This window comes from uncultured Dialister sp. (assembly GCF_900538805.1).
Lineage (GTDB): Bacteria > Bacillota > Negativicutes > Veillonellales > Dialisteraceae > Dialister.
Window position 1 is genome coordinate 1 of the sequence record NZ_UPZP01000007.1, and the last position, 43357, is coordinate 43357.

Annotated in this window: 38 protein-coding genes; 26 read left to right on the forward strand and 12 right to left on the reverse strand. The window is 52.4% G+C overall.

The window, feature by feature from the left end; genetic code table 11:
- Positions 1 to 319: 319 nt before the first annotated feature.
- The 9 genes from QZQ29_RS01480 to QZQ29_RS01520 all read left to right on the forward strand — a co-directional run bounded on the left by QZQ29_RS01480 (position 320) and on the right by QZQ29_RS01520 (position 10006).
- Positions 320 to 1906: an ABC transporter substrate-binding protein gene (locus tag QZQ29_RS01480; RefSeq protein ID WP_296958760.1), complete on the forward strand. Its 1587-nt coding sequence runs from the start codon at positions 320 to 322 to the stop codon at positions 1904 to 1906.
- Between the two features lie 718 nt (positions 1907 to 2624).
- The gene (locus QZQ29_RS01485; protein ID WP_296958762.1) at positions 2625 to 3647 is read left to right on the forward strand and encodes an ABC transporter permease; all 1023 of its coding nucleotides are present in this window, start codon (positions 2625 to 2627) and stop codon (positions 3645 to 3647) included.
- Positions 3644 to 4519, forward strand: coding sequence for an ABC transporter permease subunit (locus QZQ29_RS01490; protein WP_296958764.1), 876 nt, complete (start codon positions 3644 to 3646; stop codon positions 4517 to 4519). Before QZQ29_RS01485 ends, QZQ29_RS01490 begins: the two co-directional genes overlap by 4 nt.
- A gap of 4 nt (positions 4520 to 4523) precedes the next feature.
- On the forward strand, positions 4524 to 5501 hold the full coding sequence (locus QZQ29_RS01495; protein ID WP_296958766.1) for an ABC transporter ATP-binding protein: 978 nt from the start codon (positions 4524 to 4526) through the stop codon (positions 5499 to 5501).
- 1 nt (position 5502) lies between these two features.
- Positions 5503 to 6321 carry an ATP-binding cassette domain-containing protein gene (locus QZQ29_RS01500; protein ID WP_296958768.1) on the forward strand — a complete coding sequence of 273 codons (819 nt, stop codon included), beginning with the start codon at positions 5503 to 5505 and terminating at the stop codon, positions 6319 to 6321.
- Between the two features lie 335 nt (positions 6322 to 6656).
- The gene (locus tag QZQ29_RS01505) at positions 6657 to 8105 is read left to right on the forward strand and encodes a serine hydrolase (RefSeq protein WP_296958770.1); all 1449 of its coding nucleotides are present in this window, start codon (positions 6657 to 6659) and stop codon (positions 8103 to 8105) included.
- A gap of 53 nt (positions 8106 to 8158) precedes the next feature.
- Positions 8159 to 8650 carry a GNAT family N-acetyltransferase gene (locus QZQ29_RS01510; protein ID WP_296958772.1) on the forward strand — a complete coding sequence of 164 codons (492 nt, stop codon included), beginning with the start codon at positions 8159 to 8161 and terminating at the stop codon, positions 8648 to 8650.
- Positions 8651 to 8830: 180 nt separating this feature from the next.
- Positions 8831 to 9298, forward strand: a complete 468-nt coding sequence (locus tag QZQ29_RS01515) for a hypothetical protein (protein WP_296958775.1) — start codon at positions 8831 to 8833, stop codon at positions 9296 to 9298.
- Between the two features lie 237 nt (positions 9299 to 9535).
- A complete protein-coding gene (locus tag QZQ29_RS01520) occupies positions 9536 to 10006 on the forward strand; it encodes a MarR family winged helix-turn-helix transcriptional regulator (protein ID WP_296958777.1) in 471 nt (156 codons plus the stop codon).
- Positions 10007 to 10465: 459 nt separating this feature from the next.
- Here QZQ29_RS01520 and QZQ29_RS01525 read toward each other — a convergent pair whose 3' ends face one another.
- Positions 10466 to 11191: a gamma-glutamyl-gamma-aminobutyrate hydrolase family protein gene (locus QZQ29_RS01525; protein WP_296958779.1), complete on the reverse strand. Its 726-nt coding sequence runs from the start codon at positions 11189 to 11191 to the stop codon at positions 10466 to 10468.
- A 475-nt stretch (positions 11192 to 11666) separates the two neighbouring features.
- Here QZQ29_RS01525 and QZQ29_RS01530 point away from each other — a divergent pair, with 475 nt between their 5' ends.
- From QZQ29_RS01530 to QZQ29_RS01595, 14 genes are all read left to right on the forward strand, one after another.
- The gene (locus QZQ29_RS01530) at positions 11667 to 12728 is read left to right on the forward strand and encodes a glycosyltransferase family 4 protein (RefSeq protein ID WP_296958781.1); all 1062 of its coding nucleotides are present in this window, start codon (positions 11667 to 11669) and stop codon (positions 12726 to 12728) included.
- Between the two features lie 60 nt (positions 12729 to 12788).
- Positions 12789 to 13931 (forward strand): UDP-N-acetylglucosamine 2-epimerase (non-hydrolyzing), encoded by a 1143-nt coding sequence (gene wecB / locus QZQ29_RS01535; protein WP_296958783.1) that lies wholly within the window; start codon positions 12789 to 12791, stop codon positions 13929 to 13931.
- 30 nt (positions 13932 to 13961) lie between these two features.
- Entirely contained in the window at positions 13962 to 14261 is a 300-nt protein-coding gene (locus QZQ29_RS01540) for an AtpZ/AtpI family protein (RefSeq protein WP_296958784.1), read from the forward strand.
- Position 14262: 1 nt separating this feature from the next.
- A complete protein-coding gene (locus QZQ29_RS01545) occupies positions 14263 to 14643 on the forward strand; it encodes a hypothetical protein (RefSeq protein WP_296958787.1) in 381 nt (126 codons plus the stop codon).
- A gap of 43 nt (positions 14644 to 14686) precedes the next feature.
- The gene (gene atpB / locus QZQ29_RS01550; RefSeq protein WP_296958788.1) at positions 14687 to 15349 is read left to right on the forward strand and encodes a F0F1 ATP synthase subunit A; all 663 of its coding nucleotides are present in this window, start codon (positions 14687 to 14689) and stop codon (positions 15347 to 15349) included.
- A gap of 127 nt (positions 15350 to 15476) precedes the next feature.
- Positions 15477 to 15728, forward strand: a complete 252-nt coding sequence (gene atpE, locus QZQ29_RS01555; RefSeq protein ID WP_008859676.1) for a F0F1 ATP synthase subunit C — start codon at positions 15477 to 15479, stop codon at positions 15726 to 15728.
- Positions 15729 to 15759: 31 nt separating this feature from the next.
- Positions 15760 to 16254 (forward strand): F0F1 ATP synthase subunit B, encoded by a 495-nt coding sequence (gene atpF, locus QZQ29_RS01560; protein ID WP_296958790.1) that lies wholly within the window; start codon positions 15760 to 15762, stop codon positions 16252 to 16254.
- Between the two features lie 2 nt (positions 16255 to 16256).
- Entirely contained in the window at positions 16257 to 16796 is a 540-nt protein-coding gene (locus tag QZQ29_RS01565) for a F0F1 ATP synthase subunit delta (protein WP_296958792.1), read from the forward strand.
- A 19-nt stretch (positions 16797 to 16815) separates the two neighbouring features.
- A complete protein-coding gene (gene atpA, locus QZQ29_RS01570) occupies positions 16816 to 18357 on the forward strand; it encodes a F0F1 ATP synthase subunit alpha (RefSeq protein WP_296958795.1) in 1542 nt (513 codons plus the stop codon).
- 5 nt (positions 18358 to 18362) lie between these two features.
- The gene (gene atpG / locus QZQ29_RS01575) at positions 18363 to 19238 is read left to right on the forward strand and encodes an ATP synthase F1 subunit gamma (protein WP_296958797.1); all 876 of its coding nucleotides are present in this window, start codon (positions 18363 to 18365) and stop codon (positions 19236 to 19238) included.
- Positions 19239 to 19268: 30 nt separating this feature from the next.
- On the forward strand, positions 19269 to 20702 hold the full coding sequence (atpD, locus tag QZQ29_RS01580; RefSeq protein WP_296958799.1) for a F0F1 ATP synthase subunit beta: 1434 nt from the start codon (positions 19269 to 19271) through the stop codon (positions 20700 to 20702).
- A gap of 3 nt (positions 20703 to 20705) precedes the next feature.
- On the forward strand, positions 20706 to 21125 hold the full coding sequence (locus QZQ29_RS01585; protein ID WP_296958801.1) for a F0F1 ATP synthase subunit epsilon: 420 nt from the start codon (positions 20706 to 20708) through the stop codon (positions 21123 to 21125).
- Positions 21126 to 21229: 104 nt separating this feature from the next.
- On the forward strand, positions 21230 to 21916 hold the full coding sequence (locus QZQ29_RS01590) for a hypothetical protein (protein ID WP_296958803.1): 687 nt from the start codon (positions 21230 to 21232) through the stop codon (positions 21914 to 21916).
- Positions 21917 to 22987: 1071 nt separating this feature from the next.
- On the forward strand, positions 22988 to 23524 hold the full coding sequence (locus QZQ29_RS01595) for a nitroreductase family protein (RefSeq protein WP_296958804.1): 537 nt from the start codon (positions 22988 to 22990) through the stop codon (positions 23522 to 23524).
- 70 nt (positions 23525 to 23594) lie between these two features.
- Here the strand turns inward: QZQ29_RS01595 and QZQ29_RS01600 are convergent, their stop codons facing one another.
- Entirely contained in the window at positions 23595 to 24881 is a 1287-nt protein-coding gene (locus QZQ29_RS01600) for an ATP-binding protein (protein WP_296958806.1), read from the reverse strand.
- Positions 24882 to 25368: 487 nt separating this feature from the next.
- Here QZQ29_RS01600 and trxA point away from each other — a divergent pair, with 487 nt between their 5' ends.
- From trxA to QZQ29_RS01615, 3 genes are all read left to right on the forward strand, one after another.
- Positions 25369 to 25692, forward strand: a complete 324-nt coding sequence (gene trxA / locus QZQ29_RS01605; RefSeq protein ID WP_296958808.1) for a thioredoxin — start codon at positions 25369 to 25371, stop codon at positions 25690 to 25692.
- 1320 nt (positions 25693 to 27012) lie between these two features.
- Positions 27013 to 27615 carry a hypothetical protein gene (locus tag QZQ29_RS01610; protein ID WP_296958811.1) on the forward strand — a complete coding sequence of 201 codons (603 nt, stop codon included), beginning with the start codon at positions 27013 to 27015 and terminating at the stop codon, positions 27613 to 27615.
- A 50-nt stretch (positions 27616 to 27665) separates the two neighbouring features.
- On the forward strand, positions 27666 to 29426 hold the full coding sequence (locus QZQ29_RS01615) for a carbon starvation protein A (RefSeq protein WP_296958814.1): 1761 nt from the start codon (positions 27666 to 27668) through the stop codon (positions 29424 to 29426).
- A 232-nt stretch (positions 29427 to 29658) separates the two neighbouring features.
- On the opposite strand, the gene QZQ29_RS01620 is transcribed toward QZQ29_RS01615, so the two are convergent.
- The 10 genes from QZQ29_RS01620 to QZQ29_RS01665 all read right to left on the reverse strand — a co-directional run bounded on the left by QZQ29_RS01620 (position 29659) and on the right by QZQ29_RS01665 (position 42668).
- On the reverse strand, positions 29659 to 30453 hold the full coding sequence (locus QZQ29_RS01620) for an ATP-binding protein (protein WP_296958816.1): 795 nt from the start codon (positions 30451 to 30453) through the stop codon (positions 29659 to 29661).
- Positions 30446 to 31774: an IS21 family transposase gene (gene istA, locus QZQ29_RS01625; RefSeq protein WP_296958818.1), complete on the reverse strand. Its 1329-nt coding sequence runs from the start codon at positions 31772 to 31774 to the stop codon at positions 30446 to 30448. The genes QZQ29_RS01620 and istA overlap by 8 nt, the downstream gene beginning before the upstream one ends.
- A gap of 942 nt (positions 31775 to 32716) precedes the next feature.
- Entirely contained in the window at positions 32717 to 34951 is a 2235-nt protein-coding gene (locus QZQ29_RS01630) for a virulence-associated E family protein (RefSeq protein WP_296958819.1), read from the reverse strand.
- A 1711-nt stretch (positions 34952 to 36662) separates the two neighbouring features.
- A complete protein-coding gene (locus QZQ29_RS01635) occupies positions 36663 to 36887 on the reverse strand; it encodes a DUF1659 domain-containing protein (protein ID WP_296958820.1) in 225 nt (74 codons plus the stop codon).
- Positions 36888 to 37121: 234 nt separating this feature from the next.
- Positions 37122 to 37328, reverse strand: coding sequence for a DUF2922 domain-containing protein (locus QZQ29_RS01640; protein ID WP_296958821.1), 207 nt, complete (start codon positions 37326 to 37328; stop codon positions 37122 to 37124).
- 109 nt (positions 37329 to 37437) lie between these two features.
- Positions 37438 to 37989 (reverse strand): sigma-70 family RNA polymerase sigma factor, encoded by a 552-nt coding sequence (locus QZQ29_RS01645; RefSeq protein ID WP_296958822.1) that lies wholly within the window; start codon positions 37987 to 37989, stop codon positions 37438 to 37440.
- A 1374-nt stretch (positions 37990 to 39363) separates the two neighbouring features.
- Positions 39364 to 39990: an alpha-ribazole phosphatase gene (gene cobC / locus QZQ29_RS01650; protein ID WP_296958824.1), complete on the reverse strand. Its 627-nt coding sequence runs from the start codon at positions 39988 to 39990 to the stop codon at positions 39364 to 39366.
- Entirely contained in the window at positions 39987 to 41066 is a 1080-nt protein-coding gene (locus QZQ29_RS01655) for a threonine-phosphate decarboxylase (RefSeq protein WP_296958825.1), read from the reverse strand. Before QZQ29_RS01655 ends, cobC begins: the two co-directional genes overlap by 4 nt.
- Positions 41047 to 41931: a GHMP kinase gene (locus tag QZQ29_RS01660; RefSeq protein WP_296958827.1), complete on the reverse strand. Its 885-nt coding sequence runs from the start codon at positions 41929 to 41931 to the stop codon at positions 41047 to 41049. Before QZQ29_RS01660 ends, QZQ29_RS01655 begins: the two co-directional genes overlap by 20 nt.
- Positions 41916 to 42668 (reverse strand): adenosylcobinamide-GDP ribazoletransferase, encoded by a 753-nt coding sequence (locus QZQ29_RS01665; RefSeq protein WP_296958830.1) that lies wholly within the window; start codon positions 42666 to 42668, stop codon positions 41916 to 41918. The genes QZQ29_RS01660 and QZQ29_RS01665 overlap by 16 nt, the downstream gene beginning before the upstream one ends.
- Between the last annotated feature and the right edge of the window lie 689 nt (positions 42669 to 43357).

A 43357-nucleotide genomic window follows, 5' to 3' on the forward strand; every position in this document is an offset into this window, starting at 1 on the left:
TCGACGCGAATAGCGAGCTATTTAAGGAGACTTATGACGTAGCATTGGATAAAAATACATATGAAATTCGATTCTGCGAATTAATCAGTGCTTTCCTAACCTGTTTTTATTATAACAGACCGGAATGGGGGCTCACTGCTTTCTACTCATCATTTCCCTATTTACAACCTCATATATATCCGCTATACTGTGTGTATATTGATAAAGAGACAACGGAGCCCTTTTTACCGTAAGGTAAGAAGGGCTTTTGCGTCTCTATGGCAAAGAGGCTGCACTCATCTTCGATGACTGCGGCCTTTTTTCGTAAGGAGGAGAGACTATGAAAAAACTTCTGAAAACTGTACTCACCGGTTCCCTTCTGGGCCTTTCAATTCTTGGTTTTGCAGGCTGCGGCGGACAGTCCGGAAGCTCCTCTTCCGGCGGCTCCGTGCCGAAGGACACCATCGTGGTAGGCATGGCGGTGGATCCGGAGACCCTGGACCCGGCTGTCACCATGGACAACAAGGGCTGGCAGATTACCTATCCCGCCTATGAAAGGCTTGTGAAATACAAAGTGGTGGACGGCAAGGCCACCACGGAGGTGGAGCCTTCCCTGGCCAAGTCCTGGACCGTCAGCGACGACGGCCTCACCTGGACCTTTACCCTGGACGAGGGACACAAATTTGCCGACGGCTCTCCGGTGGACGCCAAGGCAGTGAAGTTCTCCATTGAACGTGTACAGAAAATGAAGAAGGGTCCCTCCGATTATTTCAAAGTGGTGAAATCCATCGAAACACCCGATGACAAGACCGTCGTTTTCCAGCTGGACAAGCCATTTGCGCCCTTCCTATATACCCTGGCGGTAAACGGTTCCTCCATTGTGAATCCGAAGGTCATGGACCAGGCTAAGGACAACGACATGGGCTCCTCCTACCTGGCTACCCATACCATGGGTTCCGGTGCCTATGAAATCACGTCCTACACTCCCAGCCAGTCCATCAAGCTGGATGCCCAGAAGAATTATTCCGGCAAGGCGCCGGCCATTAAGCATATCCTCTTCAACAGCATCAAGGATCCCTCCGCCCAGCGTCTGCAGCTGGAGAAAGGGGATATCGACATTGCCGAAGGCATTCCCATGGACCAGATCGACCAGCTGAAGGACAACAAGGCCATCCGTATCTATGAAGACCCGTCCCTCCTCTGCTCCATCGTGTACCTGAACAACCGGAAGCTCCCCACCAGCAACAAGGTCTTCCGTCAGGCCCTTTCCTATGCCATTGACTACAACGCCATCATCGACGGCGCCGTGAAGGGCAGGGGCCAGCAGCTCACCAGTGCCGTGCCCGAAGGCATGTGGGGCAAGGACGAATCCATCAAGGGATACTCCTACAACCTGGACAAGGCCAAGGAACTGCTGGCGAAATCCGGCGAAAACGTGACGGAAATCAGCCTCCTCTACTCCGGCCACGCCGCCTTCGACGAAGCGGAAGCCTTAATCATCCAGAATAACCTCCAGCAGCTGGGCATCAAGGTGAATCTGGAAAAAGTGGCCTGGGCTACCTTCCGGCAGAGAGCGGACAAAGGCGATTTCCAGATGGCCCTGGGCACCTGGAGTCCGGACTACAGCGATCCCCAGTTCTTCCTTTCCTACTGGCTGGACTCCTCCTACTGGGGCCTCCCGGGGAACCGCTCCTTCTATAAGAACGACGAAGTGGACGGACTCCTCCGTGAGGCCGAGGTGATGACCGACAAAGAAGGAAGGACGGAAATCTACAAGAAAGTACAGCATATCGCCTTCGACGATGCCCCCTATCTTTTCCTCTTCCAGACCAAGGTACTCACCCCCATGAGAGCCAATATCAAGGGCTTTGCCTATAACCCCATGCTGGACAGCATGTACGATTTCGAACACCTTTCTAAGGAATGATTTCTGGATTCATGAAATTTGATTTTCCGGAAAAAGGACTTTCCCGTAAAGCCCTTTTTCTAGTGGGCTGACCGCTATCCGCTGACCGCTTTCCGCCTGCTCTTCCCGCCGAGCATCGTCATCCTGAACGCAGTGAAGGATCTTGGTACGAGGAGGTAGTGACTCATTAGCCGGTAAATACCGGGCGGCGGGAAGACGTCAGACTATCAGACGGCAGACATCAGACAAGCGGTGTTCCCGAAAGCAAGGGGGCTGTGGCACCTTCGGCGCCAATATAAATGCTGCCTGCGTTAGCGCCCCTTCGGGTCATCCCCTTTGGCGGCTGGTGTCACCACGGATAAAAGGGCTCTAAAGATTGACAACCCTTATGAGCTGAGGGTTCTTAGGTTTGATGGGCCCTGAGGGCCCAAGGGGTGTGGTGGCCCCCTAAAGGGGAAACTTGACTCGCCGCTTAGCTTTTGTACTCACAAGTACCTCAAGGCATAACGCCGCTAAAACTTCCCCCTCCGGGGGAAGTCCCCGTAGGGGAATAGGGGTGCATTTCCATCGTGCCGCAGGCGCGGTTGTAGGGTTTTCCATTCTGCGAAGCAGAATTATAAAATTCATCGCCCGTTAGGGCGATACCACAACCTTCTGAACCTTTTGAACCTTCTGAACCCTTTGAACCCTTTGAACCCTCACGCCTTAGGCGTGTCATCATATCATACAAGGAGGGCTTATGATTTCATGGCGATTTATATTTCAAAAACTACTTCATCTCATCCTTGTCTTTATCGGCGTTTCCATCGTCACCTTCTGTATTTCCCATGTCATTCCCGGTGACCCGGCCCGCATGCTGGTGGGACCCCACGCTTCTCCGGAGACCCTGGAAGCGGCGCGTGAGTCCCTGGGACTGGATAAGCCGGTGCTCACCCAGTACGCTCTGTACATGGAGGGACTGGCCCATGGGAACATGGGTGTGTCCATCCGCACCCAGATGCCGGTGGCCGGCGAACTGGCCCGCTATTTCCCGGCTACCCTGGAGCTGACGCTGGCGGCCATGGTGATTGCCGTGGTTTTCGGCATTTTCCTGGGCGTGCTGTCGGCGGTGCACCGGAACAGCTGGATCGACCATGTGAGCCGTGTGATTTCCATGGTAGGTGTCTCCATTCCCCTCTTCTGGTCCGGCGTGGTGTGCCTTATCCTCTTTTATAAGGTATTTCCCATTTTCCCCGCCTCCGGCAGGCTGGATACCTTCCTTACACCGCCGCCTTCGGTGACGGGGCTTTATGTAGTTGACGGGCTCATTGCAGGAAATATGGACGTCGTGATTTCCGCCATCCATCATCTCCTGCTCCCGGCTCTCTGCCTGGCTTATGCCCAGCTGGCCATCATTGCCCGGCAGGTGCGGAGCGGCATGGTGGACGTGCTGGAGCAGGACTATATCCGCACCGCCAGGGCCTGCGGCATTCCGAATCGCCGCATCATTTACCGCTACGCATTGAAGAATGCATTGATTCCGACAGTCACCATCACCGGCCTTACCATGGGAGAGCTTCTGGGCGGCGCCGTCATTACGGAAACCATTTTTGGCTGGCCGGGCATGGGGAAATATGTGATGGATTCCATTGCTTACCTGGATTTCCCGGCCATCATGGGCTTTACCCTGGTGGTGTCTGTGGGCTATGTGGTGATTAATATGGTGGTGGATATGATTTATAATATCCTGAATCCACAGATCAGCGGAGGTGATGAGAAATGACCGGCGTGAAGGCGGAGGAAATCGTAGAGGTGCGGGAAAGTTTTTTCCACAAATCCCTGGATATCCTTCTGAAAAACAAACTTACCCTGGCAGGCATGGTCATTGTGGCTCTCATCATCCTGCTGGGGATTCTGGCACCGCTTATCAGTCCCTGGGACCCGAATCTTATGAACGTGTCAGGACGGCTGCAGGCGCCATCGCTGCACCATTTCTTCGGCACCGATGAAATGGGACGGGACATTTTCTCCCGTATTCTCTACGGTGCCCGGATTTCCATTACCGTAGGCTTATCCATCGTCATCATTGCCGCTGGCATTGGCGTGGCCATCGGCAGTTTCTCCGGCTTCTGCGGCGGAAGGGTGGACCGCATCATCATGGCTTTGACGGACATGATTCTTTCCTTCCCCTCCATGGTGCTGGCCCTGGCTCTCACGGCGGCCCTGGGGGTGGGCCTTTTCAATACCATGCTGGCGGTGTGCATCGTCAGGATTCCTCTCTATGTCCGCCTCATGCGGGGGCAGGTGCTGTCCCTGAAGGAGGAGCCCTATGTGAAGGCTTCAAGAACCTTCGGCGCCTCTCCCTTCTGGATTGTGCTGCACCATATCGTGCCCAACTGCCTTTCGCCCCTCATGGTGCAGATGACCCTGGGCATCGGCGATGCCATCCTCATCGCTTCGTCCATGAGCTTCATCGGCCTTGGTGCCCAGCCGCCCATGCCGGAATGGGGCGCCATGATTTCCACCGCCCGGGTCTATGCCATTGACCAGTGGTGGTACGCCGCCTTTCCGGGACTTTTCATCCTGGTCACTGTGATGGGCTTCAACCTGTTAGGCGACGGTCTTCGGGATATTTTGGATCCCAGGGAGCACTGATGCTATGGAAAATGTACTTGAAATTGAACATCTGTCTTTGGCCCTTCCTTCAAAGAAGGGCATGATTCCCATTCTCCATGATGTGAACCTCCATGTGGGAGCGGGAAAAATCATGGGCCTCGTGGGAGAGTCGGGCAGCGGCAAATCCATGACCGCCTTTGCGGTGACCCGCCTCCTTCCCGGCGGCGGAAAGGCGGAGCTGGACGGCTCCATCCGTCTCTGCGGACGGCAGCTCCTGGGCATCAGCAAAAAGAGCATGGAAGAAGTGCGGGGCCGGGATGTGTCCATGATTTTCCAGGAACCCATGACCTGCCTCAATCCGGTCTTCACCATAGGCACCCAGATGACGGACGTTATCCGCACACATGAAAAGATTTCCAAGGAAGATGCAGAGAAGAAAGCCCTCGCCATGCTGGAGGCGGTGCATATACGGAATGCGGAGGACGTGATTTCCTGCTATCCCTATGAACTGTCCGGCGGCATGCGGCAGCGGGTGATGATTGCCATTGCCCTTTCCTGCCATCCCAAGCTCCTCATTGCCGACGAACCGACTACGGCCCTGGACGTGACGGTGCAGGCCCAGATACTCTATCTGATTAAGGAGGCCTGCCGAAATCTGAAGACCGCGGTACTCTTCATTTCCCACGACCTGGGGGTGATTTCGGAAATCTGTGATTCCATTTCCGTCATGTACTCCGGCCACATCGTGGAATCCGGCGATACCGCCGCCGTGCTCCAGAGTCCCGCCCATCCCTACACCCGGGCCCTCATCGGAGCTCTTCCCAAATTCACCGGAGACCATACCCATGACCGGCTCACTGCTATTCCTGGCATGGTGCCGGATCCCGCGGAAAAAATGGCGGGCTGCCGTTTTGCGCCCCGCTGCAAAAGAGCCAGCGCCGCCTGCCGGCAGGGTCTGCCGCCGTCGGTGGAAATCAGGCCCGGCCACAAAGTGTACTGCTGCCATCCTGAGGAGGTGTGACATGGACATACTGGAAATCAAGAACGTGACGAAAACCTTCCACACCCGAAGTTTCTGGGGAAAATCGAAGGAAGTGCACGCCTTAAACGGCATCACCCTCTCTCTCATGAAAGGAGAATCCCTGGGCATCGTGGGGGAGTCGGGCTGCGGGAAATCCACCCTGGCCAGCCTCATCATCCGTCTGGCAAAGCCCACCTCCGGCGAAATCCTTCTCTACGGAAAAGATATTTCCCATGCCAAGGAAAAGGAGCTGAAGGATATCCGGAAGAAAATACAAATCGTCTTTCAGGACCCCTACTCCTCCCTGTCGCCCCGCATGAAAATCGGGGATATCCTCATGGAGCCCGCCAGGGTGATGGGGGAATTTTCCGAAGCCCACCGGAAGGAGAGGGCAGAAATGCTTCTGGAAATGGTGGGCCTTCGGAAAAGTGTGATGGACCGCTATCCCCACGAATTTTCCGGCGGCCAGCGCCAGCGTATCTCCATCGCAAGGGCCCTCATGACCAGCCCGGAAATCCTCATCCTCGACGAACCCACCTCCGCCCTGGACGTATCCGTGCAGGCCCAGGTGCTGAATATCCTCATGGACCTTCGGGAAAAACTCCACCTCACCTACCTCTTCATCTCCCATAACCTGGCGGTGGTACGCTATATCTCCGACCGCACCGCCGTCATGCAGAAAGGGAGAATCGTGGAAATGGGCCCCTCCGATGAAATCCTATGCCACCCGAAGGACCCCTACACCAGGGAACTCATCGCCGCCGTACCTATGATAGGAAAACCCTTCACGGCGCCGGGAAGGATTGCGGAGCTGGGGTGAGGCTGGTGGCTGTCGGCTGTCCGCTTACCGCCGACTCTGGACTGCATTCCCGAAAGCAGAGAGACATCAGACTTCAGACTATCAGACACCTCTTCCCGCCGGCCGGGATTCTTTAGTGAACTGGTGGACTAGTGGACTAGTAAGAGTCACTATCTGCATGTACCGAGATTCTTCGCTGGCCCTCAGAATGACTATGCGGGGCGGGAAATCCCGTAACGCTGACTATAAATTGCGGCGCCAGCCGCCACCACAACCCTCTGAACCCTTTGAACCCTCACGCCCGAAAGGGCGTGTCACAAGGGCGCAGAACCCTTTTTTACAAGGAGGTGCCATCCATGGCCATTGATTATGAAAAACTTTCCCGTCTCATCAGGAAGATGATGGATTATTATTCTATTCCCGGCATGGCCATGGGCGTCATTGACCGGGGAGAGGTGCATGTGGAAAGTTTTGGCATCCGGGACGCTTCGGGGCACCCTTTCCTTACGGACACCATCAGCGGCATCGGTTCCTGCAGCAAGTCCATGACCGCCTTGGCAGTGATGAGGCTGGCGGAGAAGGGGCTGCTGGACATTGATGAGCCCATCGCTTCCTACATCCCCGGCTTCGCCCTCTGGGATGCGGCGGCGTCTGCCCAGGTGACTCTCCGTGATATGCTCTGCCACCGGACGGGGGTGGGCGGCCACGACGGGGCCTGGCCGGATAATTCTATTTCCCGGGTGGATTACCTGAAGCGGCTGAAGTATCTGGAGCCCAACGCGCCCTTCCGCACCCTGGCCCAGTACAGCAATGTCATGTACGCCGCCATCGGCGGTATTATGGAGGCGGTGACCGGAAAGAAGTGGGAAACCATTCTTCGGGAGGAAATCTTTGAACCCCTGGGCATGGACCGCACCTTCTGCCTCATGGATGAGGCGGCGGCTGATGAAAACTGCGCCATGCCCTTTTGGTGGGACCAGGGTCTTCATGAAATCCCCCGCTGGAACATTGATCAGGCAGGCCCCTGCGGTTCCGTCATGAGCAGCGCCGAGGACATGGTGAAATGGATTTCCTTCCATATCCATGGAGGAGAAGAGAAGGGGACTTACCTGCTTACACCGCAGGATTTCCTTGCCATGCACAAACCCCAGATTCTTATGGACTATCCCCATGTGAAGGGTGGGCGTAGCCTGGGGTACGGCTTTGGCTGGCGGGTGATGGAATATCATGGCGCCATGGTGCAGCAGCACACCGGAAAGATAGAAGGGTACAGCGCCTTCCAGTTCTATATTCCCTCCCTTTCCTGCGGCGCCGTGTACCTGCAGAATCTCCATGCCCCCGACAATCCCCTGATTTTTGCTATACAGGGCTTCCTGCTTGACGCTTTCCTTGGACGGGAAGAGGAGGACTGGTTTGGCATGTATACGGAGGCAGGGAAATCCCATGCCCCCGAGGATATGTACCACCATCTGGAGTTTGACTGTATGCCGAAGAGCGGCGCCGAAGGCCCCCTGTCCCACAGTCCTTCCGAATACACCGGCACCTATTTCCATCCCGGCTACGGTACCTTCCACGTGACGGAAAGGGATGGACATTTCTACCTCCAGGAGCGGGCGGTGGAGGACAGGCCCATGACCCATCTGTACTACGACACCTTCCGGGTGGACCGGGTGAAGGAGGATACGGACCTCTATTCCATTCCCCTCACCTTCTTTGCCGATGACGCCGGCCATATTGCGGGCTTTCATCTTCTCCTGGAGCCGAAGGTCCATTCCATCTGCTTTAAAAAGGTAAAAATGGTATAATAAAATTCCGCAGGGCTATCCTGCGGAATTTCGACAGATAAGGACGGATGGGTATGATTTCATATACAATCAGACAGGGCACATTGGAAGACGCAGAAGCGCTGGCGGCGGTGGAGGCAGAGTGCTTCCCGGCGGCCGAGGCAGCTACGGCGGAAGAAATCAGGGAAAGGCTTTCGGTGTATCCCAATCATTTTCTCCTTCTGTATCGGGACGGAAAACTGGTGGGCTTCATCGATGGCATGACCACCGACGAAAAGGACCTTCGGGATGAAATGTATGAAAAGGCGTCTCTCCACAATGAGAAGGGCGCCTGGCAGATGATTTTCGGCCTGAATACCATCCCCGCCTTCCGGAGGGAAGGCTGCGCCGGACGGCTCATCGAAGCCTTCAAGAAGCAGGCTGAAGAAGAAGGGAAGAAGGGCATCGTCCTCACCTGCAAGGACAGGCTGGTTCATTACTATGCCGGATTCGGCTTTAAAAACGAAGGCGTTTCCCCTTCCACCCACGGCCATGTGGTTTGGTACCAGATGCGTCTCACCTTTTGAACTGCTATAGAATCTATCTATAACCGGTGAAAAGAAAAGCGGATATCCATAGATAGCATTGGAAAATTTCCTGTTTCCAAAGAGGAACGTGTGATTCTTTCTTTCAGGCAGTGTTTGCCTTATAATAATTAATATATAGATTTTACTATGGATTCCATTGCATATATGGGGGCTATATTTATGAAATGCCGTATCCTGGGAAGTCTGCTTCTTGCGCTCCTTCTGCTTCCGGCTGCAGCCGGCGCCGCAGAAGGCGGAAACGGAACGTTCCCGGCGGAAAATGAGGACCATGCCGTGCTCATCTCTTCCGCCTTTTCCTCCGCAGGGAGCGGAGAGGAATCGGAATCCACCCTTTACTTTAATGATGGCTTTGGGCGGATGACAGAATTTCATATGGTATCTGAAAACCAGGTGATGACCCTCACCATAAGGCAGAACATGAGGGTGGTGTGGAAGGGCAGCTGCCACGTGGAAAACAGCCGCTTTTCCGTGGTCCGCAGAGAGGGCGAAGGACATATCTATTTCCTTATCACCATGGGCGAGCATACCTATCACGGAGAAATCACCAGAGACGACCGCTGGGATGTACAGGAAATCAAAGACGACCTTTCCCGTGGACCGGCTCATCTGCAGCATTCGATTTCCTGAATATTTTTCCGGCGGCAAACCTCCCCGCATGGCCGTAAGGAAGGCAGAATAGCCGGAAAAATGAGGATTTCCACAGCATGAGGAATATTTTCTACTGCTTTTTGACTTGCCGTGGCAGTTTGTTGTATAATAAAACCAAAAGTCAAGCTAAATGTCCTATTGTATGCTATTATAAAAAAATTGTTACAAGGTAAATGGAAAAGAGTTTCATTGGTGTCTTAGAGTAAGGTGAGAGTTATGAAAAGACAGATTCACTTAAAACCGGAAGATTTAAAAGGGAGCGATAAACTGGGGCTGACCTACAACCTGGGACAGGCTCATAAGATGATGCTGCTCCGCCAGTCTGGCATTATGAAGAAATTCGGACTGACCGCCCGCCAGTCCCTCATTATTGCCTATTTGTCCACCCATAAAAAAGAAGTGGTCACCCAGAAGACCCTGGAAGACCACCTTCACTTGACCAACCCTACCATTACGGTGATGGTCAAATCCATGATTGAAAAAGGCCTCATCCGCAAGGAAAGAATGCCCGATGATGCAAGGAAATACCGCCTCTTCATGACGGACAAGGCAAAACAGGTGGAACAGGCAAGCCGGGAGGCGTCCAAGGATCTGGACGAATCCTTCTACGAAGGCATTCCGGAAAGCGATATGCAGGTATTCAAAGGCGTCCTGAGCCGCATTATGAAAAACCTGGATATGGGCTGATTGATAAAGCATATGAAAAGAACTGTGAGAGAAGGGCTCACAGTTCTTTTTTTATGGCTGCAGCTGTGCTGATGGCGGAGGACGGTGCCGGGAGGCTGTATTTCCGAAAGCAAGAGTGTTCAGGCGCCTCTCGGCGCCCCGGTTCTATGGTCCGTGCGCTTCGCGCCGAACGATGGGTTCGGGCCGGAATCGGCTTCGCCTCCCGGCCTGGTTCAGAGGGGAGCTTTAAATGCCGCCTCCGGCGGTATTTATATTCATCGCCGCCGAAGGCGGCGATACCACAACCCTCAGCCACGCAGTGGCTGTCAAACTTAAGAACCTTAAGAACCTTCGGCCCGGAGGGCCGTCAACCCTCACGCCCGAAAGGGCGTGTCCAAAGGCCGCCACCACCCTCTGAACCCGCCCGCTGAAAGCGGGCAGAACCTTTTGAACCTTCTGAACCCGGGCCGCTCCGCGGCCCTATTTCAACCGTATAATCCTGTCCGCAAAGGCGCGGAAGAAGGGGTCCATTACTCCGCCGTCCATATTTTCCGGATGCCACTGGACGGCGCAGATGAGTTCATTGTCCCTGCTTTCCACCGCTTCGATGATGCCGTCCCGGGCGCGGGCGGCTTCCTTCAGGGAGGGGGCCAGCTTCTTGATGCCCTCCCGGTGACGGGAGTTGACTAAGAGGCCGTCGCCCAGGATATCGTGGAGGCGGCTGTCCTTTTCGATTTCCACATAATGGGTGGCTATATTTCCCGGCGCCTTCTGCATGTGCTGGATAAAGGCCTTGGGGTTCTGGGAGGGCATGTCCTGCCAGAGGGTGCCGCCCAGGGCCACGTTCAGGATCTGCATGCCCCGGCAGATGCCAAGGATAGGTTTTCCCATTTTCAGACAGGCCTTAATGAGTCCGATTTCAAACATATCCCTCTTCTCATAGGTAGGCCCGATGCACCACAGCGGCTCTTCCCCGTAGAAACGGGGCGACGGATTGGGACCGCCGGGAAGCACCAGGGCGTCAAAGGTCTCCACGAATTCTTCCGGCGATGCATAATCGTCGTAGGCAATGATAATGGGCAGGATGCCTGCCTTCCCCAGGGCATTCAGAAGCGGCCGGGGCGCATAGTCCGCCATTTTCTGGTTGATGGGCTTCATGTCCGCCAGAAGCGTGTCGGCGGTAACCGCAGCGATTGGTTTATTCAAGATGAATTCCTCCTTTTGGGAAATATTTTTGCTGTCATAGCAATCATATCATAAGTAAGGAAATGGTGGACTAGTGAACTAGTGGACTAGTGGGCTAGTGAACTAGTGAACTAGTGGGCTGGTGGGTTGGTGAGACAGTGAGACAGTGAGATAGTACGGCTGTCCGCTATCCGCTTACCGCACGAGTCTTCCCACCGGTCATCGCCTGCAGGGCGATACCTTCCCCTCTGAACCCTTTGAACCTTTTGAACCCTCTGAACCCTCACGCCCGAAAGGGCGTGTCCAAAGGCGATACTTTCCCCTCGGCCCAAAGGGCCGTCGTCCCCTGAAACACAACCTTCCTACACAACCCGCGGCGCAGCCGCGCCCCTTTTTTTATCTGCCGCGAAGCGGCCCCTCGCCCTCTCTTCTTTCACAAATACGGCCTATGTGATAAAATAACTTAGAAGTATTGTCTTTTTTAGGAGGTGTTACGTTGTTCGCCTATGCGTTCACGTTTCTCACAGCCCTGGTGGTCACCTTTGTACTGACGCCGGTGGTGAAGAACCTGGCCATCCGTATCGGCGCCGTGGACAAGCCGGACGCCCGGAAGGTGCATCACGGTCTCATTCCCCGGCTGGGGGGCCTTGCCATTTATGCGGGCTTTATGGTATCCGCCATTGCCACCATCGGTTTTACCTATGACATGGTGGGCATCATGCTGGGAGCCACGTTCCTCATTATCGTGGGCATTGCAGATGATGTGGTGTCCCTGCCGCCGAAGGTGAAGCTTCTGGGGCAGATCATTGCAGCCGCCATTCCGGTGGTGATTTTCAATATCAACATCGACTGGATTCACATTCCCCGGCTGGGGATTGTTTACCTGCCGGAAATTATTTCCCTGCCCCTCACCATTTTCTGGATTATCGGTTTCATCAATACGGTGAACCTTATTGACGGGCTGGATGGCCTGGCGGCAGGGATTGCCACCATCGCCTCCATTGCCATTGCCCTCCTGGCCTTCCAGATGGGCCAGTGGACCGCGGCGGCAGCCATGGTGGCCATGACCGGCGCCTGCCTGGCTTTCCTGCAGTACAATTTCAACCCCGCCAAGATTTTCATGGGCGACACGGGGTCCATGTTCCTGGGCTATATCATTGCTGCCGTTTCCGTCATGGGCTCCATGAAAACTGCGGCGGCTGCGGTTCTGGTGGTGCCGCTGGTAGCGCTGGCGGTGCCCATTACGGATACCTTCCTGGCCATTATCCGCAGAAAGAGCAGCGGCGTGCCCATTTTCTCGCCGGATAAGAACCATCTCCATCACCGCCTTCTGGCCAAGGGACTTACCCAGAAGCAGGTGGTGCTCATCATGTACGCTTTGACCGCCTTCTTCTCCTGCGTGGCGCTCCTGGTGATTCATCTCCGCACGCTGATTGGTATCGCCATCGTGGTGATTGCCCTTGTCCTTTTCATTCTGTGGGCAAGAAAGCTGGGCGTCATGAAGGAAATCGTTCCCACGCCCTACCAGATGGAACATAAGAAAGACAAGAAGAAATAGGATTTCATTCTCTGCTTTTCCTTTGGAAGGGAAGAGCCGTTATTTATAAAGAGGTATAGTATGAAAGTCATGACCATTTTCGGCACAAGGCCGGAAGCCATCAAGATGGCCCCTGTGGTAAGGGAACTTCTGAAGCATAAGGAAATCGAAACGAAGGTGTGCCTCACCGCCCAGCACCGTGAAATGCTGGACCAGGTGGTGGACCTGTTTGACCTTCCCGTAGACTACGATCTGGATATCATGAAGAGCGGACAGACCCTTTATGACATTACCGCCCGGGTGCTCCGGGGTTTGGAAGAGGTGCTGAAGAGGGAAAAGCCGGACTATGTACTGGTCCACGGCGATACCACCACCACCTTTACTGCCGCCCTGGCTGCCTTTTACCAGCAGATTAAAGTGGGCCATGTGGAAGCGGGGCTCCGCACGGGCAATCTCCTTTCTCCCTATCCGGAAGAAGCAAACCGCCAGCTCACCGGGGTCCTGGCCAATGTGAACTTTGCGCCCACAGAGACTGCAAGGCAGAATCTGCTCCGTGAGAACAAGAAGGACAGCTCCATTTATGTGGTAGGAAATACGGTGATTGATGCCCTTCTGAACACGGTGAAGAAGGACTACCATTTTGAAGACCCGGAAATCGAAGCCATCGAAGAACATAAGCGGGTTATCCTCGTCACCACCCACCGCCGTGAAAACCTGGGCAGCCCCATGCACCACGTATACCGGGCCCTCCGCCGTCTGGTGGAAGCCGTTCCTGATACGGAAGTGGTCTTCCCGGTTCATAGAAATCCCCTGGTTCGCGAAGCGGTTTCGGAAGAATTGGAAGGGGTGCCGGGCATCCATCTGGTGGAACCGATGGAATACGAACCTTTCACAAACCTCATGGCCAGAAGCGCCATCGTCCTCACCGACTCCGGCGGCATCCAGGAAGAAGCGCCGAGCCTTGGCAAACCGGTGCTGGTTCTCCGTGATACCACGGAAAGACCGGAAGCGGTGGAAGCGGGTACGGTAAAACTGGTAGGCACCGATGAAGAAAGGGTCTACGAAACGGCCTACAAACTTTTGACCGATGAAAAGGAATACAAATCCATGGCGGAAGCGGTGAATCCCTACGGCGACGGCCACTCTGCAGAACGCATCGTGGATGCCCTTTTAAACATCGAAGGACTCAGTGATAAAAAACCTACTAAATTTATAGCCAAGTGACAATGGTTATGGTATACTGTAGCAGTATAAATGCAATTTGTGTTTAACGTGCCCATTTTTGTAAATGCGAATCCGGCGCTGCCGGACAGTGGAGAGGACATGGACAGGAAGAAGGAAAGGAAGGCCGATGATTTTGACCCGCTGCACAGCATTGCTGTGGCGTCGGGAGCTGGCCTCACCATTCTCTGCTCCATCGGCATAGGCCTCTGGCTTGGCATGAAGTGTGACGAATATCTGGGGACCACACCCTTCGGCATCATCATTCTCTCCATATTGGGAGCCATTTCCGGCATGTATTCGGTGATTAAACAGATTTTGGGAAAAAAATAGCATGAATTCTGACCTTACATTTCCAAAGTATGCAGCCCGCATGACAAAATGTCTTCTTGTATTTCTGGTGGTCGGCACGGTAATCCTCTTTGCATGGAAGGGCTGGACCTATGGCGTTGCCTGGGCTCTGGGGACCCTTTTCCATATACTTTTTTATAGATTAATGGTGGTCAAGTTTAACCAGTGGGTTAAAGCTGAAAGGGAGCCGGAATTTATCGGACAGCATCTACTTATCTTCACGACAATGCGGTTCATTCTGGAAATACTATGTGCCCTGGCGGTGATTTTCAGCCCGCTGGATATACTTGCCTTTTTAGGTGGCTTACTTACACTGCCCGTCGCGTCTCTGGCTGAGCGCGTGGTCGGTTTAATTAAGGAATAGGGACTTTTTCTTGACATCCTTGTAAGAGAGAGGGGGTGAGATTATGCATCTGCACACAGGTACACACGTTGTAGAGCAGCTCTTCGGCATGTCTGTGAACATGGACACGATTTTTACCACATGGCTTACAGCCCTTATCGTTTTCGTTCTTGTCTTTGCTGCTACCCGGGGCAAATCACTGGTTCCAGGCGGCTGGCAGAATATGGTGGAATGGCTTATTGAAGGTTTATGCAATCAGTTTGACAGCAATCTGGGGCATAAATACCGTCAGGTAGTCAATATTCTTCTGACTTTTTTCCTGTTCATCTTTACAGCCAACCAGATCGGCCTTCTGCCTACGGAGCATCTGACCGCTTCACCAACCAATGATGTGAACACCACACTGGGTCTGGCTATTGCCAGTTCCCTGCTTCTTCACTTCTATTTCATCAAGAATAAGGGTGTTGGACATTGGCTGAAGCACTTCTTCGAACCGTTCCCGGTTTTCGTTCTGATGAACCTGATTGAAGAGATTGCAAGGCCGGTTACGCTGGCTATGCGTCTATTCGGCAATATCCTGGCCGGTGAAATCCTGCTGGAAATTCTGTATTTCCTCTGCCCGTGGTTCGTACCTATGATCTGGATTGCTTTCAGCTTGTTTGTCGGAGCAGTTCAGGCATACATTTTCACCACCCTGGCTTCCGTGTACATGAAGGAAAGCCTCTAATCTTCGGTGGAGCAGAGCGCCGCTCTTTATCAAACGGCACGGCACCGCCCGTTCAAACGGCTTGTCAATCTATCGGTACCGGCCGTCTCCGGAAATATTTAAGTGATTCTCAGGAGGAATTATTATTATGGATCAGACAATCGTCGCACAGTATTCTCTTATCGCAGCCGCTTTCATCGCTGGCCTGGCATCTATTGCAGCTGCCTTCTCCGACTCCAAAGCAGCTTCCCATGCTCTCGAAGGCATGACCCGTCAGCCTGAAATGGCAGGCAAGCTCTTCACCAACATGCTGGTTGCCATCGGCCTTATCGAATCTATCCCGATTATTGCTATCGTTATCGCTCTGGTTCTCGTATTCGCTAACCCATTCCTTAAATAATATTACCCAATATTCTTAAGGAGGGATCGAATTGGTAGAACTGAATGGTACACTGCTGATTCAGATCATCAACTTCGTTATTCTGTGTGCAATTCTTGGTCATTTCTGCTACAAACCGGTACTGAAAGTTCTTGATGAACGTAAGAACCGCATTAAGAGTGATCTGGATTCTGCTGCCGCTTCCAAGGCAGACGCTGAAAAGCTGAAGGAATCCTATGAAGAACAGCTCCGCGACGCACAGGCTAAAGCCCAGGAAATTGTGGACAAGGCCGTCAAAGAAGCCAAGGTCCAGGCAGATGCCCAGATTAAAGAAGCTCATGCCGCTATTGAAAAGGAAAAGGAAAACGCAACCAAACAGATTGAGAGAGAACGCAAGGATGCTCTTGATGAACTGAAATCTCAGGTTGCCGGCCTCTCCTGCGAAATTGCAGCGAAGATCATCAGCAAAAATATAACGCCGGAAACAAATGACCGGCTGATTGCGGAAAGCATCGCCAAGCTGGATGCCCGCAAAGCAGGTAAGTAATTATGGATAAGAACGTAATCCTTGCAAAAAAGTACGGACGTGCTATCTATGAGATCGCTGCTCAGCAGAACAGCCTGAAAAAAACAGAAGAAGATCTGGTGCTGATTGCAGAAGCTATCCGCAAAAATCAGAACCTCAAGGATTTTCTGAATCATCCTCTGCTTGCCAGGGATGTCAAGAAAGATACGTTAACAAAACTCTTTGCAGACAAGGTACAGCCGGTTGTCATGCAATTCTGCTATGTGGTTATGGACAGAGACCGTTTTGATGTATTCCCCATGATGGTCGACTACTTCGTAACCCAAGCCCACGAGGGCATGGGCGTGGAAGAAGCGGTGGTAACCTCCGCCCTCCCGCTCAGCAAGTCTCAGGCTGAAACGCTGAAGGAAAAACTCGCTGCCATTACCGGCAAGAAGATTCTCCTGAAGCAGAAAGTGGATGCAGCCTTAATCGGCGGATTCACCGTCCAGGTGGGCGACCGCCTCATCGATGGCTCCGTGGCAAGGTCCCTGCAGACACTGAAAGCGAAAATGATGCAATAATTGAGGTGACTTATAGGAAATGAAAATCAGTTCAGATGAAATCACATCTGTCATTAAAAAACAGATTGAAAACTACAAAGTAGACCTCAATGTCGATGAAGTTGGTACAGTCCTTGAAGTCGGCGACGGCATTGCCCATGTATATGGCCTGCAGAACTGCATGGCCGGCGAACTCCTTGAACTGCCGAACGGCGTTTACGGAATGGCGCTGAACCTGGAAGAAAGCAACGTAGGTGCCGTACTTCTGGGTCACTCTGAAACCATTAAGGAAGGCGACACTGTTAAAAGAACAGGCCACCTCATGCAGGTACCGGTAGGCAACGCAGTTATCGGCCGCGTTGTTAACGCACTGGGCCAGCCGATTGATGGCAAAGGTGAAATCAAAACCGACGAATATCGCGACATTGAAATCAAAGCACCGGGCATCGCCGACAGACAGCCGGTTAATGTCCCCCTGCAGACAGGTCTTAAAGCTATCGACTCCATGGTTCCTATCGGAAGAGGCCAGCGTGAACTTATCATCGGCGACCGCGGCACCGGTAAAACAGCCATCGGCATTGATACCATTCTGAACCAGAAGGGTCAGAACGTCATTTGTATTTATGTATCCATCGGCCAGAAGAACTCCAACGTTGTTCGCGTATACGAAAAACTGAAGGCAGCCGGCGCCATGGATTACTCCATCATCGTCCATGCAGGCGCATCCGAAGGTTCCCCGATGCAGTACCTGGCACCGTACTCCGGTGTCTCCATTGCAGAACACTTCATGCACCAGGGCAAGGATGTCCTCATCATTTATGATGACCTCTCCAAGCATGCTGTGGCATACCGTGCCATGTCCCTGCTGCTCCGTCGTCCACCGGGACGTGAAGCTTACCCGGGCGATGTATTCTATCTGCATTCCAGACTGCTGGAACGTGCAGCCCGCCTCTCCGATGCACTGGGCGGCGGCTCCATTACAGCACTCCCAATCATTGAGACCCTGGCAGGCGACGTAGGCGCATACATTCCGACCAACGTTATTTCCATCACCGACGGCCAGATTTATCTGGAAACCGGCCTCTTCTACTCCGGTGTCCGTCCGGCAATCAACGTAGGCCTCTCCGTATCCCGTGTAGGCGGCGCTGCCCAGATTAAAGCCATGAAACAGGTAGCCGGCACTCTCCGTCTGGACCTTGCCCAGTTCAGAGAACTGGCAGCCTTCGCACAGTTCGGCTCCGACCTCGATCCGGCCACCAAGGCACAGATCGACCGCGGCCAGAGAACCACCGAAATCCTGAAACAGCCGCAGTACTCCCCGTACCCCGTCGAAGACCAGGTACAGGCCATCTACGTAGCCGTTAAAGGATACCTCGATGACATCAGCGTGGACGAAGTCGTTGACTTCGAACACCAGATCCTTGCATTCCTCCACAGTAGCCATCCGGAAATCGGCGAAGACATCGTGAAGACCAAGAAACTCACCGATGCCAACGAAGAAAAACTGAAAGCTGCCATTGCAGAATTCAAAGAACGCTACAAAGCTAACAAAGCTGAAAAGTCTGACAAGGTAGAGGGGTGATCTGATTGGAAAGTACGCGTGATATAAAAGGGCGCATTAAATCTGTCACCAACATCCAGCAGATCACAAAAGCAATGAAGATGGTTGCCGCTGCCCGTCTGCGCAAAGCAGAAGAAAAGGCAAACGGCTCCCGTCCCTATGCTGAAAAAATCGGAGAGCTCCTGCGCCGTGCTTCTTCGGTAACACCCGGTTTTACCAGCCCCCTCCTTAGAGAAGGCGAAGTAAAGAAGGTCGGATATCTCGTCATCAGCGCAGATAAAGGCCTTGCCGGTGCTTATAACTCCAACGTTATGAAGCAGACCATGCACGAAATCTCCGGTAAGGATCGCTCATCCTATGCACTTTATGTGTGCGGCAAACAGGGTAGAAACTACCTTAAATTCCGCGGGTATGATCTTGACTCCTACCACTTCGGATTTTCAGATAAACCTCAGGCCCAGGACTCCATCGACGTAGCCAAAGAAATGGTTGACTACTTCGTGAAGGAAGAAGTGGATGAAGTTTATATTATTTACACCAGATTTATCACCGCTCTCCGCCAGCAGGTACAGGTAGAAAAACTTCTGCCCGTCCAGAACCCGGCAGAGGCGGATAAGGAAGCAGAAGGACAGCTCCAGGCGGAAGAACCGTATATGTTCCTCCCCGATGCAGCCTCCGTTCTTTCCAAACTGCTCCCTGAATATGTACAGGTCAAGGTTTACAACGCCATGCTCCAGTCTGCCGCTTCCGAACTGGGAAGCCGAATGGCTGCCATGTCCGCTGCTACCGACAACGCAACCGAAAGAATCGCCGACCTCAACCTTACGTACAACAAAGCACGCCAGGCCCAGGTTACCAACGAAATTTCCGAAATTGTCGGCGGCGCAGCTGCGCTGGAATAACCTATATCGATTAAGGAGGAATGCTTCTTCATGGCAAATGAACAGGAGATGCAGGTAGGTAAAGTCGTCCAGGTTATCGGCGCCGTTGTCGATATCGCCTTCGATGATGACAAAGAACTTCCTGCCATCTATAATGCAATCCATGTAAAAGACGACAAAGGCAGCGTTCCTGTAGATGTTATCTGTGAAACCATGCAGCACCTCGGCGACGGCGTAGTCCGCACCGTAGCCATGAGCTCCACAGATGGCATGGTACGTGGAATGAAAGCTGTCGACACCGGCCGTGCAATCGCTACCCCGGTAGGCGACGGCGTCCTTGGACGTATTTTCAACGTATTAGGCCAGACAGTAGATAAAGACCCCACACCGGTCAAAGCAAAAGACTACTGGCCCATTCATCGTCAGGCACCGGCCTTCAAAGACCAGTCCCCGGCAGCTGAAATTTTCGAAACCGGCATCAAAGTCGTAGACCTCATCTGCCCATACGCAAAAGGCGGTAAGGTAGGTCTGTTCGGCGGTGCAGGCGTAGGCAAAACAGTCCTCATTCAGGAACTGATCCACAACGTAGCATCCGAACACAACGGCTGCTCCGTATTCTGCGGCGTAGGCGAACGTACCCGTGAAGGCAACGACCTCTGGGGCGAAATGAAAGACTCCGGCGTATTGAACAAGGTAGCCCTTGTATACGGCCAGATGAACGAACCGCCGGGAGCCCGTATGAGAGTAGCACTGACCGGCCTGACCATGGCAGAATACTTCCGTGATAAGGAACACCAGGACGTACTTCTCTTCGTAGATAACATTTTCCGTTTCGTACAGGCAGGCTCCGAAGTATCCGCCCTCTTGGGCCGTATGCCATCTGCCGTAGGTTACCAGCCAACCCTGGCCACCGATATCGGCGAACTGCAGGAACGAATCACCTCCACCAAGGAAGGCTCCATCACCTCCGTACAGGCAGTCTATGTACCGGCCGATGACCTCACCGACCCGGCTCCGGCTGGCGTATTCACCCACCTGGACGCTACCACCGTATTGAACCGTTCCATTGCAGAACTGGGTATCTATCCGGCAGTAGATCCGCTGGACTCCACTTCCCGTATCCTTGACCCGAACGTCCTCGGCAAAGAACACTACGAAGTAGCCCGCGGCGTACAGGCCATTCTGCAGCGCTACAAAGAACTGCAGGATATCATCGCCATCCTCGGTATGGAAGAACTTTCCGACGACGACAAAGTCATCGTTGCCCGCGCCAGAAAGATTCAGAGATTCCTGTCTCAGCCATTCTTCGTAGCTGAACAGTTCACCGGTTCCCCGGGAAGATATGTACCGCTGAAAGAAACCATCAGAGGCTTCAAGGAAATCCTTGCAGGTCAGCATGATGATATGCCGGAAGGTGCATTCTACATGGTGGGCACCATTGATGAAGCAATCGAAAAGGCTGAAAAGATGAAGAAAGGGGAATAAGCCATGGCTGATACCCTTACTAATCCTATGCACGTGGAAGTCATCAGTCCGGACGGCGCCATCTATCAGGATGACGGCGTAGACATGGTGGTGGCCCGTGCAGAAGATGGCGAATTCGCTGTCATGAAACGCCATCTTCCCCTTGCTGCTGCTCTTTCCATGTGCGTCGTGCGCATTAAAAAAGCGGACCAGGAGGAAAGAATCGCTGTCTTTGGCGGATTCCTTGAAACCAAGAACAGCAGAGTCAATGTTATCGCTCCGCTGGCCGAACTGGCGGAAAACATTGACGTAGCCCGTGCCCAGGCGGCAAAAAAGCGTGCTGAAGAACGGCTGGCCCACCGCACCGAAGACATCGATGTGGACCGCGCCAGACTGGCCCTCATGCGTGCCCTCATCCGCCTTTCCGCAACGAAAAGTCTCTAATTCCAACAAAAGAGCTGCAGATTTCTGCAGCTCTTTTGCTTTGACTGAAATTCCTTTCATTTCCTGTCCATGGTATGATAAAGAAAACAGAAAGGAGAATGACCATGAGAAAACTGATTTTTACCCTCCTCACCGCCCTCTTCCTCCTCATCCCTGCAGCCGCCAGGGCAGACTACACCGAGTGGAAGGACAGCGCCTATCCCTTCCGGTCGGTCAAAACCATTTACATCGATGAAATGGACACCGAAGGTCTCGAAGGACTGTCCATTTCCGAAGAATGGAAACTGAAAGATACATTCTACAAGAAAATTTCAAAAATCAATGACCTCACCATTCTGGCTGAAGAACCTAAACCCGAAGGAAATTTGATTGCCAGGGATAAAACGGAAGACGCCGTCATAGGCGGGAAAGACACCGCCATTCCCCAAGAAGCGGTGGCGAAAGGAGCGGACATCTACATCCAGCCCCGGATTACCACCTGGCAGGTGGACTCCTACCTGGTGCCGGCCCATACGGAATGGAGAAACACCGAAGTCCGCGACGCCTGGCGCGATAAAGACGGCAGATGGCACGAATACTACCGCACCGTCACCTACCCCGAATTCGTCCCCGACTACTGGGTCCCCTACGCCCAGGTCACCGTCACCTTCGAATGGTACGACACCAAAACAGGAAACCTCATCGCCACCAGCGAAGACAAAAGAGTAAGAAATGCTGAAAACCACCCGGAAGACCTGTACGGAAGAATCGTGGACCGGTTCGTGAAGAATGTGAAAAAGGCAGTGGGCTAGTGGGCTGGTGAGATAGTGGGCTAGTGGGCTGGTGAGATAGTGAGCTGGTGAGATAGTGGGCTAGTGGGCTAGTGAGCTGGTGGGCTAGTGAGATAGTGGGACAGTGGGGAAGTGAGACAGTGCTGTCCGCTATCCGCTGTCCGCTTACCGCTGTCTGCTGGCTTTCTTCCCCCCGGGCGCTGTCATCCTGAGCCGCAGGCGAAGGATCTCGGTAAGAATAGTAAGTAGCGGAAATGAAGGTAAATACCAGTCGGCGGGAAGAGCTGGGTAAATGGTAAGTGAAGGTGGGCGCTCTGCGGGCGCCAATTTGTATACCGCCTTTCGGCGGCCCCCTTTGGTGGCTGCCGCCACCACCTTCCTCCACGGGAAAGCATGTCACTGGATTCTCGCTCGCCTATTGGCTCCCTACGAATCCAGTTCCTTTGCCACCCCGCTAAAGCGGTGGGACAATAACCCGTGCTTAAAATAGAGCAGCCTATGAGGAAAATGTTTTGTGGAGCTTTATTGTGCCCCTGCTAAAGCGGTGGGACTATGGGCGCTGGGCAGTGTGCCACATGATTCTACAAGGAAGCGGAGAGGGGTCTATTCTGCCCCTTTAGGGGAAAGTCCCGCGGAGCGGGATAGGGGGTGGCTGTGGAGGCCCTGCATAGGACCTCCAAGTCAGCCGAAGTTGGCCCTTAACCTGCCCATGAAAGGGCCTTCCTTTTGGTCGGCTGACCGTGTAGGCGGCCAATTCAGCAGGAAGGTAAGCGTAGAAATAACACTGCAGTCAAAATCGTTCTTGCCATTCCGGCAAGGTCTTTTTAGTGTCTGGCGTCACCGCCCTCACCGGAGTAAAGCGAGCACAACCCTTCTACGCAACCTGCCGCCGGAAGGCGGCTATATACTCATTGCCCGCAGGGCGCTGCCACACCCTCTGAATCCTCTGAACCCTTTGAACCCTCTGAACCCTCACGCCCAAAGGGCGTGTCCATGAACCCTCTGAACCCGGGCCGCGAAGCGGCCCTTATATGGTATAATAAAGGCAAGAAAGTATCAGCTGAAATCATAATAATAAAAGGAGGAAGAATCATGGACGAAATTTTCAGAAGAGGAACCTGTCGGTATTTCAAGGAGAAAATGCCGGTGCCGGACGATGAGCTTCTGACCCTGGTGAAGGCGGGCATGCAGGCCCGGGCGGTGGGGAACCAGAAATCCCGGGATTTCATCATCGTCACCAGGGAAGACCTGGTGAAAGCCATTTCCCACAACAGCATCATCGCCGGTCCTGCTAGAAAAGCATCGGCGGCCATTGTCATCGTAGGGAAGAAAGAGGGCATTTCCTTCCCCGAAGAATGGACCTTCGACTGTGCAGCGGCTGCGCAGAACATCCTGATCGAAGCGGAACATCTGGGACTGTCTACCCTGTGGATGCAGGTGTACCCCTACCAGGATAGAAAAGTTCACCTTTGCCACATCCTGGACATTCCGGACGAACTGGATCCCTTCTGCATCATCGCCGTAGGCTATGCCGACAAGACACCGGTCCGTATTAACCGCTACGACGAGAATGCCGTGTTCCTTGACCTCTATGGCAGCCACAAGAAGACTGTGTACACCGGAAAGTAACGGCTGTTTATGAAATCATAAAGAAGGCTGAGAAAAAATATCAATCATTTCCTCTCAGCCTTCTTTATGTTTATATGATGCATGGCTCTTCCCGGAGCAGCCATTTCCACATGGGCACCACATGAATGACGGCGCCGTCCATTTCAATGGTTCCCTCCTCACCGACGGTGAGGATGTATAAATCCTGCCCCGGAATATGAGCGTTAAATTTCAAAAGTCCTTCTACTTCACGGCGGAATGTTTCTTCCGACTGGTGGAGCGCATAGCACACCTGCATAGCCATTCGCCTTTTGGGCACAAAGAAATCCACTTCAATGTTCTTTTCATAATAGTACACTTCTTCCTGTCCGAAACGGCGGACAAGGTCGATGGCCGCCAGATTTTCCAGCGAAGCCGTGGCGCCGTCAAGGGTAAGCAGATTCAGCAGGCCCGTGTCCATGAAATAGTATTTAGGGGTCATTTCCTTATCCAGAAGTTTACCCTGGTAATTGTAGATTGGGAAAATGAGGTACGAATCCTGCATATAGGAAATATATTTAATCACCGTCGATTTGGCAATGGCGGCACCGCTGCCTTTTACGATATTGGCCAGCCGACTGTAGGAAATGGGGCGGCATACCGATTCGGCCAGCTTTTTCAGCAGTAAGCGCAGGGCGAATTCATTGGTAATGCCGTTCCTTGCGATAATATCTCCCACATAAATGGTCTGATAAATGGTATTGAGATACAATTTTTTTGCTTTGAGGCCGATGAGCTCCGGAAATGCTCCTTCCATAAGATAGGAGTGGAAGGCCTGGAACATGGCGGCCCGCCCCTTGGTGGTCAATCCCTGGGATAGGTCCGGCTTCATGCCGGAGGCCTTCAGATATTCTGCAAAGGAATAAGGGTAAACCTCTTCAATCATGAAACGGCCACCCAGGGTGGTGGCGATTTCCCGACTGAGCATTTTTGCATTGCTTCCGGTTACATACACATGATACTTGCTGTCCGCCAGCCGCCGCACAAATTTCTCCCAGCCCGCTACGTTCTGCAGCTCATCAAGAAATACATAGGAAACCCTGTGCTGCGGTGCCGTTTCAGCCTGTACCTCAATAAATTTATTTAAATCGCCGGCGGTGATTTCCAAAAGCCGTTCATCTTCAAAGTTCACATATAAAATAGCATCCCTTGGGATTCCCTTATCCAGCAGGTCCCGTATCCTCTGCATAAGCATGTAGGACTTTCCGGCCCGTCGTATGCCGGTGAGGCAGTAATTCAGCTCATCGGCCCAGGAAAAGCGGCGCTTGATTAAAGTCTGCTCCGACATGGTTTCCCACTGGTCAGCCAAAATCTCCTGAATGGTTACTCTGGTAATCATCGTTTCCTCCATAGAACGAAAATAGGATTATATTGTCCAATTCATAATACAATATTACCCCATTTTCGTTCTATCCACAAGACAAAATAAAAGATATGCTGAGGAAAAAGGGAGGAGCTTTCCCAAGTAAGCACCATCCGGCCATCGGGGGTTCATCTCAAGAACCTTTTCCCTTGAGCGAAGCAAACATAACCATTCTACACAACCTGTGGCGGCAGCGGTGCCTTTTTCTTTAAAATCTGCGCCCCCAGGGCGCCACCACCACCCTCAGCCCCATAGGGGCTGTCAAACCTAAGAACCTTCCGGCTGTCAGGCCGGTCAATCCTAAGAACCTTTTTCCTTTTGAACCCACTGAACCAGCCCGCCGCTGGCGGGCCGAACCCTCTGAACCCGGGCCGCAAAGCGGCCTCTTTTCCCATTTGACATTCTGTGTTATAATAAATACATCGAATAAGTTAAATATATGATTTTTAAAGGAGAGAAACCTATGATTACCGAAATCCACAGCAATGAACAGTTTGATACAGAAATCACAAACCATAAGGGCTACAGCCTCATCGACTTCTGGGCCACCTGGTGCGGACCCTGCCGCATGATGGCTCCGGTCATGGAAAATGCGGAGAAAGTGCTGGGCGACAAGATTCATTTCTGCAAGGTGGATGTGGACGAACTGCAGGACCTGGCAGGCCGGTTCGACATCATGTCCATTCCCACCATCATCCTCTTCAAGGACGGGGAAGAAGTGAACCGCATGATCGGCGCCGTTCCCCAGGAAGAATTTATCAGCCAGCTGGAAAACATGATGGCCTGATTTTCTCAAAATCAGGAAAGGAGGACTGCCTTTTAGGCGGTCCTCCTTTTTATTACGGTAGATAATCAAAACAGAAATAATATAACATTTACACAACTTTTGTTTATAAAATCTTTTGATAAAATAAATAAAAAAGGGCTTGCAACTTGGGAAAAAGATGATATAATATGTACATAAGTTGACCGATGGTCAACGGAAAGTACAGAAGCGTCTTTCCCGGTTCAAATCCCCATGAATCTAGGAAATATCGCTGATGCACGAAGAAAAGGAGGTGCGTTGATTCTTATCATTTTTACCTTGGATTTTCTTGATAATAATTTACCCTCTCTCCAAAAACCTGCTGGTTTCCCCGCCAGCAGGCTTTTTTATTTGCCTAGGACAGTACTAAATGATAATGAAAGCACATGAAATCGTACCGGAGTTAAAGTTTCCTGTCGGTATGCTGGGCATAGTGCTTCATCTCAATAGGAAACCATTCGCGAATAGTTTCCTGCCGGTATGGTACACCAATGCGTATCACCACAATAGGAAACTTTCCGCAAACAGTTTCCTGCCGGTATGGTTAGCCAATGTGTATCATTTCAATAGGAAACCATTCGCAAACAGTTTCCTGCCGGTATGGTTAGCCGATGTGTATCATTTCAATAGGAAACCATTCGCAAACAGTTTCCTGCCGGTATGGTACACCTATGCGTATCACCACAATAGGAAACTTTCTGCAAACAGTTTCCGGCCGGTATGGTTAACCAATGTGTATCATTTCAATAGGAAACTTTTGCGTACAGTTTCCTGTCGGTATGGTAGACCAATGTGCCTCATCGCAATAGGAAACCCATCGCGTATAGTTTCCTGTTGGTATGGTAGACCAATGTGCCTCATCGCAATAGGAAACCCATCGCGTATAGTTTCCTGCCGGTATGGTAGACCAATGTGCTTCATCTCAATAGGAAACCTTTCGCAAATAGTTTCCTGTCGGTATGCTGGGCATAGTGCTTCATCTCAATAGGAAACCCTTTGCGCATAGTTTCCTGTCGGTATGGTAGACCAATGTGTTTCACCACAATAGGAAACCTTTTGCGCATAGTTTCCTGCCGGTATGAAACACCAAAGTGTCCCCTGCCAATAGGAAACTTTTCCCCAAAGTCCTCCGACGAATTGTCTCCCAAATCCCATGCCTCAGCCCAACAAATGCACATTATTTTTCTTTGCACTACTTATAAGTATCTTCTATTAGGAAAGAAGAAAAAGAAAGAGTATATTTAAGCCAACACATCTAATTATGTGCACTTAGAATCTTATTTTGTTATGAAAGGAGGGCCCATGGGAGAGAAGGAGGAAGCGGTGGAGCGGCTGCTGGACGGGTACCGGCGGTATTACACCATTACCCGCTTCGATGGAGTAAGGGAGGAGAAAGCCCGTGGACTGGCGGAGGCCGTCCACCTGGAGAAGCCTTTCTTTTCGGGAAAGTCGGAGCTTTCGGCGGTATGTGAGTATTATGAACAGGGGGAGAAATATTTTCTCTTCCATTCCGCAAAGCTCTGGGCCACTGCGCAGGAGGAGTTTATTTTCCTCTTCAAAGTGCCCCGTCTTACGCTGGCGGTGTTCCGGGAGCTTTCGGAGTACGCCTACGAGGCGGGTATGGATATGGCCCACATCGGACCGGGCCATATGTACACCTATATTTCACCCCTGTTTATCTGCGATTCCATGGATGTGGAGGCGGCGAAGGCGCTGGTGAAGTGCCGCCGGTACAAATCGTTCCGCTTTTCTTTCCACGGATGGATGGAATACCATGCAGGAGCATTGGAGCTGGAAAGCGGGAAATTTTATTTCAACCGCGCAGGAAGGTGCATGGAAAAGGGACTGAAAAAAGTATTTGAGAATTATCCCTTTCATCAGGAATACATGAAAGCGGATGCCTGACTATCCACCGGTAAACCGGTATTTCAACCCTCACGAAAGGGGGCCGCTGTATGAATACCCTTGTATTGTTAGCTGTGTGCTTAGTGATCCTTTTATGCGGATACATCTTTTACGGCCGCTGGCTGGTGAAGCAGTGGGGCGTAGGGAAGGGTGACATTCCCACCCCCGCCCATACCATGGAGGACGGCGTGGACTATGTGCCTGCCAAGGCGCCTATCCTCATGGGCCATCATTTTTCGTCCATCGCCGGCGCAGGCCCCATTACGGGCCCCATTGGCGCCGCCATGTTCGGCTGGCTTCCGGTGACCCTGTGGGTGCTGGTGGGCGGCATCTTCTTCGGCGGCGTCCATGACTTCGGCGCCCTTTTCGCGTCGGTGCGCCACAACGGCCAGTCCATCGGCGAAATCATTTCCGCCAATATGTCCAAAAGGGCGAAGCAGCTCTTTATTATTTTCTCCTACCTCACACTCATCCTGGTGGTGGCGGCCTTTGCGGCCATCGTGGCTTCCACCTTTGGTGCGGTTTATGAAAACGGCGTGTTGAACGAAGCGAAGAGCGCCACCCCGGCTTCCGTGGCCATGGTGTCCCTCCTCTTCATTGCCGTGGCCATTGTCTTCGGCTTTGCGGTATACCGCCGCCACACCGGCATGGTGGCTTCCACCATCCTTGGCGTAGCAGCCATTGTGCTCTGCATGGCCATCGGCATGAATTTCCACCCCTTCTATTTCTCCACCCACACCTGGATGTGGCTCATCGGCCTTTACATTACCATTGCCTCCGTCACTCCCGTGTGGATTCTCCTGCAGCCCAGGGACTACCTCTCCTCCTTCCTGCTCTACGCCATGCTCATCGTGGCGGTGGTAGGTATCGTAGGAGCCCATCCGGATATTAACCCGGATCTTTTCCCGGCGTACACCGGCTTTGCCGTGGACAATGGAAACGGTACCCAGTACCTCTTCCCCATCCTCTTCACCACCGTAGCCTGCGGCGCCATTTCCGGTTTCCATTCCCTCGTTTCCTCCGGCACCACCTCCAAGCAGCTGGATAAAGAATCCGATGCGAAACCCATTGCCTACGGCGGCATGCTGCTGGAATGCGTACTGGCTATCATCACCCTCTGTGCCATTGCCTACGCAAGGGAGACCGGTCATGTGAAGGGAGCCACCGATATTTTCGCCGGCGGCATTGCAGCCATGATTGCTGCCATTCCGGGCCTTGCGTCCATGGAAAGCAGCATGTACACCCTGCTGGTGCTCACCTATTCCGCCTTCTGCCTCACCTCCCTGGACACCGCCACCAGACTGGCCCGCTTCATGTTCCAGGAATTCTGGCTGGAACCGGGGCAGACACCGAAGGACATTGACGGCACCTTCAAGAAAATCATGGTGAACCCCTACTTTGCCACCATCCTTACCGTGGTGCTGGGTATTCTCCTCGGCATGGGAGGCTTCATGAAAATCTGGGGCCTCTTCGGTGCAGCCAACCAGCTCCTGGCAGGTATCGGCCTCCTGGCTGTGGCCACATGGCTGGGCAATGCGGGGAAGAACAATAAAATGTTCCTCATTCCCATGACTTTCATGATGATTGTCACCCTGAGCTCCCTGGTTATCATCGTAAGAAACCAGATCCTCATGATTATGAACGGCACCACCGACTGGGGCCCCTACGCCCAGGCCGGCATCGGCATCCTCCTCATCGGCCTGGCCCTGGAGCTGGCAGTGGAAGGATACCGCACCATCATCCATCAGCGGAAACAGGCAAAGCTGGAAAAAACAGCAGAACTCTCCGGACTGGATGAAATGGAAGATTAAGTGTAGAAATAAAAGCAGCGGAACCGCAAGGACCGCTGCTTTTTTATGTGGGGGATAGGGGGATGGTGAGACAGTGGGACAGTGAGATAGTGGGACAGCGAGACAGGGGGACAGAGGGATGTTAGAGCCCAGCAATTATAGCCATTTTTAGTCCATCAATTTTAGCCAATTTTAGCTCAGGAATTGTGGCCAACAACTCAAGATATATGTTAACTAAGAGCTAAAAGCAGCTTTATCTGTTGGAATGAACTCTTTCGGTTTCTACGCTATACGTTTCAAGATTCTGCCCGCGGAAACTATTGCCTCTCAGTTCAAAAACCATGGCATCATCAAAAATCCTGTCCAGTGTGCAGAGGAGTGCATTATCTTCACTGAAGTTTTCCCGCCAAGAAGATGGCTCTTTGTTGCTGGTGAAAATCATATTGTTGCATCCTTCCTTGTTGTAACGTCTGTCTATGAGGTCAAAGAAAAGCTGTGTATTTTCCTTATCAAACTGGCAATGCCCTACCTCATCAATAATAAGGCAGGATGGTCGTACCAAATCAGCCAAGAGGTAACTGGTTGTATTCTTGGCACGAGCGCGAAGAAATTTATCTCTGAGTTCACTCATCTTGATGAAATAAGCCTTTAACTTATGCTTGCAGCATTCATAACCAAAAGCCTGAGCCAAGTGAGTTTTGCCGGTACCTGCAGGGCCAATGAAGATAATGTTCTTGTGGGCATAAACAGCTGACAAGGTCCTAAGTTCAGTTAACTGAGCTGCATTTTTGCCACGAATAGCAGTGAAGTCAAAATTATCAAAGGTCTTTGGATGCCTAATCGGAAGCCGACTTAATTTAAGAAATGTTTCTATGGCAATCTGGTCCTTCTTATCCGAAATATACTGAAATATACTCAGAATATCCTGCATTGTACTTTCTGAAAAGTGGTTTTCAGTTGCCAGACGAGCAATTTCCTGCGCAGTCAGATTAATATGCAGACATTTGCTGATGGATTCAATATCATCATAAAATTTATCATCAATCATTTTTTATCCCTCCCTTTTCGAAATTGAATTTGAAGAAAAGATTTGTTGAGCCGGAAGAGACCATATTTTTTTGAGTTATAGATACATGAACAGGCTCTGTTGGGACTTCCTCTGGCTCCTTTTTTACAAACTGGTCTGGGCAAAGATGATCTCCCATAGACCAGTCGACCATATAGGATGCAAGGACATTTTGCAAATCCATGGAGTACACAGTCAGGCACCGGCCTTCCCGGCATACACGGGCAATACTTCCTTTGTAAGAAAAGGGGACGCCATAGCGTCTATGCTCATAGGTAATGAACCCATCATAGGAAATCTTACGCAGTGGGCAAAGGTAACCCCTGATGGAGTCTGTTTCCTTTAACGGTTTGACCATTTTTAAGCACACATGATGGTGAATATCGTCCGAAATAATCCCCCGAGAGGGGCGGAACACTTTATTCTGTCTGTTGCACCAATCTAATGCAGCTTCATTCAAATCATTGAAATTTTCAAAAGTCCGCCCCTGCAGAAAGTTTTCCTTTACAAAACGCACCAGCCTTTCTACCTTGCCTTTTGTATATGGATGGCGAGGCTTGCAAAGAATGGTCTTAAAGCCAACCTCTTTCATAAATGCCTCATAATCTTTCTGCCAGATAGGAATTCCAGCCCAATCTCTTGCTATAACGACACTCTTCATGTTATCTGTCATTACTGACTTGGGAATCCCCATATAGCGGAATGCATGGATCATACCAATAAAAAGGCTTTCCTGACGAGCATTGGGGAAGAATTCAATGTACATTTCCCCACAATGATGACAACTCATGGCAAAGCAGGCTGCCTGGTAGTGGTGACCTGTAGAAGTGGTAACATTCACGAATCCCCAGTCCATTTGGTACATTTCTCCAGGAGCAGTGGAATATCTCCTGCTGCGAGTGTCCAGTCCTTCGACAGGTTTATGCCGAACTGGGATTAAGTCTTTATGAGCTGTGATATAACGCTTTACCGTACTGAGACTGCCATTGAAACCAATTTTTTGAAGTCTTTCCAAACAAACTGTTGAGTTGCTGACTCCACTCTTCAGCAAAGAATCTAACATCGAGACATATGGTTGCAAGATAAGAAACTTCCTGCAAGTAGAGCCGGTTTTAGGCCCCGGAGAAAGGAAGATAAAGCCATTACGTTTCCAGGTCCGTAGCTTGGAGCGTGAGATGCCCGTACGGCGTTCCAATTCGCTAAGGTTTACATTGGAAAGATTAAAAGCCGTTCCCCTCTCTGTCTTCATTTCCAAAATGGCTTGTGCTACAATGCTATCAAGGCCATTACATGTCTTTTTCATAGAACCTCCTTTATCTTGAATTGTTGACCAACACTATTTTAAAGGAGTTTTTCAAGAAATGTAATGGCTGTTTTATTTGAGCTAAAATTGGCTAGATTAGCTGAGCTAAAAATGGTCAAAATTGCTGGGCTCTAACAGCGTATATATATATCGTACATATGCCATTTACACCCCTCTTTTCTCTTGTACATCTCTATAGGTATATTCTTGTTCCACTTGTTCCACTGTCCTGTTTTCCTCGATGAAGACTGGAAAATCAGGTGGAACAAGCGGCGGAACAAGATGGGACAAGGTGGAACAACTTTGGAAAAATTAACAGGTGAAATTTTGTTCCCGTGGAACAAGCTGGAACGAGATGGGACAAGCTGGAACAAGAATATGCGGGAGCTTGTTCCAGTCGTTGAAATAATAAGGCAGAGTGACACTGTGGGTAAGGGTTCATAGGGTTCAGAAGGTTCAAAGGGTTCAGAGGGGAAGGTATCGCCCTTTGGGCGATGAAGTTTTTATGCCGCCTACGGCGGCAGCGCTGCCGGAGGCAGCGAAAACCGTACAACCGGGCTTCGCCCGTCGGAAATGCACCCCTTCTGCCTACGACACCTCTCCACGGGAAAGCGTCTCACACGATTCTCACTCGCCTGCGGCTCCCTACGAATCGTGTTCGCTTGCCACCCCGGAGGGGGAGGTTTGCTCTCCGCTTCTCTTAGTGCTAACTTATGTCGCTCATTCTATAGCGCCGCTAAAACTTCCCCCTCCGGGGGAAGTACCGCCGCAGGCGGGGATAGGGGTGCATTTCCCTCGCGCCAAAGGCGCGGTTTGCCTGTTTTCCCACGGGCGAAAGCCCGGTTGTATGGTTTTCCCAGCCACCAGCTACAAGCTACTAGATCTACGCCACAAGGCGGCCCCCCGATCCCGACCCCGACCCCGATCCCAGCCGCTTCGCGGCTAGTCCCGTTCATAAAATCTCTGTCTCCCATAGGGTGTACACTTTTTCCTGCTCGCCCTCTTCCAGCCGTCCATTTTGCTCATGATAGAAGAAATGTCATAGCTGTCCTGTTTCTTCATGCGGGCAGGGTCAAGGCCGAAGCATTCGGCGTAGATTTCCATATGGGTGACAGTGTCCCTGGTAACGACACCCGGTTCTTTCGGCAGGCCGTCGGCGCCGGAAAGGTAGAGCCGCCTTTCTGACAGGTCCATGGAGTCCCATGTTTTAGGCAGTTTGGTTTCAAGGTATTTCCGCACCAGTCCTTCCCTGTCGTCTGCTTCCATGGCGGCCTGCTGCTGTTTCCGGGCAGCGGAAAGGAGCTCGTTATCGAGGTACAGCGGTTCCCTGGCTTTCCATATGGCCATGGCTTCGGCCCAGATCTGCAGGATTTCGTCCTTTGTCAGATGCCAGGGCTTGCGTGCATTACTGCCTCTGACCGCCACGGGCCAGAATCTGCGGTTGCCCGTGACGTCCCGCAAGAAGCCGTTTTCGGCGTTGGTGGTGCCTACGATGACGCACTGCCGGGGATGGCTTTCCACTGTAATACCGTAGCTGGCGCGGTATTTGTCGTCCCGTCTGGAAATAAAGGATTTCACGGTCTCAATATCCGCTTTCTTCATGCCCGCCAGTTCGCCAAGTTCCAATATGAAATAGCCCTGCAGTTTTTCCGCCGCCGCTTTATCCCTCATGTCCGTCAGCGTAAGGCTGTCGGAGAACCACTGTCCCCCAAGGCGGGAGAACAGCGTAGATTTGCCTATTCCCTGGCTCCCATTGACAATAAGGACGGAGTCAAATTTTATCCCCGGCTCATGCACCCTCGCCACGGCGGCGGCCAGTGTTTTCCTTGTGACCGCCCTTGTGTATTCGCTGTCCTCGGCGCCCAGATAGTCCACCAGCAGCATTTCCACCCGCTTCACGCCATCCCACGGGGGAAGGGACGCGAAAAATTCGCGGATAGGATGAAACTGGCGCTCGCTGGCCACGGTAATGAGGGCATCTTTGGCCTTCATGGGCGCATAAATGCCGTAATGGCTGGAAATGTACGAATTCAGCTGGGACATGTCATTGTCCGACCAGCCCTGTTTAATCCGCGGCCATGGAAGGGAGCCCCGAACGTCCACGGAATCGGTGAGAAGGTTGTAGGAAATGGGATGCAGCTTCTCATCCATGCGAAGGATGGTCAGGAAATTGGTAAGGCAGTTGTCCACGGTGCCGTCGGACCTGAATTTCAGCCTTGCCGTCAAACTTTTGACGGTTCCCGCTTTGGCGGCCTTTGGCGCAGGCACCTTGAAATCCTCTTCCGCTTCCCTTGCTTTCGATTTCAAAATTTCTTCACGAACCCGCTCATCCTTTTTCGCAAAGTCAATCATGGCCCTGTAGGACGGCAGACGGTCCACAGCGCAGCCGGCATCCGCATCACTGTCCAGATGGCCGAAACGGGTCAGCCTCACCGCGTCAAAGGCGTTCAGTATCCTTCCTGAGAGGGGGTCCGTGGCATGGAAAGAATACATGAATTTTCCTTCATACACCACCAGTCCCGCCGACGAATCGGCGGGCTTGTAGTCATAGCGCCCGGGAATCGCCGATGGCTCATACCGGTCAGAAAGGAATGTCCGGATCACCTCATCCATAGGCCAGGCCCGGCAGAATGCCCCCACCAGTCCCCTCTTCCCATATGGGTCCTCTGCCTTCGCCACCGTCGCCGCCATCGCTTTTCCATCCGCCGATGGCCATGAAGAAACGTCCCGCCAGTCCTTGTACTCCTTCAGCACCTCGTCCGGATCCAGCAGCTCCCTTTCCTGCCCCAGAGCCACATACTCCCCGTCCTTTGACACGGAACCCCAGTACATGAGGCGTTCCGGCTCAAAGGTGGTGGGGTCGAAAAGCTCCATGCCCAGATGTTCCGCCACCTTCCGTGAAATGGCCCCATACTCTGCAGCCGATACATCCCGAAGAAGAGGAATCACCAGCCGGAGCCTCGGACTCTCGGGCCTGCTCTTATGGGTGGAATACAGGAAACAGGTGCAGGAGAGCTTTCCCAGCACCTCAGACACCACACCCGGATGGCCATGGTCCATGTCAAGAGTCAGAAGAGACCTGGAAACCACATGGGTCTTCTTTCTGAGCCCATCCTTCAGGAAACCGCCTACAAAGCCGCCCACGTCCTTCACATCCGCCTGCCGCGCTCGCGGCATTCTTCGGTACTCCTCTGCGGTCTCCCCTGTCCGTACAGGCCGTTTCATCTTCTCCACCAGCTCAGGCCAGGTCATAGACCGGTTCTCCCAGATTCTCACTTTACGGTTCTGCGCCAAGGCGACTTGATAGGTTCTTTCCATAGTGGCATCCTTTCTGTATTGGTTAATAGACAAATAATGGAGTAAATATAGAGACATAAGATGTTTTGTGGCTAGTGGCTGGTGTCTATGCGCCTTGCGGCGCAGTGGCTTGTGGCTGGTAGCTGGTGGCTAGTTCTTTGTTTTTAACAACTAGCCACTAGCAACTAGCAACTAAACTAGCAACCAGCCACTAGCTACCAGCTACTAATCCCCCCTTCCCTTTTACCCCGCAGGAAAGACCCGCAGATAACTAGAAAAAGGAGAAGCAGAAACAGTCCCAGCTTGCCATGTCCGATAACTTTACTGCTTTTGATTGCTTTTGTCAGTTTGATCCCAAAAATACTTGAACTTTGCATAGACCATCTCCTTTTCTGATGTAATATCAGATACAAAGGGCAGTGCCGGTAGAGATACAGACCCTTTGATAAGGAGAGATGCAGCAGAATCAGTACTGTCCTGAAATAAACCAAGGAATACGCGAAAAAGACACAAGAAAAAGGCCGGGCATGGTTAGCCCGGCCTTCGAATATCTATCACAGACCGAGCATGTAAACAGCCGCTTCTGTCTGACAACAGAAAGCAATTTACATGCAGTAAAAATTATTGTGTATGGACCGCTGTGCTTTATTCGTAAACTCCCACTATATGCAGCTGACACCGGCCATGGCAACAACCGGATCCCCTCAGCCGCGCGGGATACGTCACACATGTATTTAGTATAACCGGTACGCTTATAATATGCAAGATATATTTAATTACGTAGTTAAATAAAAAATCTATAACCACAAATATACATTTTTCATAATAGCGTGGTAAATATTTATACAGTTGTTGCTCTTTCGCAACAATTGAATTGTAGAAATGTTACATACTGTTACATACTATTTCTTGGTGTTTCATAAATGTTTCATCATGTGTCATGACAAATCATAAACTGTATGCAGTGGGGAAATTTGATGCACAGGGAAGGGGCTGGGATCGGGATCGAGATCGGGATCGAGATCGGGGCGGTGGTGGGCGTGCAGCTGCGAAGCGGCTGGGATCGAGGATTGAAGATCGAGATCGAGGCTGTGGGCGCCTTTTAATTTATATAAGGCGCCTCTTATGATAAAACCATACAACCGCCCTTACGGGCGAATGGAAAACAAGCAAACCTCGCTTCGCTCGTTGGAAATGCACCCCTATCCCCGCCTGCGGCGGTACTTCCCCCGGAGGGGGAAGTTTGCTCTCTGCTTCCCTTAGTGCTAACTTAAGTTGCTCATTCTATAGCGACGCTAGGAGTTCCCCCTCCGGGGTGGCAAGGGAACTGGATTCGTAGGGAGCCCTTGGGCGACTGAGAATCCAGTGACACGCTTCACACCGTGGCAAAGGTGGTGCGTTAGCACCAAAAGGGGTGCATTTCCAACACGCCGCAGGCGTGGTTGGCTTGTTTTCCCACGGGCGAAAGCCCGGTTGTATGGTTTTTCCCAGCCACCAGCTACAAGCTACCAGCCACCGGCTGCTTTGCTGCCCCAGCCAATACAAAAGCGCCGCCCCATCAAGGGCGGCGCTTTACTCACCTCCTAATCATTCACGCTTCCGAAAGATCACCGGTATCTACGCGGCGTACGCCGGACAGCGGGTAATTGGTAATTCCCGCAATCGCCTTGCCCGCATCCAGCAGTTCCTGGTCACCGGCATCCAGCTTGATATTGGAGAAGCTCAGACTTTTGATCTTCGCCGCTCCGGATGCTGTGGTGCCATCCTGCACACGGATCTGCAGTTTTACGTCAGTAATCGCCTTAGTAACAGCCATAGGCAGCCTCCTTTCTTTGTTTGTACTACTCATGATTTGTTCTTTAGGTAGAGTCATTGTCTGTGAAAAGGTTCAAAGGGTTCATAGGGTTCAGAAGGTTCAAAGGGTTGTGGTATCGCCCTGCGGGCGATGAGTTTTGTATGCCGCCTGCCGGCGGCTCCTCGATCCCGATCCCGATCTTCGATCCCTGCTCTATTGCCTCCCCCCTCTCTCTCCTCACATGACTCCACTCCCTCAAGCCAGCTCTTCTTCCGTGGTGCTCATGATAACTGCTTTCTTGAAGCCGGTATATTCCGCGCCGGAGCGGGTTACCATAATGGGCTGGATTTTTGCCACCGCCGCCTTTACTTCATCCAGTGTCAGTCCATCCTTCGGATTGGCAATGGTGATAGTAGCAGTGGCGTTGCTTCCTGCCGCAAACACAAGCTGCAGTGTCTTCATTCACATTCCTCCTTTCAGGGCACTTCGGATTTTCCATCCCGGGCCCTGGGATGTTCCGTTCATTTCACCCTCTACTATATAAATAGAAAAAAGAGCTTTTATGTGAACGTCATGCAGCAAAAATTTCTTTAAATTCTCGGCTGGCCAGAAAAATTTTCCTTATACGCCGCATATATCCATAGATTCCGCAGCGGGAAACTTTCCTTTCTGCCGCAATTTCTTCCCATGTCATCCCGGAAAGACGTTTTCTTAATAACACTTTCTGCATTTCAGTAAGTGGAAAGCGGTTGATGAAGTCATGAAGTTCTTTTTCATCCATGTCATTCACATCATCAATCCCTCTGCTATTCAGGACCACATCGGCCACCCTTTCTGAAGATAGTTTCTTTTCGTGGGCTCGGCAGCATTTCACAGCACGCCATTTCAGTCTGGTCCTGATATAAGCTGAGAAAGGAACGCCTGCCTTGAAGTCGAACTGTGCTAAATCCTCGAAAAAGCAGAGCCATAGTTCCTGAGCCACATCCTCTGCATCCAGTGTTTTATAAGTCGTATGAGCCATCTTATAAATAGATTCCTTAAACTGTTCGCATAATGTTTCCTTTGCCGCCATATCTCCCGCTCTGGCGCGGCGCACCAGTTCTTCAATAAAATCCTCCTTCATCAGTCTTGGACACTTTCCCCGGCAATGCCGGACAAAGCGGCCCTTTTCATTCTATTCAGCCATTTCTATTTTTCTCTAAGGTCCGCTAAAAAACATTCATTGCACTACAAAAAGCCCGGTATCTCCAAATCAGCATGGAATGCCCAATGAGTTCGGTGTCTGCATGGTCTACGGCCGCTGCTGTACGGGGTACGACGGCGCGCGCCAGGCATGAGTCTCCCGTCATTTCTGCATATATGGGGCTGATTTAGAGTCCTGGGTACTTTCTGTAGTTCATATTTTGATCCTTTCTGCAGATTGGATAGAAGGAAGCAAGGGGATCCCTGCGTCTCCGAAATGCCCTCTCCTGCGATGCCTAGGATTGACAGGAAAGCGCCTGTTTTCAGAATTGCCTTATAAACTTGGCCCTTCTACTATATTAATAGAAAAAATCGCTTTTATGTGAACGTGGGAAATAAAAAAATTCTTTTCTTCATTGTACGGAAAATGAAAAAAAGTTGCAAGAAAATATCCCGCCTTTGGGGCGGGAATGGTTTTTAAGATTGACCGTTCTTTGGCGCTGAGGGTTGTGGTAGGCGCCTTCAAAAATAAAGGGGCGCCATGATAATAAAACCAAACAACCGCGCCCTTGTCGCGAATAGAAAACAGGCAAACCTCGCTTAGGCTCGTTGGAAATACACCCCTTCTGCCGCCTGCGGCGGTTTCTCCCCCGGAGGGGGAGATTTGCTCTATGCTTCCCTTGGTGCTAACTTAAGTTGCTCATTTTATAGCATCGTTAAAACTTCCCCCTCCGGGGGAAGTACCGCCGTAGGCGGGGATAGGGGTGCATTTCCCCGCCCGAAGGGCGGTTGTATGGTTTTCCACGCCCGTAAGGCGGTTGCAAAGGTTTTATTGTCCCACCGCTTTAGCGGGGGAAAGGTGGTGGCGCCAGCCACCAAAGGGGGTGCCGCTTTTTCCTCGCCCGTCAGGGCGGTTGTATGGTTTTCCAACGAGCAAAGCGAGTTTGGCTTGTTTTCCTTCGGGCGATAGCCCGGTTGTATGGTTTTATCATACTGGCGCCCCTTCTCTTTGAAGGGCGCCCACCGCCCCCCCTGAGCGAAGCGATGCACCCCTTCTACACAACCCTTGGCACCGAGGGCCGAAGGCCCGATGGATGCCATACGCCCCTCTGCCGCGAAGCGGCAGGCCCCTACGGGAATGCTGCCGCCCCGCCAACCGGTATTTACTGCCATTGGCGTCACTTACTCCATGCACCGAGATCCTTCGCTGCGCTCAGGATGACGGTTGCCCGGCGGGGCTGTTCGATCCCGGTCCCGATCCCGATCCCGGCCGCGCCGTCAGGCGCCCCCCCGATCGCAGCCGCTTCGCGGCTGCTCAGCTCCCGGACTTCAAATCCCCCAGGTGCTCCGTATGATTCAGCATATAGAGTACATTCATATCGCCGGGGTAGATGATGACCTCCGAGATGCTGGCATTGGAGAGGGCCAGGTTCCAGGACCTTGCCAAAGGGATGTCGATGAGGGCGCAGATGATGGTTCGCAGCGCCGCTCCGTGGCAGACGATGGCGTAGGTTTTGTTGTCTCCCCTTTGGATAATGCCATTTATGGCTTTCATGCAGCGCTCCTGGCATTCTTTGAAGGATTCGCCGTGAGGAAGCTTCATGGTGCCGGCGTCGTGGTACATGGCTTCGATCATGCCGGGCCAGATTTTTTCGATTTCGTCGTAGGTTTTTCCTTCCCAGTCGCCGAAGGAGAGTTCTTTGAGGTTTTCGTCTGTTTCCAGGGTCAGGTGGTGGCCTGCCGCAATGCCTTCAGCGGTTTTGGCGGCCCGCTGGAGGGGACTTGCGATGACGCCGTCCAGGTGGATGTCCTGGAACCAGGCCGCCGTTTTTTCGGCCTGGGCGAGGCCTTTTTCGCTCAGGGCCACGTCGGTGCGGCCCTGGTAGCGGCCGGAGCTGTTCCACAGGGTCTGGCCGTGCCGTACAAGGTAAAGTGTAATCATGGATGGTAAACCTCTTTCAATGCGTTAAGGAGCCGGTCGTTTTCTTCTCTTGTCCTGACGGCCAGGCGGAAGAAGGAGTCATCAAGGCCTTCGTAGTTGCCGCACTGGCGGATGAAGATGTCCTTTGGAAGGAGAAGTTTCTGTAAGTCGGCGGCGTCTTTGATGGAGCCGGTAAGTTTTAAAAGGATGAAATTGACACAGCCCGGGTAAACCTTGAGCCCTTCAATTTCTGATAATTTCTCTGCGAAATATGTCCTCTCGGCGGCGCAGAAGGCCCGGGACTGCTTAATGTATTCCCTGTCTTTGGCGGCGTAGGTCATGTAGAGCTGGGCGGGGCCGTTCACGTTCCAGGGGATGAGCCGTTCTTTGAGCTTTTCCGTAAGCCGGGGGCAGGCGAAGGAGCAGCCGATGCGAAGACCGGGAACGGCGTAGAATTTCGTTAAGGACATGATGACCACCAGGTGTGAATAAGTCTTTACGAAGGACCGGTAGGACAGGTTTCCTTCCACAAAATCGATGAAGGATTCGTCAATCACCACATAGCTCTCCCTTTCCTCCGCCAGGGTCATGACTTTTTGGAAATCGTCCTTTGAGAGAAGGCAGCCGTCCGGGTTGTTCGGGTGGCCCAGATAGAGGAGGGAGCCGGGAGCCATTTTCTTCTCCAGTTCGTCCATGGGCAGGGCAAATCCCCGGTCTTTGTCCAGTAGGAAACTTTCCGTTTCCGCCCCCGCCGCTTCAGCGGAGAGGCGGTATTCGGAGAACGCCGGCGCCGGTACCAGCACTTTTTTCGGCTGCACCATGCGAAGGAGGGTGTACATGAGCTCGGTGGCCCCGTTTCCAAGGGCCATGGTGTCCTTGTCCATGCCGTAGGCAAGGGAAAGGGATTCTATCACGTCCCGGTCTTCCACGTCCGGGTAGCGGAGGGTTTCGATTTCCCAATAACGGGAAAGAGCCTTTCTCCCCAGGGGAGAAAGGCCGAGCGGATTGATGTTGATGCCGAAATCAAGGATTTTATTTCTTTCGGCGGGGTCCAGGGAAAAGACGTCGCCGCCGTGCCTAGAGCTTTTCAAAGTCATGGATATCACACTTTCTGCACTGCATGCCCTGGTTCGTAATGTGCACCAGGTCCAGGAAGGAAATCCTCCCTTTCATTCTGTCATCAAGGAAATTTTTCACTGCCATGGCGTCCCGGTCCATGGGGAGAATGAGCCCCAGCACCGTGCCGCTGTGGGCGCAGATGACCCCTTTGCCTCCCCTTTCCATTCCAAGATGGTAGAAATCGGCAAGTGGTTTCTTGAAGAGGATTTTCTGGTTGGCAAAGGAGCTCATGGACGCAGCTTTGCCGATGAGGTCCAGGGACTTTTGGGAGATGCCCTCTTTAAAAAGAGAAAGGGCCTCTGCCATTTTCTTTTCGTTGCTCCTCTGCAGGTCCACCAGACCCACGCGGGAGTTGAACTGCATGGTGTCCACTTCCCCGCCGCAGTCGTAAATCAAAATCTGCATGGCAGGGCAGATTCCCATTTCCCGGATGAGCCGGCCTTCGCGGTAGTCAAACTGCACCACCCCTTTGAAAAAGGTGGCGTCGCTGGGTTCGATGGAAAGGGCAATCTCCGCGATTTCCCGCTCCGACAGCTTCCTGCCGCAGGCAAGGGCCGCTGCCTGGGCGGCGGCGCTGATATCGGCGGTGCTGGAAGCCATGCCCTTCCCCTTTTGGATATGGGACCGGAGCTTCAGGGGCACCGGATTTCCTTCCCCCAGGTAGGCCAGGGTCTTCTCCACCGCCGAAAGGGCCTTGGGCGGAAGCCTGTCCCCTTCCCCCTCAAAGCCGGAGAGTGCATAGGAAAAACGGTCTATGGGACAGGTCACCATAAAGGAGGAACCTTCTATATATCCCTGAATGAACTCGCCGCAGGATCCCGGCGAGCTTACAACATATGCCATAGATTCCCCCTGGTTATCAAAACAAAAAGGAGCGCCAGGAAAACTTCGGTCACCTGGTTCACAAAGCCGTAGGTATCACCGGTGGTGCCGCCGATTTTCCCCACAATCCAGCGGTTCAGGTACAGCCCCAGAAAAAGGGCCGCCCCCGCCAGTACAAGATACAGAAATCCGAAATACAGCGCCGGCAGCAGCGCAAAAACAGAGGCCATGGCCACCGCATGCTTCGGCCGGTACGCCGAAAAAGCCTTCCCCATGCCGTAGGGCCGGGCATAGGGAAATTCACAGATGCTGATCACCAGATTCAGCCGCCCCAGCGTAGGCGCCGCAATGAGGAGCGGATAGAGAGACGTCTCCACGGACCCCAGGGACAGGGTGTACAGATTGATGAAAATGATGATGGACAGCATGCCAAAGGAACCGATGAGACTGTCCTTCATGATTTCCAAAGACCGCTCCCGGGACCTGCCCGAAAACAGCCCGTCCGACGAATCCATCAGCCCGTCAGCCAGGGTGCCGCCTGATATAAAAAGCTCTCCCAACACAATGAGGAAGGCCGTCAGATAAGGCATATCCAAAGGCTTCAGGAGGAAATAAATGAGGCACATAAAGGCCCCGATAATCCATCCGTATATGGGAAAAAAGACCACGCTCTTCCCGAATTCCTCATCCTTCCACACTGTCTCGTTCGAAACATGGATGCGGGTGAGAAACTGGAGACCGACTAAAAATGAGTTCATATTGACACCAACTATATATAAATAAAGGTTCTTAAGATTGATGGGCCCTCCGGGCCCAAGGGTTCTTAAGTTTGACGGGGCCTTTGGCCCCGAGGGTTGTGGTATCGCCAATGGACACGCCCTTCGGGCGTGAGGGTTCAAAGGGTTCTTAGGGTTCTAAGGGTTGACGCGCCTGTGCCGCGAGGGTTGTGGTAGGCGCCTTCAAAAATAAAGGGGCGCCATTATGATAAAACCAAACAACCGCGCCCTTGGCGCGAAAGGAAAACAAGCAAACCGGGCCTACGGCCCGAGGGAAATACACCCCTTTTGGTGCTGCGCACCACCTTCCCCCCGGAGGGGGGACTTTATCCGAAGCTGCACAAAGAGCAACTTAAGTTAGCACTAAGGGAAGCATAGAGCAAATCTCCCCCTCCGGGGGAGACGCCGCCGCAGGCGGCAGAAGGGGTGCATTTCCCACGCGCCGAAGGCGCGGTTGGCCTGTTTTCCCTCGCCCGCAAGGGCGGTTGTTTGGTTTTACTAGCCCACTAGCTCGCCAGCCCACTAAATTTGTTTTCTACAAACTGGCGGCGAAGCCGCCCACCACGGCCTTTTCCCCTGAGCGAAGCGATGCAACCCTTCTATACAACCCTTGGCACCGAGGGCCGAAGGCCCGATGGATGCCATACGCCCCTCTGCGCCGAAGGCGCAGG

What these genes read in the sequence shown, in the direction of transcription:
- QZQ29_RS01645 (WP_296958822.1), bottom strand. Translation starts at nt 37,989, where the DNA reads ATGAAGGAGGATTTTATTGAAGAACTGGTGCGCCGCGCCAGAGCGGGA.
- QZQ29_RS01640 (WP_296958821.1), bottom strand. Translation starts at nt 37,328, where the DNA reads ATGAAGACACTGCAGCTTGTGTTTGCGGCAGGAAGCAACGCCACTGCT.
- QZQ29_RS01490 (WP_296958764.1), top strand. Translation starts at nt 3,644, where the DNA reads ATGACCGGCGTGAAGGCGGAGGAAATCGTAGAGGTGCGGGAAAGTTTT.
- QZQ29_RS01495 (WP_296958766.1), top strand. Translation starts at nt 4,524, where the DNA reads ATGGAAAATGTACTTGAAATTGAACATCTGTCTTTGGCCCTTCCTTCA.
- QZQ29_RS01635 (WP_296958820.1), bottom strand. Translation starts at nt 36,887, where the DNA reads ATGGCTGTTACTAAGGCGATTACTGACGTAAAACTGCAGATCCGTGTG.
- QZQ29_RS01480 (WP_296958760.1), top strand. Translation starts at nt 320, where the DNA reads ATGAAAAAACTTCTGAAAACTGTACTCACCGGTTCCCTTCTGGGCCTT.
- QZQ29_RS01630 (WP_296958819.1), bottom strand. Translation starts at nt 34,951, where the DNA reads ATGCCGCGAGCGCGGCAGGCGGATGTGAAGGACGTGGGCGGCTTTGTA.
- QZQ29_RS01515 (WP_296958775.1), top strand. Translation starts at nt 8,831, where the DNA reads ATGAAATGCCGTATCCTGGGAAGTCTGCTTCTTGCGCTCCTTCTGCTT.
- QZQ29_RS01660 (WP_296958827.1), bottom strand. Translation starts at nt 41,931, where the DNA reads ATGGCATATGTTGTAAGCTCGCCGGGATCCTGCGGCGAGTTCATTCAG.
- QZQ29_RS01600 (WP_296958806.1), bottom strand. Translation starts at nt 24,881, where the DNA reads ATGATTACCAGAGTAACCATTCAGGAGATTTTGGCTGACCAGTGGGAA.
- QZQ29_RS01545 (WP_296958787.1), top strand. Translation starts at nt 14,263, where the DNA reads ATGAATTCTGACCTTACATTTCCAAAGTATGCAGCCCGCATGACAAAA.
- QZQ29_RS01520 (WP_296958777.1), top strand. Translation starts at nt 9,536, where the DNA reads ATGAAAAGACAGATTCACTTAAAACCGGAAGATTTAAAAGGGAGCGAT.
- cobC (WP_296958824.1), bottom strand. Translation starts at nt 39,990, where the DNA reads ATGATTACACTTTACCTTGTACGGCACGGCCAGACCCTGTGGAACAGC.
- QZQ29_RS01620 (WP_296958816.1), bottom strand. Translation starts at nt 30,453, where the DNA reads ATGATTGATGATAAATTTTATGATGATATTGAATCCATCAGCAAATGT.
- QZQ29_RS01505 (WP_296958770.1), top strand. Translation starts at nt 6,657, where the DNA reads ATGGCCATTGATTATGAAAAACTTTCCCGTCTCATCAGGAAGATGATG.
- QZQ29_RS01510 (WP_296958772.1), top strand. Translation starts at nt 8,159, where the DNA reads ATGATTTCATATACAATCAGACAGGGCACATTGGAAGACGCAGAAGCG.
- QZQ29_RS01540 (WP_296958784.1), top strand. Translation starts at nt 13,962, where the DNA reads ATGCAATTTGTGTTTAACGTGCCCATTTTTGTAAATGCGAATCCGGCG.
- QZQ29_RS01585 (WP_296958801.1), top strand. Translation starts at nt 20,706, where the DNA reads ATGGCTGATACCCTTACTAATCCTATGCACGTGGAAGTCATCAGTCCG.
- istA (WP_296958818.1), bottom strand. Translation starts at nt 31,774, where the DNA reads ATGAAAAAGACATGTAATGGCCTTGATAGCATTGTAGCACAAGCCATT.
- trxA (WP_296958808.1), top strand. Translation starts at nt 25,369, where the DNA reads ATGATTACCGAAATCCACAGCAATGAACAGTTTGATACAGAAATCACA.
- QZQ29_RS01485 (WP_296958762.1), top strand. Translation starts at nt 2,625, where the DNA reads ATGATTTCATGGCGATTTATATTTCAAAAACTACTTCATCTCATCCTT.
- QZQ29_RS01655 (WP_296958825.1), bottom strand. Translation starts at nt 41,066, where the DNA reads ATGACTTTGAAAAGCTCTAGGCACGGCGGCGACGTCTTTTCCCTGGAC.
- QZQ29_RS01595 (WP_296958804.1), top strand. Translation starts at nt 22,988, where the DNA reads ATGGACGAAATTTTCAGAAGAGGAACCTGTCGGTATTTCAAGGAGAAA.
- QZQ29_RS01500 (WP_296958768.1), top strand. Translation starts at nt 5,503, where the DNA reads ATGGACATACTGGAAATCAAGAACGTGACGAAAACCTTCCACACCCGA.
- atpB (WP_296958788.1), top strand. Translation starts at nt 14,687, where the DNA reads ATGCATCTGCACACAGGTACACACGTTGTAGAGCAGCTCTTCGGCATG.
- QZQ29_RS01665 (WP_296958830.1), bottom strand. Translation starts at nt 42,668, where the DNA reads ATGAACTCATTTTTAGTCGGTCTCCAGTTTCTCACCCGCATCCATGTT.
- atpD (WP_296958799.1), top strand. Translation starts at nt 19,269, where the DNA reads ATGGCAAATGAACAGGAGATGCAGGTAGGTAAAGTCGTCCAGGTTATC.
- QZQ29_RS01590 (WP_296958803.1), top strand. Translation starts at nt 21,230, where the DNA reads ATGAGAAAACTGATTTTTACCCTCCTCACCGCCCTCTTCCTCCTCATC.
- wecB (WP_296958783.1), top strand. Translation starts at nt 12,789, where the DNA reads ATGAAAGTCATGACCATTTTCGGCACAAGGCCGGAAGCCATCAAGATG.
- atpA (WP_296958795.1), top strand. Translation starts at nt 16,816, where the DNA reads ATGAAAATCAGTTCAGATGAAATCACATCTGTCATTAAAAAACAGATT.
- atpE (WP_008859676.1), top strand. Translation starts at nt 15,477, where the DNA reads ATGGATCAGACAATCGTCGCACAGTATTCTCTTATCGCAGCCGCTTTC.
- QZQ29_RS01610 (WP_296958811.1), top strand. Translation starts at nt 27,013, where the DNA reads ATGGGAGAGAAGGAGGAAGCGGTGGAGCGGCTGCTGGACGGGTACCGG.
- QZQ29_RS01615 (WP_296958814.1), top strand. Translation starts at nt 27,666, where the DNA reads ATGAATACCCTTGTATTGTTAGCTGTGTGCTTAGTGATCCTTTTATGC.
- QZQ29_RS01565 (WP_296958792.1), top strand. Translation starts at nt 16,257, where the DNA reads ATGGATAAGAACGTAATCCTTGCAAAAAAGTACGGACGTGCTATCTAT.